We start from the raw sequence: 47,725 nt of genomic DNA, 5'->3' as shown, positions 1-47,725 counted from the left end.
TCGTCTCACGATGCGCGCGCGCTCATCTTCACCGCCGACGACTTTGGCCTGCACGAGCGGGTCAACGCGGCGGTGGAGCGCGCGCATCGCGAGGGCGTGCTCGACTGCGCGAGCCTGATGGTGGCCGCGCCCGCCGCGGCGGACGCCGTAGCGCGGGCGCGCCGCACGCCGGGTTTGCGCGTGGGGTTGCATCTGGTGCTGGCCGATGGCGCGGCCACGCTGCCGCGCGCGCAGATTCCCGCGCTCGTCGACGCGCAAGGGCGCTTCGGCGACAACATGGTCCGCGACGGCGTGCGCTTCTTCTTCCTGCCGCACGTGCGCAGACAACTCGCGAAAGAGATACGCGCGCAGTTCGAAGCGTTCGCGGCGACCGGGCTCGCGCTCGATCACGTGAACACGCACAAGCATTTTCATCTGCATCCCACGGTGCTCGGGCTGATCCTCGAGATCGGCCGCGACTACGGTCTGCGCGCGATGCGTCTGCCGCTCGAGGCAGGCGCGCCGTTCGCGCTCAAGCCCTGGCTCGCGCTCGTTCGCGTGCGCCTTGCGCGTGCGGGGGTCGCGCATAACGACTACGTGGTCGGCATCGCGAAGACGGGCGCAATGGACGAGGCCGCCGTGCTCGACGCGCTCGCGCATCTGCCCGCGCAGGGCGTGGGCGAGATCTACTGCCACCCGGCGCTTGCCGGCGAGGCGGGTGAGGCGCCCATTACGCCGTCGATGCAGACGTATCGCCACGCCGACGAATTCGGCGCGCTGATCTCGCCGCGCGTGGCCGCAGCGCTCGCACAGGCGGGCGTGCGCCGGGGCGGCTTTACCGAGGTGTTCTTCGGCGCGGCTTCGGGCGCAGGTCCCGCTGCGCCGCGCGGCCCCGAGGTGCAGGTGTCATGAAGTGGCTGCAATGGCTGGGCCTGCCAGTCGGGATCGCCATCCTGATCGGGCTCGTCGTCCATAACGGCGCGCACGACGTGCTGCGCGTGGTTGGCACGGCAGGCCCCATGCTGCTCTGGCTCGTGCCGTTCCACGCGCTGCCGCTCCTGCTCGACGCCCAGGCGTGGCGCCTTTTGCTCGACAAGCGCGCATCGCTTACGTTCCTCTGGTGGATCGCGACCGTGCGCGAGGCCGTGAACCGGCTGCTGCCCGTCGTCGGCGTGGGCGGCGAACTCGTCGGTATTCGCCTTGCGCGCTGGAAGGTGCGCAATGCGAGCGAGGTCACGGCTTCGGTGATCGTCGAGGTGTTCGTGACGATCGCCGTGCAATACGCGTTCTCGGCGCTCGGCGTCGTGCTGATCGTGGCGGCGACCGGCGACGGCGGTTCGCTGCGAACCATCGCCACGATCGCACTGGCGCTCGTGCTTTCGGCGCCGCTGCCTGTGCTCGCCGTATTGCTGGTGCGTCGCGGCGGCGTCTTCCACGCGATCGAACGATGGGCCGGGCGGCTGCTCGGCCCCGACAATCCGCTCATGCTCGCCCTCGACGGCAAGCAGCTCGACGCCGATCTCGACGCGCTGATGTCGCGCACGGGCCTCATGTTTCGCGCTTTCTTCTGGCAGCTTGGCGGCTACATGCTCGGCGCGTTCGAGACGTGGTGGGCGCTCGCGCTGCTCGGCCATCCGGTGACGGTCGGCGACGCGCTCGCCATCGAGGCCATCACCCAGGCCGTGCGCCATGCCGCCTTCATGGTGCCCGCCGGCCTCGGCGTGCAGGAAGTCGCCGTCGTGCTGCTCGCGCAGCTCTTTGGCGTGAGCCAGGACGTGGCGTTCTCGCTCGCGCTCGTCAAGCGCATGCGCGAAGTGGTGTTCGGCGTGCTCGCGCTGCTTTCGTGGCAGGCCGCGGAAATCGTTGGCACGCGTCGCGCATTGCGCCGCGGCGCGCAGTCCGCAGGCGCGCCGCCCGCCGCTTCGGGCGTGTACGCACGCGCGCCCCGCCCGAAGCGGGACGCACAGCACGATCAGGTCCATTGACGGTACATTGTGGGCATGTCGATGCGCGCCGGATCGGCGCGCGTAGACGCAAGCCCATGTTGATGCGTTAGCAAGGACATGAAGCCCACGTTTTCACTCACGCGTTCGCTCGCGCTCGCGTGCGCCGCCACGGCGGCGTTCACGCTTTCCGGCTGCGACGATCGCCAGTTCGATGCCATGCTCGACACCATCCGGCAGGGATTCAAGGCGTTCTTCGATTCCGTGAAGCCCGACGCGCTGCTGCTCAAGGGCCTCACGCCCGGCGTTTCCACGCTGGAGCAGGTGCGCGAGCAAATGGGCAAGCCAGAAACCGAGCGCGTGTTCGACGACGGCTCGCGCCGCCTCGAATATCCGCGCGGCCCGCAGGGCCTCAAGACCTGGATGGTCGACATCGGTCCGAACGGGCGGCTCGTGGCCATCACTCAGGCGCTCACGGCGGAAAACTTCGCGAAGATCCACGTCGGCATGAGTGAGGACGAGGTCCGGCGTTTGCTCGGTAAACCCGGGCAGGTGGCCGGCTACCGCTTGAAGAAGGAGACGGTGTGGAGCTGGAAGTGGCTGGAAGGGGGCGTGACGCCCGAAGCGTATTTCAACGTGCATTTCGGACCGGACGGGCGGGTCACGACGACCTCGCGCTCGGACATCATTCGCGGGCACTGACCCCGTTGACTCAAAAACACGCGAGGAGGCGCGCATGATGAACCGGCGACGGCCCAAGCGTGTGGGGCTCGTGCTCGGCGGCGGCGCGGCGCGCGGCTGGGCGCATATTGGCGCGATTCGCGCGCTCGAGGAAGCGGGCATCAAGCCCGACGTGGTGTGCGGTACGTCGATCGGCGCGCTGGTCGGCGCCGTGTACGCGAACGGCGATCTCGACTGGCTCGAGGACTGGGTGGGCAAGCTCACCTGGCAGACCGTCGTGCGCCTGCTCGACTTGCGTTTTTCGGGTGGGCTGCTCGGCGGGCGCAAGGTGATCGACCTGTTTGCGCACCAGTTCAACGGCCGCTCGATCGATGACCTGAGGCTGCCGTTCACGGCGGTCGCCACCGAGCTCGACACGGGGCGCGAAGTCTGGCTGCGCGAAGGCGGCGTGGTGGACGCCGTGCGCGCTTCGATCGCGATTCCCGGCATCTTCACGCCGATCTGGCATGACGGGGTGTGGCTCGTGGACGGCGGACTGAGCAACCCGGTGCCGGTGTCCGCCGCGCGCGCGATGCGCGCCGACACCGTGATCGCCATCGACCTCAATCACGACATTCTCAACGGCCGCGACCTGGGCGGCGCGATCGACACGATGCCGCGCGAGCTGCCCGTGGAGTCGAGCGGCGCGGCGACGGCGGCGTCGGCTGCCGGGGCGGACAGCGGCGCTGAGGACGGCGAAGCGACGCCCGAACCGCTGCTGCGCCGCAACGGCAAGCGCTTCCCGCGCTGGCTGCAGCCTGCAGGCCCCGGCGCGTCGGGAGGGCCGGACGTGCGCGTGGCGCCGCCGCCTAGCACGCGCGTGCCTTCCGTATTGAGCTCGGTGGCCCAGAGCATCGACATCATGCAGGTGCGCATTACGCGCAGCCGCCTTGCAGGCGAGCCCGCCGACGTGCTGATCCAGCCGCGCCTGGGCGGCATGGGGATCTTCGACTTTCATCGCGCCGCACCCGCCATCGAGGAAGGGCGCGCGGCCGTGCAGTACATGATGCCGGCCATCAAGGCGCAGCTGGGACTCGACTAAGGCGATTCCACTGCCCGGCTGGCTAGGCTACAGGTCCAGAATGCCGGCGACCGCGAATTTTGCCGCCTCCAGTTCCTCCGCTGTCGCCGTTTCTCCTTTGTGCCGCCAGACTCTGCCCGCCAGGGAAAGCGTGGTGACCTGGTCGGCCATCGCGACGCAGGGCCTGGCAAGGCCGCTGATCGGGATTTCCGACTCCCACCCGCGAACCGTGCTGGTGATCGGCAGCCCAACGAAGCGGCTTGTGAGTTCATTGAACTCGGCGTCCGTGAGGACGAGCACAGGACGGTAGCCGTCCTGTTCACTGCCTGCGCCCGGCCCGACGTTGAGCCAGAGGATGTCGCCTGCGCCTGGTGTTCCGTTTTTCATGCGTTCCTTACCATGGGTCGAAACGCGTGGGGTCATCGGGGCCGCCGATTTCGGTTCCTTGCGGCTGGCCGAAGTCGATGAGCGGGTGCGGCTCGAGCTTCCTCTCGCGCAACTGCTGCAAATAGCGCTCGCGCGAAAAGCGCCGGATCGCCGTATGCGGGCGAACCGTGAGCGATCCGTCTTCGACTTCCAGTTCGACTTCCTGCCCCTCAGCCAACGCGAGTTTGCTGGCAAGGCTGGCCGGAATGCGCACCGCAAGGCTGTTTCCCCATCGCTTCAGGGTTTGTATCGCCATTTCGTCCTCGTACTGAATTAGCCGTCTGGCCAATAACGCATTGAGTTTGATGTCCATACCCGATCGTTGTGTATCTACGTGGTTGATACAGGACCGATGCTAGGCTTGGATTGCGGGTGTGTCAACGTGTTGATACGTGCCAGGTCCGCGGCGCAGGGACGCAGATCAAGGAATGCCGTCCCTGTCGTCAGTCCAGTGCCGCGAGCCACACCCACCCATGCTGGGTGCGGCGCAGCGCCGTCACGGCAAGCGGCGCGATTTCGATCGAGCGAAAACCCCGCGACGGCGCGCCCAGCGCGTGAAGAATCGCCGCCCGGATCACGCTCGCGTGCGTGAAGGCGATCACGTCGTGCCTGGAGCCGGAAAGCCCATCTAGCCAGGCGCCGACGCGCGCGCAGACATCGTCGAACGATTCGCCGCCGCCCGGCGGCCTGAAACCCGGGTCGCGCGTCCAGGCCGCAAGGGCTTCGGGCGCTACACGCGCGAGATCCGTCATGCGCTGGCCTTGCCACGCGCCGAACGCGGTTTCGGCGAGCGCGTCACTCGGTGTTGCCCCCGCGAAGCCAGCCGCGCGTGCGCTCGCGCGGGCAATCGCGGCGGGACTCGTGAGCGCGCGCGGCGCCTCGCCATGGCGAGGACCGAAGGCGAGGCGCGCGTGCCAGCGCCCGCGCCATGCGGCAAGCGCATCGAGCGCGCGCGCATCGAGCGCTTCTTCCGCGTCGTCGCCCGGTACAGGCCCTTCAGGCGCTTGCGGGAACGTGCCCGAGCGCAGCACGGCGTTCGCCGCATGGCTTACCAGCCAGACTGTCGTCGACATGCTTTTCCTTACGCGTCGCTACCTGGTGGCCGACATTCGGACCGAGGCCAGCCGTCGCAGCGCGTAGAATACAGGCTCCACGACACGCGGAAGCCGGTGCAAGTCCGGCGCGGTCGCGCCACTGTAACTGGTTGCCGTCGATTGAATGTCGATTGAATCGAAGCAACGGAAGTCAGACCTGCGCGTCGTGAACCCCTCTTTCAACGACTAACGGGGCGCGTCACCCCAGGAGAAGTCAACATGTCCGAAACCACATTCCCTTCGCAGCACGCACCGGCCGCGCCGGCGCCCATCCCGTTGCGGGAGATCCTGCCCTGGGCGATCTTCGGCGGTCTCATGCTGCTGCTGGCCCTGTACTTCGTGGGCGCCGAGCAAGGCGCAACCTCGCTCGTGCCGGGCATGTACGTCCACGAATTCGTTCACGACGGCCGCCATCTGCTCGGCTTTCCCTGCCACTGACGGGGAGCTGAACATGGTAGGCAAGTTGCTGGTACGCGGCATGCTCGCAGGCATCGCCGCGGGACTCCTCACGTTCGGCTTCGCGAAGATCGCGGGCGAGCCGCAGGTCGATCAGGCGATGTCCTTCGAGGAAAAGCTCGACGCCGCGAAGGGAGAGGCGCCCGGACCCGAACTCGTGAGCCGCAAGACCCAGGCGAGCGTCGGGCTCTTTACGGGCGTGATGGTCTATGGCGCGTCGATCGGCGGGCTCTTTGCGCTCGTCTTCGCGTATGCGAATGGTCGAGTGGGGCGTCTTTCGCCGCGCGCGCTCTCGGCCTGGCTCGCGCTTGCGGCGTTCGTCGTGATCTACATGGTGCCGAGCATCAAGTATCCGGCGAATCCGCCCTCGGTCGGCGACCCGGAGACGATCGGCTATCGCACTGGGCTCTTCTTCCTGATGATCGCGATCTCGATCGCCGTGTCGGTGTTCTCGCTCAAGGTGCGCGCGGCGTGCGTGCCGCGTCTGGGGGGCTGGAACGCGTCGATCGTGGCGCTCGTGCTGTTCGTCGTCGTAACCGGTGCGGTTCAACTCGCGCTGCCGACGGTGAACGAGGTGCCCGCCGCCTTCCCGGCCGTGCTGCTGTGGAAGTTCCGCACGGTGTCGATCGGCATGCAGGTCATTCTCTGGACTACGATCGGCCTGCTGTTCGGCGCGCTCGCCGAAAAACTCCCTGGCGCGAATGCCCGTGCCGGTAGCGCACGCGGCGTGCAAACGCACACCGCGTAAGCTCCTCTCGGGGCGCCGGGTCACCGGAGCGCACACCGCGCACCTATCGAAAAAGCGACCCCAAACTTGCGTAAATGCCCCGCACGCCTCGCGTGCCGGGGCCTGTTTTTTCGCCTTTCAAATGCATCGCGCCCGCGGCTGTGCGGGCCCGATCCGCACGCGGCCATGCGTTGCTCCGCGATGCTGCGCTGCAATATTCGCGCCGCGCGAGTTTGAGTAATCGATTTTGCACTGAGACGATCCGCGCCAGTTCATCGGTTTCGGCGGCGCGCATGTGCCGCGCGAGGCCGCCCGAAACGACAAAACGATTCTGTTCCGGAGACGCGCGTGATCCTTTACGGCTTTGGCCCGGTGCTGCTCGCCGGCACGATCCAGACCATCGAACTTTCGCTCCTCTCGCTCGGCGTGGCCGTGCTGCTCGGTCTTGCGGGCGCGGCCGCCAAGCTGTCGTTCAACCGGCCGCTCGCGGCCGTGGCGACCGCCTACACGACGCTGATCCGCTCGGTGCCCGACCTCGTGCTGATGCTGCTGCTCTTCTACAGCATCCAGATCGGCGTGAACGAGGCCACCGACGCGCTCGGCATGGCGCAGATCGATATCGATCCGTTCGCGGCCGGCGTCGTCACGCTCGGCTTCATTTACGGCGCGTACTTCACCGAAACCTTCCGCGGCGCGTTTCTCGCGGTGCCGCGCGGCCAGCTCGAAGCAGGCCATGCCTATGGCATGAGCGGCGCGCGCGTGTTCGCCCGCATTCTCTTTCCGCAGATGATGCGTTTCGCCCTGCCCGGCATCGGCAACAACTGGCAGGTGCTCGTCAAGGCGACGGCGCTCGTCTCGATCATCGGTCTCGCCGATGTGGTGAAGGCTGCCCAGGACGCAGGCCGCAGCACCTTCAACCTGTTCTTCTTCCTCGTGATCGCGGCACTCATCTATCTCGCAATCACCACGCTCTCGAACTTCGCGCTCGTCTGGCTCGAACGCCGTTATTCGGTGGGCGTGCGTCACGCCCAACTGTGAGGAAAAGGCGGTCATGAACGAAATCATTCAGCAATTCGGCCGCGCGTTCCTCTACTGGGACGGCGAGCATGTTTCGGGCCTCGCGATGACGCTGTGGCTGCTCGTGATCTCCGTCGCCTTCGGCTTCGTGTGCGCGGTGCCGCTCGCCGTGGCGCGCGTCTCGCGCCGCCGCTGGCTCTCGCTGCCGGTGCGCTTGTACACCTACGTGTTTCGCGGCACGCCGCTTTATGTGCAGTTGCTGCTCATCTACACGGGCGTGTACAGTCTCGCGTTCATCCGCTCGGAGCCGCTCCTCGACGCGTTCTTCCGCAGCGGCCTGAACTGCGCGGTTCTCGCGTTCGCGCTCAACACCTGTGCGTACACGACGGAGATTTTCGCGGGCGCGATCCGCGCGACCTCGCACGGCGAAGTGGAAGCGGCGCGCGCCTACGGCATGAGCCCGTTCACGATGTACTGGCGCGTGATCCTGCCTTCGGCGCTGCGCCGCGCACTGCCGCTGTACAGTAACGAAGTGATCCTGATGTTGCACGCGACCACGGTGGCTTTCACCGCGACGGTGCCCGACATCCTCAAGGTCGCGCGCGACGCCAACTCGGCCACCTACCGCTCTTTCGAGTCGTTCGGCCTCGCGGCGCTGATCTACTGTGCGGTATCGTTCGTGCTGGTGGCCGCGTTCCGCCGCGCCGAAAAACGCTGGCTCGGCCATCTCGCCGTGCGCACCCGCTGATTCACCGGAACACCGGAAACTGGAGACCATCTTGGCTCAGACGCAATCCTCAGATAGCAAGCTCGTCGCGCGCGACATCCACAAGCGCTACGGCGACAACGAGGTGCTCAAGGGCGTCTCGCTCGACGCGAAGAAGGGCGACGTGATCAGCATCATCGGCGCGAGCGGCTCGGGCAAGAGCACGTTCCTGCGCTGCATCAATTTCCTCGAGAAGCCGAACGCGGGCGAGATCGTCGTGGACGGCGAGACCGTGCGCACGAAGGCGGGCCGTACCGGCGATCTGGACGTGGCCGATCACAAACAATTGCAGCGCATCCGCACCAAGCTCGCGATGGTGTTCCAGCACTTCAATCTCTGGTCGCACATGAACGTGCTCGAGAACGTGATGGAAGCGCCCGTGCACGTGCTGGGCGTGCCGCGCAAGGAAGCGGAGGAGCGCGCGCGGCAGTATCTGGAGAAAGTGGGCCTCGCGCCTCGCGTGGAGAAGCAATATCCCTCGCATCTTTCGGGCGGCCAGCAGCAGCGCGTGGCGATTGCGCGCGCGCTCGCCATGCATCCCGACGTCATGCTGTTCGACGAGCCGACTTCGGCGCTCGACCCCGAACTCGTGGGCGAAGTGCTCAAGGTGATGCAGAAGCTCGCCGAAGAAGGCCGCACGATGATCGTCGTCACCCATGAAATGGGCTTTGCGCGCAATGTCTCGAATCATGTGATGTTCCTGCACCAGGGGCGCACGGAGGAAGAGGGCGCGCCCGCCGATGTGCTCGGCGCGCCGAAGAGCGACCGTCTGCGCCAGTTTCTCTCGGGCAGTCTCAAGTAAGCCGCCCGATCCGTCTCGCGCCTCGTCTCGCCGATGGTCCGTTCCACCGTTCTTCCTCCCGCCGCCGTTGCCGCCGCCGCGCCCGGCGGCCAGGCGCCGCTCGCTCGCGCCGGCCGCACGACCCAGGTGGCGATCGTCGCGCTCCCGCCCGTGTCGATGTCGGGCGTGGGTCCGATCGTCGACGCGCTCAGTCTCGCCAACGAGATCGACGGCCGCGCGCTGTACCGCTGGCAGATGTGCTCGTGGAACGGCCGCCCCGTGCCGCTCGCGGGCGGCGCCCAGTGGCCCGCCGACTGCGCGTTCGGCGACCCGGTTTCAGCCGACTGGCTCATCGTCGTCACTGAGCGCTACCAGCAATTCGCCGACTACCGGCTCTTTCTCGCGAGCCTCGCGCGCGTGGGGCAGCGCACGCCGCTCGTCACGGGCATTCACCATGGCATCTGGTGGCTCGCGATGGCGGGGCAGCTGCAGGGTTACCGCGTGGCCGCGAACTGGGAGACGTTCCAGCAGTTCGCCGAGCAGTTCGAGCGCACCATCGTCACGCAGCACATCTACGAAATCGACCGCGACCGCGCGACCTGCTCGGGCGGCCAGGCCACGCTCGACTTCATGCTTGCGATGATCGGCCGCGACCATGGCCCGGAACTCGCCGAGCGCATTGCCGACGCGCTCGGCGCAAGCACGCTGCGCAGCGGCGACGAGCGCCAGCGCATTCCGTTCGTGACCGCGCCCGGCGAGCGGCACCCGCGCCTGAACGACGCGCTCAAGCTGATGGAGGCGAATATCGAGGACCCGCTCACCACCGACGAGATCGCGAATCTCGTGGGCGTGTCGCGGCGGCAGCTCGAGCGGCTCTTTCGCCAGTACCTCGGCGCCATGCCGTCGAAGTACTACCTGGGCTTGCGCCTCGCCAAGGCGCGCTCGCAGTTGCAGCGCACCAGCAAGTCGGTGGTGCAGATCAGTCTCGCGTGCGGTTTTTCTTCAGCGGCGCATTTTTCGAATGCGTACCGCGAGCGCTTCGGCGTCACGCCGCGCGAGGATCGCCGCAACTGGATCGAGCGCCAGCACGGCGGGGCCGCCGCCGAGCCGCGTGCGGGCGCGCTCGTGGAGCCGCCGGAGGTTCAGTGAGCGCAGCCGCGGCTGCAGCACGCGCCGGGACCCTGCAGGTTCCGCACGAAAAAACGCGTCGCGCCTGCGCAAGACGTTTGCGTGCAGCTTGCCTACACTGCACAGGTGTCGACGGGACTGGGTGCTTCAGCACCTGGTCCCGTCCCATGCAAAGCCTGCCTGAGCGAAAGGGCATGGCCCCGACGCACACCGACCCCGAATTCGACACGCACTGAGTAAAAGAGGAATCGCCATGAACGACCAGACTGTGAGCCGCCAGACCTTCGACGAAGTGATGGTGCCGTGTTTCTCGCCCGCGCCGTTCGTGCCGGATCGCGGCGTCGGCTCGCGCGTGTGGGATACCGAAGGCCGCGATTACATCGACTTCGCCTGCGGCATCGCCGTGACCTCGCTCGGCCATGCGCATCCGGAGCTGCTGCGCGTGCTGCAGGAGCAGGGCAGCAAGCTCTGGCACATCGGCAACGGCTACACCAACGAACCGGTGCTGCGTCTTGCGCGCCAGCTCGAAGCGCTTACGTTCGCCGACCGCGCGTTCTTCGCGAACTCGGGCGCCGAGGCCAACGAGGCGGCGCTCAAGCTCGCGCGCCGCGTCGCGTTCGACCGGCACGGCGCCGACAAGTACGAGATCGTCTCGTTCACGCAGTCGTTCCACGGCCGCACGTTCTTCACCGTCAGCGTGGGCGGCCAGCCCAAGTACTCGGAAGGCTTCGGCCCCGTGCCGGGCGGCATCACGCATCTGCCGTACAACGATATCGAAGCGGCGCAGCGCGCCATCGGCGCGCAGACCTGCGCCGTGATCGTCGAGCCGGTGCAGGGCGAGGGCGGTGTGATTCCCGCCGATCCCGCGTTCCTGCGCGCGCTGCGCGAAGCGTGCGATGCGCACGGTGCGCTGCTGATTTTCGACGAAGTGCAAACGGGCGTGGGCCGCACGGGCCACTTCTATGCGTACGAAGACACGGGCGTCACGCCCGACATTCTCACGACGGCCAAGGCGCTCGGCAACGGCTTCCCGATCGGTGCGATGCTTACGACCGAAGCGATTGCCGCGCACTTCAAGGTGGGCGTGCATGGCACGACCTATGGCGGCAATCCGCTGGGCGCCGCGATTGCGGGCAAGGTGGTCGAGCTGGTGAGCGATCCGGCGCTGCTGGCGGGCGTGCGTGAGCGCGGTGAAGCGATTCGCCGCAAGCTCGCGAAGCTCAACGAGCGCTTCGACATGTTCAAGGAAGTACGCGGCAAGGGGCTTTTGATCGGCGCCGAACTGAATGCGCGCTTTGCAGGCCGCGCCAAGGACTTCAACGCGGCGGCTGCGAACCGCGGCGTGATGATGCTGATTGCGGGGCCGGACGTGCTGCGCTTCGCGCCCTCGCTCATCATTGCCGAAGCGGACCTCGACGAAGGCTTTGCGCGCTTCGGGCAGGCCTGCGCGGACGTGATCGGCGCACGTTAATTCGCAACCCAGCCGCAACCCGGCGCACACACAGGACCGACGATGCTATTCGTTCGCCCCGCCAGGCTTTCCGATCTCGACGCGATCGCCCACATGGCGCGCACCGCGCAGCCGGTGCTGCATTCGCTGCCGCACGACCGCGCGGCGCTGGAAGCGCGCATTGCGCTTTCAGAAGATTCGTTTCGCGCGGACGTGGACTTCCCCGGTGAGGAGTTCTATCTGTTCGTGCTCGAAGATTCCGCCACGGGGCGGCTCGTCGGCACCTCGAGCATCGTGGCGGCGGCCGGCTACGCCGAGCCGTTCTACGCGTTTCGCAACGATGCGCTCATTCATGCGTCGCGCGAGCTGCACGTGAACCGCAAGATTCACGCGCTCACGATGTCGCACGAGCTCACGGGCAAGAGCCGCCTCGCGGGCTTCTACATCGAGCCGACGCTGCGCGGCGACGCGGCCGCGCATCTCATGTCGCGCGCGCGCATGATGTACGTCGCGATGAACCGCCGGCGCTTCACGCCCGAAGTCTTCTCGCTGCTGCTCGGCGTGACCGACGAGACGGGGGCCTCGCCGTTCTGGGAGGCCGTGGGGCGCAAGTTCTTCGGGCGCGATTTCAAGGACATCGAACTGGCCTCGGGCGGGCGCAGCCGCACCTTCATCGCCGAGGTCATGCCGGCTTATCCGCTTTATGTGCCGCTGCTGCCGGAGCCGGCGCAGCGCGTGCTCGGCGAGCCCGATCCGAGCGCCTTGCTCGCTTACGAGATCCATCTGGAAGAGGGCTTCGAGCCGGACCGTTATGTCGATATCTTCGACGCGGGCCCGGTGCTGACCGCGCAGGTGGACCGCACGGCCTCGGTCGCCGGCAACGAGACGCGCACGGTGCGCGAAGCTGCGCTTGCAACGAACCTGGAAGGCGCGGCGTATCTGGTTGCGAGCCAGCGCGAGGGCGAGTTCCGCTGCGTGCTCGCGACGCTGCCCGAAAGCGGGAAGGGCGCGGGCATCATCGCTCCTCTCGACACGAGCGCGCGCGCCGCACTCGGCGTGCAGGACGGCGAGCCGGTGCGCTGTGCGCCGCTCTATCGCGCCACCCCGAAAACCGGGGATGCCTATATGGGAGACGCACAATGATCGTGGTACGCGTCGTGCAAACGGGCGACGTGGACGCGCTCGTCGCGCTCGCCCAGGAAACGGGCCCCGGCCTCACTACCTTCAAGCCGGACCGCGAGGCGCTCAGGGCGCGCATCGAGCGCGCGCGGCGCACGCTCGCCGGGGTTGCCGCGCCGCGCGAAGCCGGCTACTTCTTCGTGATGGAAGACACGGCCACGGGCGACATCGCCGGCGTTTGCGGCATCGAAACGGCCGTGGGACTGGAGCAGCCGTTCTACAACTACCGCGTGAGCACGGTGGTGCACGCAAGCCAGGAGCTCGGCATCTGGACGCGCATGCGCGCGCTCAATATTTCGCACGATCTCACGGGCTATGCCGAGGTGTGTTCGCTCTTTCTTTCGCCGCGCTATCGCACGGGCGGGGTGGGCGGGCTGCTTTCGCGTTCGCGCTTCATGTTCATCGCGCAGTTTCGCGAGCGCTTTCCCGAGCGCCTGTGCGCGGAATTGCGCGGCCATTTCGATGCGCAAGGCACGTCGCCGTTCTGGCGCGCGGTCGGTTCGCACTTCTATCAAATCGATTTCAACGCTGCCGACTATCTCAGCTCGCACGGGCGCAAGTCGTTCCTCGCGGAACTGATGCCGCGTTACCCGGTGTACGTGGAGCTGCTGCCCGAGGAAGCGCAGGCCTGTGTCGGCCTCACGCATGCCGACACGGTTCCCGCGCGCCGCATGCTCGAGGCCGAGGGGCTGCGCTACGAGAATCACGTCGATATCTTCGACGCGGGCCCGGTGCTCGAATGTCATATCGGCGATCTGCGCACGGTGCGCGACAGCGTGGTCGTGCCGGTCGAAATCGGTGAGGCGCACGCCGAAGAGGGCGTGCGCTCACTCGTGTCCAATACGTCGCTGGGCGATTTTCGCGTGGGTTTCGCGCCGGGCGTCGTGCACGACGGCGTGTTCACGCTGAGCGCCACGGAAGCGGCGGCGCTGAACGTCGCGGCGGGCGATCCGGTGCGCGTGCTCGGCCCCGCAGCAAAGCAAAAACAGGGATGACCATGAACGAGCTTTACATCGATGGACAGTGGCGCGCGGCCTCGGGCCCCGCGTTCGCTTCGCGCAACCCCGGAACGGGCGAGACCGTGTGGAGCGGCAATGCCGCGAGCGCCGAAGATGTCGATTGCGCCGTGAACGCCGCGCGCCGCGCGTTCGCCGCGTGGGCGCAAACGCCGCTCGAAGCGCGCTGCGAGATCGCGAAGCGCTTCGCCGCCCTCGTCACCGAAAAGAAGGAAACGCTTGCCGAGGCGATTGGCCGGGAGACCGGCAAGCCGCTCTGGGAAGCGCGCACCGAAGCGGCGTCGATGGCCGCGAAGGTCGCGATTTCGATCACCGCCTACGGCGAGCGCACCGGTGAGAAACGCGCGCCGATGGCCGACGGCGTGGCGGTCCTGCGTCATCGCCCGCATGGCGTCGTCGCCGTGTTCGGTCCGTACAACTTCCCGGGCCACCTGCCCAACGGCCATATCGTGCCGGCGCTGATCGCCGGCAACGCGGTCGTGTTCAAGCCCTCGGAACTCGCGCCTGAGGTGGCGCGCGTAACCGTCGAGCTCTGGCGCGAAGCCGGCCTGCCCGCTGGCGTGCTCAACCTCGTGCAGGGCGAGCGCGATACGGGCATTGCGCTTGCGAATCACACGCAGATCGACGGGCTCTTCTTCACGGGCAGCTCGGACACGGGCACGCTGCTGCATCGCCAGTTCGGCGGACGGCCCGAAATCGTGCTCGCGCTCGAAATGGGCGGCAACAATCCGCTCGTCGTCGCTCCAGTCGAGGATATCGACGCCGCCGTGCATCATGCGATCCAGTCGGCCTTTCTTTCGGCAGGGCAGCGCTGCACCTGCGCGCGCCGCATTCTCGTGCCGGCGGACGCATTCGGCGAGCGTTTTCTCGCGCGCTTCGTCGAAGTGAGTTCGCGCATTACGGTGGGCGAGTACGATGCCGAGCCGCAGCCCTTCATGGGCGCCGTGATATCGGCGCGCGCGGCGGGCAAGCTGATGGGTGCGCAGGCGCAGCTGCTCGAGCGCGGCGCGCGCGCCTTGCTGCCGATGACGCAGCGCGACCCGGCGCTCGGCTTCGTGACGCCCGCGATTCTCGACGTGACGGGCGTGGCCGATCTGCCCGACGAGGAGCACTTCGGGCCCCTCGCGCAGGTGATCCGCTACGCGGGTTTCGACGACGCCATCGCGCAGGCCAACAATACGGCGTACGGCCTCTCGGCGGGCCTGCTCGCCGACGACGAAGCGCTGTGGCAGCGCTTCACGCGCGAGATCCGCGCGGGCGTGGTGAACTGGAACCGGCCGACCAACGGTGCGTCGAGCGGCGCGCCGTTCGGCGGCGCGGGCCGCTCGGGCAACCACCGGCCGAGCGCGTACTACGCCGCCGACTACTGCGCGTATCCGATGGCCTCGGTGGAAAGCGCGCAACTGCAGATGCCCGCGAGCGTTTCGCCGGGTCTTTACTTCTAAGGAACGACGATGCCAACCCTTGAAGCCAACTTCGACGGACTCGTCGGCCCCACGCACAACTACGCCGGGCTGTCGTTCGGCAACGTCGCCTCGCAGAACAACGAGAAGTCCGTCGCGAACCCGCGCGCCGCGGCGCAGCAGGGCTTGCGCAAGATGAAGCGGCTCGCCGACCTCGGCTTCGCGCAAGGCGTGCTGCCGCCGCAGGAGCGGCCGTCCACCCGGCTGCTGCGCGAACTGGGCTTCGGCGGTAAGGATGCCGAAGCGATTGCGCGCGCCGCGAAAGACGCACCCGAACTGCTTGCCGCGGCAAGCTCGGCGTCGGCCATGTGGACGGCGAATGCGGCCACGGTGAGCCCCTCGGCGGATACGCCCGACCGGCGCGTGCACTTCACGCCCGCGAACCTGTGCAGCAAACTGCATCGCGCAATCGAGCACGAGGCCACGCGCCGCACGCTTTCCACGGTGTTCGCGGACTCGTCGCACTTCGTCGTGCACGAGGCGCTGCCCGGCACGCCCGCGCTCGGCGACGAAGGCGCGGCCAACCATACGCGCTTTTGCGCGCAGTATGGCGAACGCGGCGTGGAGTTCTTCGTGTACGGGCGCAGTGAATACCGCCGTGGACCGGAGCCCAGGCGCTTCCCGGCGCGGCAGACGTTCGAGGCGAGCCGCGCCATCGCGCAGCGTCACGGCCTGACCGACGCGTTCACCGTGTTCGCGCAGCAGGATCCGGACGTGATCGACGCCGGTGTGTTCCATAACGACGTGATCGCCGTGGGAAATCGCAGCACGCTGTTTTGCCACGAGCGCGCCTTCGTCGACCGGAAGGCGGTCTATGACGAACTGCGCACGAAGCTCGCGGCGCACGACGCGCCGTTTCATGTGATCGAAGTGCCCGAAGCGCGCGTGAGCGTGGCCGACGCGGTGTCGTCCTATCTCTTCAATAGCCAGTTGCTGAGCCGCGCGGACGGCACGCAGATTCTCGTCGTGCCGCAGGAATGCCGCGAGAACCCGCACGTGGCGATCTACCTCGACGAGCTGGCCGCGAGCAACGGGCCGGTGGGCGAAGTGCTCGTGTTCGATCTGCGCGAGAGCATGAAGAACGGCGGCGGTCCGGCGTGCCTGCGTCTGCGCGTGGTGCTCAGCGAGGAGGAGCGCGCGGCGACGGCGCCGGGCGTCTGGATGAACGACGCGCTCTTCACGCGCCTCGACGGCTGGATCGAGCGGCACTATCGGGACCGGCTCGCGCCGCAGGATCTGACCGATCCGGCGCTGCTCGTCGAGTCGCGCACGGCGCTCGACGAACTCACGCAGATTCTCGGCCTCGGATCGCTCTATGACTTTCAGCGCTGATCATCCATTCGAGGACTTTCTCGCGTACACGCTGGCGGGCGCGCGCCCGGCCTCGCCCGCAACGGCGCGCGGCGAATGCGCGGGCGGCGCGCGCTGGCAATGGCTCGACGAGGGCGTGCTGGAGCTGGAACCGGCACGCATCGACGAGACGACGCGCAGCGTGCTGCTTTCGGCAGGCGTGCATGGCGACGAGACGGCACCGATCGAACTGCTCTCGCAACTCGTGGCCGACATCGCGGCGGGCCGCGCGCCGCTCGCCTGCCGCGTGCTCGCGGTACTCGGCAATGCCGGCGCGATGCGCGCGGGGGAGCGTTATCTCGACGACGATCTGAACCGCCTGTTCGGCGGCCGCCATGCGCGGGTGCCGGCGAGCCGCGAGGCGCCGCGCGCCGCCGCGCTCGAAACGGCGGCGCAGCGTTTCTTCGCGAAGGCCGCGAGTGGTGCCGACGCGCCCTTCGCGCGCTGGCATCTCGACATGCATACGGCGATCCGCGCTTCGGCGTTCGAGCAGTTCGCGCTGCTACCTCACACGGGCGAGCCGCCGGCGCGCGCGATGCTCGAATGGCTCGCCGACGCGCGCATCGCGGCCGTGCTGATCCATACCGAGCAGGGCGCGACCTTGTCGTCGTTTACGGCCGAAACGTGCGGTGCGCTCGCCTGCACGCTCGAACTGGGCAAGGTGCGGCCGTTCGGCCAGAACGACCTGGCGCGCTTCGCGGGCGCCGACGCCGCCGTGCGCCGTCTCGTCGCGGGCGAGATGGCCTTGCCGAAGGGCGCGCAGATGCCGCGCATCTTCACGGTGATCGGCCAGATCACGAAGCACAGCGCGGCGCTCAAACTCAACGTGGCCGCCGACGTGCCCAACTTCACCCCGTTCGCGCGCGGCGAGGTGCTGGCGGAAGACGGCGCCTACCGCTACGTGGTGCAGCACGACGAGGAGCGCATCGTGTTCCCGAATCCGGGCGTGAAGCCGGGCTTGCGCGCGGGCCTGCTTGTCGTCGATACGACCCGCGAGACGCTCGCCGCGCTCGTTTGAGCGCTTGCCGCAAGGGCACGCGCTCTCCTGCGCTTGCGCAGCCACGACATCCACTTGCAGGTTCGAACCCAGCGCGTGCGCGCCATGCGCCGCTTGCCGCGCGCGCGGCGGGGCGCCGGCGCCGTCGCGGTACAATCGCGCCCGCGCGGTTGCTGCGGTGCACCACACACGGTGCGCGCGATTGAGCCGCATTTTTGGCGCAGCGATCCTGTGCCCGCGCCGGGAAGCCGTTTTCTGGCGGCGAATCGGACCACGAAGCTGCGTGAACGGGCTTCGCCGGCGCAACCCATCTGACTGGAATGAGACATCGATGAAGACGAACTGGAACAAGCTGGCGACGCTCGCATTCTGCGCGGCCGCCATGACGGCAGGCGCGGCAGGTGCCGCACACGCCGCCGATATCAAGGAAATCCGCTTTGGCGTGGAGGCGTCGTACGCGCCGTTCGAATCGAAGTCGCCCGCGGGCGAACTGCAGGGCTTCGATATCGACGTGGGCAATGCCGTCTGCGCGAAGCTCAAGGCAAAGTGCGTGTGGGTGGAAAACTCGTTCGACGGCTTGATTCCGGCTCTGCAGGCGCGCAAGTTCTCCGCCATCAATTCCGACATGTCGATCACGGACCAGCGCCGCCAGGCCATCGACTTCACCGACCCGATCTACGCGATCCCGAACCAGATGATCGCGAAGAAGGGCAGCATGCTGCAGCCCACGCCCGAGTCGCTCAAGGGCAAGCACGTGGGCGTGCTCCAGGGCACGATCCAGGAAACCTACGCGAAAGCGAAGTGGGCGCCCGCGGGTGTGGACGTCGTGCCGTACCCGACCCAGGACCAGATCTACGCGGACCTCGTTTCGGGCCGCCTCGACGCCTCGTTTCTCGACGCCGAAGCCGCTTCCAAGGGCTTCCTGAACAAGCCGCAGGGCGCGGCCTTCGCGTTCGCGGGCCCGCAGGTCGTGGACGTCAAACTGCTCGGCGAAGGCGTGGGCTACGGCGTGCGCAAGAAGGACGCGGCGCTCAAGGCCGCACTGAACGGCGCGCTCAAGGACCTGAAGGCGGACGGCACGCTCGAGCGCATCGCGGCGAAGTACTTCGATGTGAAGGTCGTGCTCAAGTAACCGGCCGCCGCCGATAGACCAGACCGGCTGGACCCAATCCAGCCGGCCGGTTTTTTCGCGCGTTTGCTTCGGATTGCATAGCAAATCGTTCTTGCGTCGAGTGTGAACGCCGAGCCATAGCCGTGCCGGCGACGCGTGCGGCACTGCAAAAAGTGCAAAAAAATCCCGCTGATCGTGCAGGACTTCATTTGCGCGCCTTGCTTGCCAGGATAGAATCGACGCAAGAAAGTGCCGCGTCCGGCGCGCCCCATGCGCGAAGCGCAAACGGTTGCGGCATGCCAAGAAACAAGACCAGGGCGCCGCCATGCGCGCGGCGCCGCGCGGGGGACCCCATGAGCTTGAACGCCGCAGACCGGCCGCAGATGTCAGGAGTCGCGGGCGGCACGCAGTCGCCGGAACACGCCGGCCCGCCCATCGACGTGTATTTTGCGCGCCAGCCGATGCTCGACCGCGAGGGCCTCCTCTGCGCGTTCGAGACGTTGCCGCGCCTCGTGGACCGGCGTGAAAGCGCCGAAATCGAACAAGAGGCCGAAGCGGCCGCCAAAGACAAGGCCTCGGGCCTCGCGCCCAAGCCTTTCGCCACGAGCACGGCGCGCCTCAAAAGCTTCGCCGCGCCCGTCTTGCGCGCCTCGCTCGCGGGCCATCCCGCCTGGCTCGACATGACGCGCGACGCGCTTTTCCACGACGGCCTGCTGCGCGTGAGCCCGGAGCGCGTCATGCTCGAATTGCCGGTGGACATCGGCGCGGACGCGGAGCTGATCGCTCGGCTCGTCGAGCTGCATCGCCGCCGCTATCGTTTCGCGCTCGACCACGTGTCGAAGGCGGACGAATCTCTCGCGAAACTGCTGCCATATGTGGACGCCATCAAGATCGACATCCGCGAGATCGCGCCTGCGGTGCTGCCGAAGTTCGCCAGCGTGATGAAGGCGGCGGGCAAGCTGCTCGTGGCCATGGGCGTCGAGACCCAGGAAGACTATCAGCGCGCGCACGACCTCGGTTTCGACCGCTTCCAGGGCTATTTCTTCGCGAAGCCGCACGGCGGCGCGCGCCGCTCCAGCGCGCCGCGCCAGGCGCTGCTGAACCTGCTCCATCTGCTTGCGGCCGAGCCCACCGTCGCGCAGCTCGAAGCGGAACTGAAGCTCAACCCCGTGCTCGTGATGCATCTGATGCGGCTCGCCAACTCGGGCAGCATGAACATCGGCCGCAAGGTGACGACGCTGCGCGAGGCGATCAACGCGACAGGCACGAACGCCATCGCGCGCTGGACGCAGTTGCTGCTCTACGCCGACGGCCGCAAGATCGCCGCCGAAGACGACCCGCTGCTGCAACTCGTGGCTACGCGCGCGCGCTTCATGGAAATCGCGGTGACGCGGCTTGCCCACGCGCACCTCGAAGACGAAGACGCGGCGTTCCTCGTGGGGGTTTTCTCGTTCGTCGAGGCGGTGTTCGGCGGCTCGCTCGAAAGCACGCTCGAAGTGCTCACACTGGCCAAGCCGATCCGCACGGCGATCGTGAGGCGCGAGGGCGCGCTCGGGCGCCTGCTCGAGCTTTCCGAGGCGCTGGAGCGCGCAGACTGGGCCCGCGTGGATACGCTATGCGCGGAACTCGAGCCGCTCGACGCCGCGACGGCCGCGGCGATCTCGCTCACGGCCGCGGAATGGGCCGGCACGTCCGGCCGCGACGCGCAAGACGAGGGGCTGGAACGGATCGAGGATTGAGCGGGCGGGGCGGTGCCGCGCAGGGATGCGGTGCGCCCCGGCTCAGTTCAGACTCGGTCGAAACTTACGCAGTCTGCGCAACGTGCGTGAAGAAGCGCGCGAGCTGCTGCGCGAGGTCGTTCAACGCGCTCATCTCTTTCTGTGAAATGCGGCGCGGCTCCTGGGTGGCGATCCAGTCGCCGTACATCAGCGCAACGGGCTCGACGCCAGGCGCGCCCACGGGCAGCAGGACGAACGCACGCGCGTCGTCGAAGTTCGAGCGATACCAGCCGGGCAGGCGCGCAAGAATCTTCGCGTCGCGCGCATTCTCGATGAAGATGCCGACCTTGTTCGCGATGGCGAGGTGAAACACGTCGGGCTGGAACGCGGCGGAAAACGCGAGCCTGGGCAGCACGTCGCCCATGTGCGGGCCAAAGCCGTGCTGCGCCTCGAACATGTTCGCCCCGCGTCGCACGAACACCACGCTGCGGGCGAAACCGAGACCGGCGAGCACGGTTTCGGTCGCGAGCGTGAGGGCGGTGCTGAGCGCGCTGTCGGCCGGCAATGCGCGCAGGTCCTCGACGCCGGCCGCGATGCGCGCCTCGGGATCGAGCGCTTCGCGGGCGATGGCGTCGGCGTTGGCGCGCAATTCGACGATCTCGCGCATGACGCCGTCTTCGGCTTCCTCGCGCGCGAGCGCGAGGCTCATCTGCACGAGTACATCGGCATCGGTCGAGAGCGCGCGGCCGTAGTGCTGTGCAAGCTCCGCGATGTGCGTCTCGCGCATTTCCTCGGTGAGGCCCGCCGTGGTCAGCACGCGCGCGACTTCGGTCGAATAGTTGGTGATGGCGCGCAGCCATTGCGTGTCGCGCGGCTCCTTGTCGGCCGGGTCGTACTGGCGCATGCCGGAGCGGATCGTGTCGGGCAGGCGCCAGCGCGTGGCGGCTTCGAGGCCGAGTTCTTCGAAGGTCACGCCGAGCACGGCGAGGCAGGCCTCGTCGTCGCTCGAGCCTTCGTCGATCTCGCGGCGGATCTGGTCCCACTCGGGTTCGAGATAGAACACCACGAGCAGCTTGCCCATCTGGCGCATGAGCGTGCAGACCACGGCCTCTTCGCCCGCGCGCAGGTCGCCGTGCTCGGTGAGCTTGCGCGCGACGCAGCCCGAGAGCATGGTGCGGTTCAGTTCGAGCTTGGCGTCGATGCGGCGCGGCGCGCTGTGGTGAAAGTGATCGACGATCTTCAGGCCGACGACGAGATGGCCGACGGCGTCCATGCCGAGCACCATCAGCGCGCGCGTGACGGTCGTGATGTTGCCGCCGAACGCCATGTACATGGCCGAATTCGCGAGACGCAGCACTTTCTGCGTGAGCGCGAAATCCGAGAGCACCACCTTGACGAGCGCGCTGAAATCGTAGTCGTCGTTCGTCATCGCCGCGACCGTGGTGCGCAGCGATTGCGACAGCAAGGGGAAATCCCCGCGTTCGTTCATGCGGGTCCACAAGCGGTCTAGCAGGACGGCCTTTACCATCTGAACCATGTCAATTTCGCGAAAGCCCTGCTGTTTGCGCCGCCCGCATCATTGCACCTCGTGCACGTGCAACGCACCTGAAACGAAGCGCTGCTGCAATTCTTCCGAAGGCAGCGCCTTGCAGACGAGCCATCCCTGGATATGCTCGCAACCCATGTTCGTGAGCAGCTCGCGCTGCGCTTCCGTCTCCACGCCCTCGGCCACGAGTTCGAGATCGAGCGTACGCGCGAGCCCCACCACCGCGTTGACGATCGCCTGATCATTGCGCGAAGTGATGAGGTTCTCGACGAAGCTTCGGTCGATCTTCAACTTCGAGAGCGGGAAGCGCTGCAGATACGCAAGACTCGAATACCCCGTGCCGAAGTCGTCCACCGCGAAGCGAATGCCAAGCGAGGTGAGCTCTTCGAGCAGCGTTTTCGCATGTTGCGGATCGTGCATGAGCAGGCTTTCGGTGATCTCGAACACGAGCCGGCCCGGATCGACTCCCGTGAGCTCGATCGCCTCCTCGACACTTTCCCTGAACCGCGGATTGCGGAACTGCTGGGGCGATACGTTGACCGCCACGTACTGCAGCTCGATGCCTTGCTCGTCCCATTGGGTCAGTTGCATACAGGCAGCCTTCAAAACCCAATTGCCGAGATAATTAATCAGGCCGACGGATTCCGCAAGTGGAATAAACGTTGAAGGCGGCACGAGACCGTGCAATGGATGTTGCCAGCGGATCAATGCCTCCACGCCGACCACGCCGCGCGACGCGCTGCTCGTGATGGGCTGGAAGTGTAGCGAGAATTCGCCGTTGCGCACACCGTCGTAGAGGTCCGACTCCAGCTTCAGGCGCATGGCGTCGGTGGGATCGTCGTCGGGCACATGCAACGTCAGCGTGTTGCCGCCGATCGCCTTGGCCTGCTGGAGCGCCTGATCCGCGCGGCGGATGAGCGGCGTGGAGTCGGCGCCGCCGTCGGCCTTGTTCGCGCCGGCGGCGTGCGGGCGCTGGTCCGGATGGAACGCAATGCCGATGCTCGCCGAAAGGTGCACGGGCTGGTTGCGAAACGAGTACGGCTGCAGGATGGAGGTGAGCAGGCGCCGGCCGAGCGTTTCGGCGGCGGCGCGCACTTCGTCGGGTGCGGTGTGGCGTTGCGGCGTGATCAGGATGGCGAACTCGTCGCTGCCGATGCGCGCGATCGTTTCGCCCTGCAGCGCGAGGTGGGTGAGGCGCCGCGCGGTCTCGCGCAGCAGCTCGTCGCCGGCATCGTAGCCGAGCGCGCGGTTCACGCGCTGATAGTCGTCGAGGTCGAGCAGCAGCAGCGCCACCGGCACGCCGAAATGGTCCGCGTCGGCCTGGGCGCGCTGCAGCGCGGGCGCGAGCGCAGTCTGGTTGGGCAGGCCGGTGAGCGGGTCGTGATGGAGCGCGTGGGTGAGCGCGGCTTCGGTGCCCTGCCAGCCGGAGACGTCGAAGCCCGCCACGGCGAAGCCGGCCGTCCCGCCATACTGGGCGCGCTGCACGCGCAGCTCCACGGGAAGCGGGTAGGTAAGCGCCTTGACGAGGTCGATCGTGTCTTTTTCCACGGCGCCGCTGTGCGCGGCGCGTGCGATCAGCGCATCGAGGCGTTCGTGATGCCCGGGCGCGACGACGTCGGCGAGCGTGGAGCCGAGCAGGAACTCGCGGTGATACCCCGCGAAGCGCAGGCTCGCGTCGGAGACGTAGAGAAAGTGGAGCCCCTCGTCCACGTGCACGAGGAAGTCCACCGCGGCGGCTGTGTTCTCGAACGAGAGCGAAACGGCGTCGGGGTAGTCGGGTTCGGCAGCGGGAGGCGAAGCGGGGGCGGGCGTTGCGGCGTCTTTGTCTTCGTGGTCGGCTGCGCGCGGTGCATGCGCGGCATGGGGCGCGTTCGCGTCGCGGGGCACGGGCGGGTCGCCGGCGATACCCCTGGTGCCGGCAAGCGCGCAAAGCCGGTCGATGACCGTGCGCAACCAGCCCTGGCGGGGCGCGGAGATCCTGTTCGCTTCCATGTCTGTCGCTGGCAACCCTTGGTTTGTCTGTGGCGTCGGCCGGTTTCCAGGTCCGGCTGAAGACGCCCATCAGAGCAGGTTATCGACCCCGGACGCGAAATCTTTAGCCGCGGCGACCGAAAAGGCACCTGACGCATAAACGTGACGGGAGATCGGTGCGGCGGCGTCCAGATTCGGTTAAAGTGGCGCCGGTCGAGACGCCGTTCGCCATGCGCAATGGGTCGGCGCGTGCAGCGCCCGTCTTGCCGGCCGCAGGGGCGGCCCGGCGCCTCGGCGGCCATTACCGGCTATTCCATCCGTACGAGTCATCCGCCATGTCCGATTCATCGTCAGCGTTTGCCGCGCCGGCAAGCGAGGCTGCGCGAGACGATGCGGGCAGGGGCACCCCTGGTTCCGCGCCATCTATGCCGTCAGCTTCACAACCCGGCCTTGCGCCCGGGTCATCAACCGGTCCGCAGCCGTTCGTCTATCTCGGGCGGCAGCCTATTCTCGATCGCCATGGCGCACTCAACGCCTATGAGCTGCTGTTTCGCGGCGGCGCGCAGAACCGCGCGGACATCGACGACGACGCGCTTGCCACGGCCCAGGTGATGACGCGCACGATCGGCCAGCTCGGCGTGCCCGCGGTGCTCGGCCGTCACTACGGCTATGTCAACATCAGCCGCGAGCTGCTGTTCGACGACATCGTGCATCTGCTGCCGCCGGGCCGCTTCGTACTGGAGGTGCTCGAACACGTGCGCTTCGACGCCGCGGTTCTGGAGCGTCTCGCACAACTGCGCCGCGCCGGCTACCGCATCGCTTTCGACGACGTGTGCGAGATCACGGAGAACCTCCTGCGCGCGTTGCCCTACGCGGACATCGTCAAGGTCGACCTGATGCAGACCGAGCGCGCGGCGCTGCCCGGGCTGGTCGCGAGCCTCGCCGCGCACGGCAAGACGCTGATCGCCGAGAAGGTCGAGACAGGCGAGGACTTCGAACTCGCGTCGTCGCTCGGCTTCGAGCTTTTTCAGGGCTACTTCTTCGCGCGCCCGCAGGTGCTGCGCGCGCCGCGCGTGCGCGCTTCGCGCCTTGCGCTCGTGCGCCTGCTCGCGCTGGTGGCCAACGACGTCGGCACCGCCGAACTCGAGCGCGAGTTGCGCAGCCACCCCGGCGTAGTGGTGCAACTGTTGCGTCTCGTCAATTCGAGCGCGTACTCGCCGGGACGGCCGATTTCGTCGCTGCGCGAGGCGGTGCTCGCGGCCGGCACGCGCCAGATCGCGCGCTGGGCGCAACTGCTGCTCTACGCGAGCGGACGCGACCTGCCCTGGGGTTCGGACCCGCTCGTGCAGCTCGCGGGCACGCGCTCGCACTTCATGGAGCTTGCCGCGCGCAGCCTGAGCCCGCAGGACCCCGATTTCGCCGATGCCGCCTTCATGACCGGCATCTTCTCGCTCGTGCACGTGCTGGTGGGCTCGACGCCTGAGCACACGCTCGATCGTCTCGGCCTTGCTCGCGAGATCGTCGAGGCCGTGGACGGTCATCGCGGCGCGCTCGGCACGCTGCTGCGCATCGCAACCACGGCCGAGCGCGGCGACCACGACGGTGCACAGCGCCTCGCGCGCGAGGCGGGCGGCATGTTCAACGCGCTCACGCCGCCGCTGCTCGGCGAGTTGAACCTGTGGGCCGGCGCGTGGTTCACGGCCTACGCCGAGGGTTGAAGCGAGACTGTAAGGTTCGCGCCGGGGCACGCTGCGGGCGCCGCGATTGTGTGCTCCAATATCGACATCGCCGGCTGCGTGCCGTGATGCGTCTCATTTGCGTGACGGGCACAATGCGCGGGCAAAACGCGCGCCGGCGTGGCGATTCCACTCGAGGACATTCGACATGAAACCGAGGTTCTTTGCGGCGGGAGCCGCGGCGCTCGTCTGCGCCGGACTTGCGCTCTTTACCCTGTCTGCCGAGGCAACTCTCAAGCCGGGCGATTCCGCACCCGACTTCACGACCCAGGCATCGCTGGGCGGCAAGACATACACCTATTCGCTCGCTTCGGAGCTCAAGAAGGGGCCGGTGGTGGTGTACTTCTATCCGGCCGCGTTCACGAAGGGCTGCACGATCGAGGCGCATGAATTCGCGGAAGCGGTCGATCAGTACAAGCAGTACGGCGCGACCGTGATCGGCGTTTCGCACGACAACATCGGCACGCTCACGAAGTTTTCGGTGAGCGAGTGCCGCAGCAAGTTCCCCGTGGCCGCCGACGAGGACTCGAAGATCATCAGGTCGTACGACGCGTCGATGCCGATGCACGCGTCGATGGCCAATCGCGTGTCGTATGTGATCGCGCCGGACGGCAAGATCATCTACGAATACACGAGCCTGTCGCCGGACCAGCATGTGACGAACACGTTGCGTGCCGTGAAGGAGTGGGCCGCGCAGCATCCGCAGCAGTAGTTGTCGCGAGCTATCGCGAGTTATCGCTGAATCCCGGCATAAGCGGGGCTCGCCGCGCGCGCAAGGAGAAAGCAGATGAAACGTATCGCGTTGCTATGGCATGTAGTGAAGGGCGATGCGCGCGTGCTGTGGCACGCGCTGCGCCAGCCGGGGCGTCCCGTGTGGCTCGTGCCTGCTACGGCGCTGCTCGCGCTCTATGCCCTCGACCCGTTCAATATCGCGATGCCGCTCGCCGGTGTCGTGGACGACGGCATCATCGTGCCGCTGGTGCTGCATCTGATCGTGCGTTGCCTGCCTGCGCATTTGCGCCAGCGCGGGCCTCGAAGCGCACGTGCATAGAAGAAGCGGCTGAAGCCACGCTTCGGCCGCTTTTTGCTGCAGGAACGCTCACTCACTCAACCTGCGCCGCGGGTGCTCCGCGTCCGCGCTTCGCATCCCACCACACACGCAGCCGGTCCATGTACAGGTACACCACCGGCGTCGTATAGAGCGTGAGCATCTGGCTCACGATCAAACCGCCCACGATCGAGATACCGAGCGGCGCGCGCAGCTCCGCGCCTTCGCCGCGCCCGAACGCGAGCGGCAACGCGCCGAGCAGCGCCGCGCAGGTCGTCATCATGATCGGCCGGAAGCGCAGCAGGCAGGCCTGATAGATCGCATCGCGCGAACTCAGGCCCTGGCGCGATGCCTCGATCGCGAAGTCCACCATCATGATCGCGTTCTTCTTCACGATGCCGATCAGCAGAATCACGCCGATCAGCGCGATGATGCTGAACTCCGTCTTGAAGAGCAGCAGCGCGAGCAGCGCGCCCACGCCCGCCGAGGGCAGGGTGGAGAGAATCGTGAGCGGGTGGATGTAGCTCTCGTACAGAATGCCCAGAACGATATACACGGCCGCGAGCGCCGCGAGAATCAGCAGCGGCTGGTTGTCGAGCGACTGCTGGAACGCCTGCGCCGTGCCCTGGAAGCTGCCGTGAATCGTCGCGGGCATGCCGATCTCGCCCATCGTGTCGTAGATCGCCTGGGTGGCGTCGGAGAGCGATTTGCCGGGCGGCAGGTTGAACGAGATCGTCGAGGCCACGAACTGGCTTTGGTGATTCACCGAAAGCGGCGTCGTGCCGGGGCCGAACGAGGCGATCGACGAGAGCGGCACCATGGTCTCCTTCGACGTGGAGACGGCCGCGCCCGACGACGCGCTCGACTTGCCGCTCGCGGCGAGCGAGTTGGTCGCCAGGTTGCGCGCGGAGTCGGCGGCGATGGCCGCGGCGCTCGACGCCGTGGTGGCGGCCGTGCCGCCCGCCGAGGCGGTGGTGGGGCCCGTCACCGTGCCCGCCGTCGCGTTGGTGCTCTGCGCGCCGCTCGCCGTGCCGCCCGAGGTGCTCACCCAGATCTCGTTGAGCATGGTGGGGCTCTGCCAGTACTTCGGCGCGACTTCCATCACGACGTGGTACTGGTTGAGCGGGTTGTAGATCGTCGAGACCTGGCGCTGGCCGAAGGCGTCGTAAAGCGTGTTGTCGATCTGCGAGGGCGTGATGTTCAGGCGCGCGGCGCTCTGCCGGTCGATGTTGATCATCGACTCGAGGCCGCCTTGCTGCTGGTCCGAATTCACGTCGGCGAGTTCGGGGCGTGCCTGCAGCGCCTCGGTGAGCTTGGGCCCCCACTTGTAGAGGTCGGCGGTGTTGTCCCCGAGCAGCGTGAACTGGTACTGCGCGTTCGACTGCCGGCCGCCCACGCGAATATCCTGCACCGCTTGCAGGAAGGTGCGCGCGCCCGCCACGTTCGAGAGCGGTCCGCGCAGTTGCGCGATCACCTCGTCGGCGGAAATCTTGCGCTCGCTCTTGGGCTTGAGCGAGACGAACATGAAGCCCGAGTTCGTCGCGCGGCCGCCTGAGAATCCCGCGACCGATTCCACCGCCGGGTTCGCCTGCACGATGCGCATCATCTCGGCGAACTTCACCTTCATCGCCTGGAACGAAGTGGACTGGTCGGCCTGGATGCCGCCGATCAGGCGCCCCGTGTCCTGTTGCGGGAAGAAGCCCTTGGGCACGACCACGTAGAGCGCGACGTTCAGCGCGATGGTCGCGACGAGCGTGAGCAGGATGACGAACGGATGCGCCAGCGCCCAGCCGAGCGTGCGCTCGTAGCCGCCCTGCATGCGCAGGAAGCCGCGTTCGAGCCACTGCGCGAAGCGGCCTTCCGCCTTCTTCTCGTGCGCCTCTTCGAGCAGGCGCGAGCACATCATCGGCGTGAGCGTGAGCGAGACGGCGAGCGACACCGCAATGGCGAGCGAGAGCGTGAGCGCGAACTCGCGGAACAGGCGCCCGACAATGCCGCCCATCAGCAGGATCGGCAGGAACACGGCGACGAGCGACACGCTGATCGAGAGCACCGTGAAGCCCACCTCGCGCGCGCCGAGCAGCGCCGCCTGCATGCGCGGCACGCCGTTTTCGATATGCCGCGAGATGTTCTCCAGCACGACGATGGCGTCGTCCACGACGAAGCCGGTCGCGATGGTGAGCGCCATCAGCGAGAGATTGTCGAGCGAGAAGCCCATCAGGTACATCGCCGCGAAGGTGCCGACGATCGAGACGGGCACGGCCACGCTCGGGATGAGCGTCGCGCGCCAGTTGCGCAGGAACAGGAACACCACCATCACGACGAGCGCCACGGCGATCATGAGCGTGCGCTCGGTGTCCTTGAGCGAGGAGCGGATCGTGACCGAGCGGTCGGATGTCGGGGTCACCTCGACGTCGGCGGGCAGCGACGCCTTGAGCTGCGGCAGCATGGCGACCACGCGGTCCACGGTCTCGATGATGTTCGCGCCCGGCTGGCGGTAGAGGATCACGAGCACGGAACGCTTGCCGTTGGCGAGCCCGATGTTGCGCAGGTCCTCCACCGAATCGACGACTTCGCCCACGTCCGAGAGCTTCACGCCCGCGCCGTTGCGGTAGGCGATCACGAGATCCTTGTACTGGCTCGCCTTGCTTGCCTGGTCGTTGGTGTAGAGCTGGAAGCGCTGCGGGCCGAATTCGATATCGCCCTTCGGGCTGTTCGCGTTGGCCGAGGCGAGCGCGGCGCGCACGTCTTCGAGGCCGATGCCGTAGTGAAAGAGCGCGTGCGGCTCCAGCTCCACGCGCACGGCCGGATTCGCCGAGCCGCTCACGTCGACTTCGCCCACGCCGTCCACCTGCGAGAGCGACTGCTGCAGCACCGTGGCCGCCGAGTCGTAGAGCTGGCCCGCGGAAAGCGTGGGCGAGGTGAGCGCGAGAATCAGAATCGGCGCGTCGGCGGGGTTGACCTTGTGGTAGGTCGGGTTTTGCCGCAGGCTCGTGGGCAGGTCCGCGCGCGCGGCGTTGATCGCCGCCTGCACGTCGCGCGCCGCGCCGTCGATGTCGCGGTTCAGGCCGAATTGCAGCGTGATGCGCGTGCTGCCCACCGAGCTTTGCGAGGTCATCTCCGTGACGTCGGCGATCGACCCCAGGTGCCGCTCCAGCGGGCTCGCCACGCTGGTTGCCACCGTTTCGGGGCTCGCGCCCGGCAAGGTGGCCTGCACGGAGATGGTCGGAAAGTCCACCTGCGGCAGGGGCGCGACCGGCAGCTTCGCGAACGCGAACAGGCCGGCCAGCGCGATGCCGATGGCGAGCAGCGTGGTCGCGACGGGACGGGAGATGAACGGGCGCGAGAGATTCATCGCGTCAGCTCTCCGACGAAGACGACGCCGCGCCGTGCGACCCGCTGCCGAAGCGTTGGCGCAGACGCCGCGCAATCCGGTCGAACGCGAGGTAGATCACAGGCGTCGTAAAGAGCGTGAGCGCCTGGCTCACGATCAGGCCGCCCGCAATCGCGATGCCGAGCGGCCGGCGCAGCTCGCTGCCCGCGCCGTAGCCGAGAATCAGCGGCAAGGCACCGAGCAGCGCCGCCATTGTCGTCATCATGATCGGCCGGAAGCGCAGCAGACACGCCTGGTAGATCGCCTCGCGCGGCGGCTTGCCTTCCTGGCGCTCGGCCTCGAGCGCGAAGTCGATCATCATGATGGCGTTCTTCTTCACGATGCCGATCAGGAGCACGATGCCGATGATGCCGATGATGTCGAGGTCGTGCCCGGTCAGGATGAGCGCGAGCAGCGCGCCGATCCCGGCCGATGGCAGCGTCGAGAGAATCGTGATGGGGTGCACGAAGCTCTCGTACAGCACGCCGAGCACGATGTACATCGTGACGATGGCCGCGAGGATCAGGAACAGCTCGTTGGACAGCGACGCCTGGAACGCGAGCGCGGCGCCCTGGAAGCGCGTCTGGAACGAGCCCGGCAGGCCGATGTCCTTTTCCGCCTGCTGGATCGCCTTCACGGCCGCGCCGAGCGAGGAGCCCGGCGCCAGATTGAACGAGATTGTCGTGGCCGGGAACTGCGAGAGATGCGTGACGAGCAGCGGCGCGGGCCGCTCGTGGAACTTCGCGATGGCCGAGAGCGGCACCTGGCCCGTGGTCGAGGTCGAGGAGGGCAGATAGATCGAGTTCAGCGCGTCGGTGTAGTGCTGCAAGACCGGATCGGCTTCGAGAATCACGCGGTACTGGTTCGACTGCGTGAAGATCGTCGAGATGATGCGCTGGCCGTAGGCGTCGTAGAGCGCGTTGTCCACCGTCGCTGGCGTGATGCCATAGCGGGCCGCGCTTGCGCGGTCGATCTCGATGAACACGGAGCTGCCCTGGTCCTGCAGGTCGGTCGCCACATCCGCGAGTTCGGGCAGTTGCTGCAGGCGCTGCACGAGCTTCGGCACCCAGGTCGTGAAGTCCTGGATGTTCGGCGTGGTCAGCATGAACTGGTACTGCGTGGGGCTTACCGTCGAGTCGATCGTGAGGTCCTGCACCGGCTGCATGTAGAGCGTCGCGCCCGGTACGTGGGCCACGCTCTTTTGCAGGTCGCGGATGATCTCGCTCGCCGTTTCGCTGCGGTCGTCGCGCGGCTTCAGGTTGATGAGCATGCGGCCGCTGTTGAGCGTGATGTTGGTGCCATCGACGCCGATGAACGAGGTGAGGCTTTCGACGTTGTCGTTCTTGAGAATTTGCGCGGCCAGCGCCTGCTGGCGCTCGGCCATCGACGCATACGACACCGATTGCGGCATCTGCGTGATCGCCTGGATCACGCCCGTGTCCTGCACGGGGAAAAAGCCCTTGGGCACGACCACGTAAAGCATGCCCGTGAGCACGAGCGTGATCAGGAACACGATCATCGTGAGGCGCTGGCGCGCGAGCACCCATTCGAGCGCCACGCCATAGCGGCCGATCACATAGTCGAAGAACGCATGCACGCGCGCCTCGAAGCGGTGGCTTTCGGGCGGCGGCGTGTGGCGCAGCATCTTCGCGCACATCATCGGCACGAGCGTGAGCGAGACCACGGCCGAGATCACGATCGTCACCGCGAGCGTGATGGCGAACTCGTGGAACAGGCGGCCCACCACGTCGCCCATGAAAAGCAGCGGAATCAGCACGGCGATGAGCGACACCGTCAACGAGATGATGGTGAAGCCGATCTGCTTGCTGCCCTTTAGCGCTGCTTCGAGCGGTGGGTCGCCCGCCTCCACGTAGCGCGCGATGTTCTCGATCATGACGATGGCGTCGTCCACCACGAAACCGGTTGCGATGGTGAGCGCCATCAGCGACAGGTTGTCGAGCGAGAAGCCGCACAGGTACATGACTGCGAGCGTGCCGATGAGCGAGAGCGGCACCGAAAGGCTCGGAATGATCGTGGCGTAGATATTCGCGAGGAACAGGTACATCACGAGCACCACGAGCACCACCGACATCAGCAGCTCGAACTGCACGTCGCGCACCGAGGCGCGGATCGTGGTGGTGCGGTCGGTGACGATCTGCACGTCGAGCGAAGCGGGCAGCGATTCCTGCAATTGCGGCAACAGCGCCTTGATGCTGTCCACCACCTGGATCACGTTCGCGCCCGGCTGGCGCTGCACGTTCAGGATGATCGCGGGCGTACCGTTGGCCCACGCGCCGAGCTTGGTGTTTTCCGCGCCCTGCACGATGTTCGCGACGTCGGTGAGCATGACGGGGCGGCCGTTGCGGTAGGCGATCACGGCGTCCTTATAGGCGTCGGCGTCGGTCAGCTGGTCGTTCGCGTTGATCGTGTAGGCGCGCGTGGGGCCGTCGAAGTTGCCCTTGGGCGTGTTGACGTTCAGGTTCGAGATGCTCGTGCGCAGGTCGTCGAGATTCAGGCCGTAGGCCGCGAGCGCGCGCGGGTTGGCCTGGATGCGTACCGCGGGGCGCTGGCCGCCCGACAGGCTCACGAGGCCCACGCCCGCCACCTGCGAAATCTTCTGCGCGAGGCGCGTGTCGGCGAGATCCTGGATCTGCGTGAGCGGCAGCGTTTTCGAGGTGATCGCGAGCGTGAGGATCGGCGCGTCGGCGGGGTTGACCTTGGCGTAGATCGGCGGCGCGGGCAGGTCCGAGGGCAGCAGGTTGCCCGCCGCGTTGATGGCGGCCTGCACTTCCTGTTCGGCCACGTCGAGCGGCAGATCGAGGCTGAACTGCAGCGTGATGACCGAGGAGCCCGCCGAGCTTTGCGACGACATCTGGTTGAGCGACGGCATTTGCCCGAACTGGCGTTCGAGCGGTGCCGTGACCGAAGACGTCATGACATCCGGGCTCGCGCCCGGGTAGAAGGTCTGCACCTGAATGGTCGGGTAATCGACTTCGGGCAGGGCGGAAAGCGGCAGGAAACGCAGCGCGACGAGGCCGACCAGCATGATCGCCGCCATGAGCAGCGCCGTGCCGACCGGCCGCAGGATAAAGGCGCGGGATGGATTCATGCTGGCTTACTGGGCTTGCGTCTGCGAGGCGTGGCGGTGGCCATGGCGCGCGCCCGAGGCCGCGCCGGCCCACGAGGCGCCATTCGCGCCGGCGGCGCCCGACGCTCCCTTCGCGTGCTGCGGATGTTCGGCCGGAATCGTGATCTTCGCGCCTTCGCGCAGACGGTCGGAGCCGTCGGTCACCACGCGCTCGCCCACGGCGAGGCCCGAGGCGATGCTGGTGCGCTCGGCATCGACGGGGCCGACCTTCACGAGCCGCACCGTCACCGTGTTGTCGGGCTGCGCGACGTAGACGTACTGCCCTTGCGAGCCGTTGAGCACGGCCGAAGTGGGCACGATCACGGCGTCGTGGATCGTATCGACGAGCAGGCGCGCGTTGACGAACTGGTTCGGGAAGAGCGCCTGTTCGTGGTTCGTGAAGCTTGCGCGCAGCTTCACGGTGCCCGTGGTGGTGTCGATCTGGTTGTCGATGGTCTGGAGCGACCCGGCTTCGAGCATCGTGGTGTTGCTGCGGTCGTAGGCCGTGACCGGCATTTTCGTGCCCGCGCGCAGCTGCTTCATGATGGGAGGCAGATTGTCCTCCGAGGTCGTGAAGATCACGCTGATCGGCTCGAGCTGCGTGAGCACGACGATGCCGTTGGTGTCGCCGGGCGTCACGTAGTTGCCCGGATCGACCTGGCGCAACCCCACGCGGCCCGATACGGGCGCCGTGATGCGCGCGTAGGTCAGGTCGAGCTTGTAGGTATCGACGCTGGCCTGATCGGACTTCACGGTGCCCTCGTACTGCTTGACGAGCGAGGTCTGCGTGTCGACCTGCTGGCTCGCGATCGAGTCTTGCGAAAGCAGCGTCCGGTAGCGCTTGAGGTCGAGGCGCGCCGTGGCGAGCAGCGCCTCGTCGCGGGCGAGCTGGCCTTCGGCGTTGGCGAGCGAGATCTGGTACGGGCGCGGGTCGATCTGCGCGAGCACGTCGCCCTTTTTCACCATCTGGCCTTCCTGGAAGTAGACCTCCTGAAGCGTGCCGGATAGTTGTGTGCGCACCGTGATGTCGGCAAGCGGCGTGACCGTGCCGAGCGCGGTGATGACGATGGGCATGTCGCCGGCCTTCGCCGTGGCCACGCTCACGGGCTGCGGCATGGCGGCCATGGCGCCCGGACCGCCGTGACGCATGCGCGCGCCGGCCGCCGGGGTGGCGTTGCCGCCCGGGAGCGCCTTGTTCCATGGCTGCCAGCGCGCGAGCACGATGCCGGCGATCACGACGACCACACCCAGCACAATGAACTTGCCCCTGCCGCGCCTCGCGGCGACCGGAGCGGGGGACTGCGGCGGCGTTTCGTTACGGGGGGAATCCGGGCGCTTTTCTTGTTGATCCATCGGTCAGGTCGGTAACAGGTTCTCGAAGCGGGGTTCTCGAAGGCGCCTGGCTGAGCGCACAGGGCGCCGGCCGCGAAGTGCGAGCAAAAAGCGCACGCAAAAAAAGCGCACGGAGCCGGCGCAGCGGGCGCGCGCCGATGCTACGCAGGTCGTGCGCAAGCAGGATGTCAGGACGCGCCGCGCTGCGGCCCGATCCCGCGCCATGCGCTCACGGGCATGGACGGGGTCGCCGGCGGCTGGCTCGCGTGACGGGCGAAGGGCGGCGGCGCAGCTGGCCCCTGCCGCCAAAAAGCATGATGCTACGTTGCCCGCTTCGTTACAGTCCAGTGCCGTTTCTTTCGAGACGTTACGAGCGTTACACCCTTCGTGTGTCTCCTGTAAGGCGCAGGCGCTGCTGCTGTCAGGTCGCGCGGGGCAGGCGCAGGGCGCCGCCGATCTCGTCGACGATGCCCGCGACGCATTCGCGCATCAGCGGCACGACGTGGCTGACGAGCCACTCGCGCGGGCACTGCTGCGCGGCGCCGCCGCAGTTGATGGCGTAGATCTCGCCATTGGGACCCGCGAATGCCGTGGCGATGGCGTTGAGCCCCTCGTACCACTCGCCGATCGCGAGCCCGTAGCCGTGGGCGGCGGTCTCGGCGAGCGCGGCGTCGAGCCGGCTGCCGAAGACGCCCCAGTCGTTGCCGGTCGAGGCCTGCAGCGCGGCGGCGAGTTCGGCGCGCGCGTGCGGGTCGAGCGCAGCGAGGTAGGCGCGCCCGACGGCAGTGCGGCCCATGTCGATGCGCGAGCCGACCTCGAGGCGCGTGACGAGCACGGCGGTGCGCGGGCGGATCGCGTCGATCACGACCATGTCCAGACGGTCGCGCACGGTGAGGTGCACCGAGAGCGCGGTGCGCTCGGCCAGCCGCGAGAGAAAAGGCCGCGCCCGGCTGCGGATGTCGGCGTTGCGCAGGAAGCCGTTGGACAGCTCCAGCACCGAAGACGTCAGCACGAAGCGTTCGCTGTCGGGCAGCCGGGCGAGAAAGCCCGTGCTCACGAGCGTGCCCGTGAGGCGCGAAAGCGTGGGCTTGGGGATGCCCGTCAGCTCGGTCAGTTCGCGGTTGCTCAGCGGCGCGTCGGCGGCCGCGACGCAGCGCAGGACGGCAAGGCCGCGCGCGAGCGCCGTCACTTCGTCGGCGCCGCCGTCTTTATCTCGCGGCGTGTCGTCGGGATGGCGCGAATCGGGGGCGGAAGTCATTGGCAGGACAATTTTCCGAAACAGGATTTCAGATTTGAGATTTCGCGCGGGGCGTGACAAAGTCAGCGCGGGCGTGCCGCGGTACGATCGTTTGCGTTCGATCAACGCCGCGCGCTCTAAATCATGGCGCAAATTATCAGATGATTGTAGTGGGCGCCAGAAGCTCGACGATTAGCGTATTTTGGCGAGATTTTGCTTGACTTAGTCAGCACATAGGTAAAAAATGGAATCCGATTTCGGTAATTCGCCCAACCCTGCAAAATTGCGGGGTTTTAATGTGCCTCGCGCTATGCATTTCGCATAATTACGAGTTGTTTTTCCGATGGCACGGCGCAGCCGGATACCGTCTCTCAGGTTCTAGCACGGCCCTCGGAATGGCTAGAACTTTTCAAGGCGCCACGTGCGAACGTGGCGCCTTTTTTTCCGCCCGCCTGCACACGGACACTCACGGCAACCCACGGCAACCCGCGATCAGCGGTCGATCAGGCGACCTCGCCGCTAAAGCGCTCCCGCAACTGACGTTTGAGCGCCTTGCCTATCGGGACGTTAACCGCTACCCGCAGACGGCGACACATAGCCGGACTCACGCCCCGTTTCTGCCATACCATCGTCTGATCACCCGTTCGATGGAGTCGCACATGCTCTCCGAAGAGGAACTGGCGCTGCTCGATGCCATCCGCGAAACCGGCAGCCTGTCGCGCGCGGCGGCACGTCTGAACAAGGCGCCTTCCACGATTTCCCATGCCGCGCGCCAACTCGAGGCGCGCTTCGACGCGCTCCTCTTCGACCGCCGGCGCTACCGGCTGCAGCTCACCCCGGCCGGGCATCTGCTCGCCGAGGAGGCGAGCCGCCTGATGCAGGACGTCGCGCGCATGACGCAGCGCGTGCGGCAGGTGGCGAACGGCTGGGAGGACCGCTTGTGGATCGTCACCGACGAGATTCTCGAATTCGAGCTGTTGATGCCGGTGGTCCGCGATTTCGATGCGCTGAAGTCGGGCGTCAAGCTGCGGTTCACACACGAAGTGCTCTCCGGCACCTGGGAGGCCCTTCGCGACGGCCGCGCCGATCTGGTCGTCGGCGCGACCAACGAGCCGCCCGCCATCGACGGCCTGCACTGGTTCGAACTTGGCGTGATGGAGTGGGTGTTCGCGGTCGCGCCGCGCCATCGGCTTGCGCGCGAGAAGGGGCCGCTCACCCGCGAGCGCATGCTCGCCGAGCGCGGCGTGGCGGTCGGCGATTCGGCGCGGCACGCGCCGGGCCGCGGCTACGGGCTGCTCGGGGGCCAGGAGGTGCTGGCGGTGCCGTCGATGCGCGCCAAGATCCTCGCGCAGCGCGAGGGCCTGGGCGTGGGCTGGGTGCCGCGGCAGCGCGCGGCGAGGCTGATCGAGCGCGGCGAACTGATCGAGAAGGCCACGGCGAACCCGCGCGAGCCGAACATGCTGTATGTCGCGTGGCGCGGCGAACACGTGGGGCGCGCACTGCAATGGTGGATCGACCGGCTGCGCGAGCCGCGTCTTGCCAGGCGCCTCGTCGACGGGATCGAGGTCACGGGATGAAGCCGGCTGCCCGCAGGCATGACACAGACGTTCGATAGTTTCGAACGTTTGCGCCAGGACCGTCGTACGGCAGGCAGCCCTTCGTCCGGCAACATGGCATCACAGTCTCCGATCGAGACTATCCCCTTCAAGGAGAACGTCATGAACCGCTTTGCCAACAAAACTGTCCTCGTCACCGGCGGAACCAGCGGCATCGGCCTCGCTGCGGCGCTTGCCTATGCCGCCGAAGGCGCGCACGTGATCGTCACTGGCCGCGATGAAGCCGGCCTCGAAGCCGCGCGCCGCGCGCTCGGCGCGAAAGCGCACGCCTGGCGCAACGACGCCGCCTCGCTCACCGGCGCACGCGAACTGGCGGCCGCCGTGCGCGACGCGGGCCTGCGCCTCGATGCGGTGTTCATCAACGCGGGCGTGGCGAAGCTCGCCCCGTTCGAGCAAGTGGACGAAGCGCTCTGGGACGTCACCTTCGACACCAACGTGAAGGGCGCGTATTTCCAGATTCAGGCGCTCCTGCCGGTGCTCAACGACGGTGCGGCCGTCGTGCTCAACGGCTCGATCAACGCGCATATCGGCATGCCCACTTCGTCGGTGTATGCGGCGAGCAAGGCGGCGCTGATCTCGTTCGCGAAGACGCTCTCGGCCGAACTGCTACCGCGCGGCATTCGCGTGAACGTGGTGAGCCCCGGCCCCGTGAAGACGCCGCTCTACAACAAGTTCGGCATGGACGCCGCCGCGCTCGCGGCAGCCGAGGAGTCGATTCGCGCGCTGGTGCCGCTCAGGCGCTTTGCGACGGTGGAGGAGATCGCCTCGACCGTGCTGCATCTGAGCGCAGCCGAATCGGCTTTCATGGTCGGTACCGAGGTGATCGTCGCCGGCGGCATGGGCCAGCTTTGAGGGTCCGTTAGTGATGCGTACGGCGTGCGGGCGGCAGGGCGCCGCCCGCAGGGTCGCGCTGGGTCGTATTGCGCGCCGGTCAGGAGACCGTTTCGCGTTCCGGCGTGGCCGTGATCTTGTGGATCGACAGGTCGGTGCCGTTGAATTCCTGCTCGCGGTCGATGCGCAGTCCGACGAACTTGCGCAGCAGGCCGTACACCACGAGGCCGCCAAGGAAGGCGATCACGATGCCCGCCAGCGTGCCGACGATCTGCGCGCCGAACGAGACGCCGCCGAGCCCGCCGAGCCAGCGCTGGCCGAAGATACCCGCGGCGATGCCGCCCCACGCGCCGCACAGGCCGTGCAGCGGCCACACGCCGAGCACGTCGTCGATGCGCCAGCGGTTCTGCACGCAGGTGAACATGTAGACGAACAGCGCGCCGGCAACCGCCCCCGTCACGAGCGCGCCGAGCGGATGCATGATGTCCGAGCCCGCGCACACGGCCACGAGCCCCGCGAGCGGCCCGTTATACGTGAAGCCCGGATCGTTGCGGCCCGCGAACCACGCGGCGAGCGTGCCGCCCACCATCGCCATGAGCGAGTTGACGGCGACGAGACCGCTGATCTTGTCGATGGTTTGCGCGCTCATCACGTTGAAGCCGAACCAGCCCACCGCAAGCACCCATGCGCCGAGCGCGAGGAACGGGATGTTCGAGGGCGGATGCGCGGCGACACGGCCGTCGCGCGTGTAGCGGCCGTGGCGCGGCCCGAGCAGCAGCACGGCCGGCAGCGCGATCCAGCCGCCGAACGCGTGGACCACCACCGAGCCCGCGAAGTCGTGGAACGGCACGCCGAACACGTGCGTCATCGCGTCTTCGAAACCGAGGCGGTTGTTCCACACCATCCCCTCGAAAAACGGGTAGAGGAAGCCGACGATCACGAAGGTCGCGAACAGCTGCGGATTGAACTTCGAACGCTCGGCAATGCCGCCCGACACGATGGCCGGGATGGCTGCCGCGAAGGTGAGCAGGAAGAAGAAGCGCACGAGCGCGTAACCGTTGTGCTCGGCGAGCACGTCGGCGTGCGAGAAGAACTGCACGCCGTAGGCGAGCGTATAGCCTATGAAGAAGTAGGCGATCGTCGAAATCGAAAAATCGACGAGGATCTTCACGAGCGCATTGACCTGGTTCTTCTTGCGTACGGTGCCGAGTTCGAGAAACGCGAAACCCGCGTGCATGGCGAGCACCATGGCGGCGCCCAGCAGCAGGAATAGCGTGTCGGTACCGGTCTTGAGATTGTCCATCTGGCGTGCCCAGTTTGCCCAAAATGGGCGCATAGAGAGCAAGTTGTGGGCCAGCTTCAGCGCCAAACTGGTGAATTCGTGGCCGCAACAGGCGTCAAGCCGGTGCGGCCGTGCACCGACGCGGAAAAAAGCCGATGCCGTGTCGCCCACACAGTTGCCGGTATCTGGGGCGCGTGCACCAAAATTCGGCGCAAATCCGGGACTTGCGCGCAAAGGTGGGGAAATCGCGCGCCATAATTGGGCGATTGATTCGCTTTTCCTTTCCGGATCATCAAATTGTCGGTAAATCGAAAATATCTCGCGCCTTCGTGAGGGATACACTTCGGGCGCACATAGGGCGCAAACGCCGACATAATGGCCGGATTGCCACCTCATGCGCGTCCGGTCGCCCGGTACCCGCCACGCAATGCGCCTCACGACCAAAGGGCTTCTGCTGATCGCGATTCCCGCTGTATTCGAGCTGAGCTTGCTGTCGGCCATCGTGAAGGCGGAGGCCGACGCCGCCGCCGCGGAGCGCTGGGGCCAGCATGGTCAGGCCGTGCTGGCGCAGGCGTCACGGGTGCTCGAACCGGTGCTGGTCGAGTCGGTCGAGCTGCGCGGTGCGGTGGCGGCCAACGACACGAGCTACTCCACACCGGTTTCGATGTGGATGGACGTGGACCGCCGCATCGACCGGCTCGTCGATCTCGTCGCCGATAATCCCTCGCAGGTCGAGCGCGCCGTGCAGATTCGCCACGCCGTGCAGAACTATCGCCAATGGTCGGACCGCGTGCAGGATCTCTTGCGCTCGGGCCGCCGCGCCGACCTCGCCGAGCGCTTTCGCGCGCTCATGGCCGCCGACGTGCTCGACCGCGTGCGCGCGCAGATCGCCTCGTTCCAGACCGAGGAGCGCCGCCTCGACGTGTTGCGGGTATCCGCCGCAGAAGCGGCGCGCGCCCAGCAGCAGACCCTCGTGATGACAGCCGTGCTCGGCTCGATCGTGCTGGTCGCGCTTGCCGTCTGGGTCTTTACGCGCGGCGTGCGCGGGCGGCTCGATGCGCTTTCCGACAACGCGAGCCGGCTGGCCGCAAACGAACCGCTCGCGCCGCTCACGGCGGGCAACGACGAAATCGCCGAACTCGACCTCACGCTGCATCAGATCAGCCAGCAGCTGATCGAAGCCGAGCGGCTGCGCCTCGGTTTTCAAGCCGACCTCGCGCGGCGTGCGGACCAACTCGCGCGCATCAACGAAAACCTGCGTCAGCAGACGCAGGAAAACGAGATGTTCATCCACGGCGTGTCACACGATCTGCGCGCGCCGCTCGTGAACCTGCAGGGCTTCTCGCGCGAGCTCAATCACGCGTGCGACGACCTGCGCGAGCGCATCTCGAATTCATCGCTTTCACCGCAGGCGCGCGCGCGCATCGAGCGCACCATCAACGAGGATATCGGCGAGGCGCTGCGCTATCTGCAGACGGCCGTGCTGCGCGCATCGCACATCATCGACGCGCTGCTGCGGCTCGCGCGCGTGGGCCGCGTGGAGTACCGGCGGCAGCGCGTGAGCGTGCAGGAGCTGGTGCAGCGTGTCGTCGACGCGATGCACGCCTCGATCCGCGCACGCGGTGCCCAGGTCAGCGTGCAAACGCTGCCCGACGTATGGGGCGATCCGACGGCGCTAGAGCAGGTGTTTGCAAACCTGATCGGCAACGCGCTCAACTATCTCGATCCGGCGCGCGACGGCCGCATCGAGATCGGCACGGCGCATGCGCCGCCGGGCGTGGAATCGCTGCAGATTTTCTACGTGCGCGACAACGGGCTTGGCATCCCCGAGGTGGGCCTGCCGAGGCTCTTCCAGGCGTTCCAGCGCATGCACGGCAATGTGGCGTCGGGCGAGGGCATCGGGCTCGCGCTCGTGCGCCGCGTGGTGGAGCGGCACGGCGGGCGTGTCTGGGTGGAGTCGACGGAAGGCGAGGGGACGACGTTCTATCTGTCGCTGCCCGATGCGCTTGCGGTCGCGCCGCCGTTGCCCGGCGACGCAGAGCAGATCATCAGCGCGCTCGAACGCGCGGAGCGTCCGGAAGCGTCGCCCGGCGGCCCTGGCGGATATGGCGCGAGCGATGACGCAGGTGGCGCGAGCGCGAAGGACAGCGTGCGAAGCGAATTGCGGACGGCACCCGCAACGGCGTTACGGCCACCGGCAGGCGCTTAAGACCACTCGAGACACTCCAGACGAGCGCGCTTATGACGTGCCAAAGATGCGGCGGGGCTTGAAGAGGCGGCGCGCGCGAAACGTCCAGACGGCGCCCACGCCGGCAAGCGCCAGCGCCATGGCCAGCATGGCGTGATGACTGATGGCGATGCCGAACGGCAAGACGAAGCTGCGCACGAGCATGAGCAGTGCTGCCCACAGCGCAAGCGCCCCCTGCAGGAGCAGACGCGTGCCGCGCACGTGGCGCGCCCGGTCGGTCAGGCTGCCTTTGCCGCAGCCGCGCCTGCAAAAAAAGAGGATCGCCGCCAGGGCGACCGCGAGCATCACTAGCCAGCTCGTTAGGTCCACGACACGCACTCCGTACTCCACGATAAACGGCGGCTATTCTGGCCGGCGAGGCGAAGCGGTGATATCGGACCAGTCCGAATTGGCGGCGCTCGCGCGCCGCACCCCGTACAAGGCAGGTGCGGCGCGGGCGTGGATCAGCGCTCGCTCACGGCTCGATGCGCGTCCCGAGGAGCGCGAGGAATTGGCGCAGCCATTCGGGATGAGCGGGCCACGCCGGCGCGGTGACGAAGGGCGCGTCCGTCACGGCGCTGTCGATGGCGATGTCGGCGTATTCGCCACCTGCGAGCCGTACCTCGGGTGCGCAGGCCGGATAGGCTGAAATGCGCTTGCCGCGGATCACCTCGGCCGCGGCGAGCAGCTGGGCTGCATGGCAGATCGCCGCGATGGGCTTGTTCGCCTGGGCGAAGTGACGCACCATCTCGATGACCTTCGGGTCGAGGCGCAGGTATTCGGGCGCGCGTCCCCCCGCAATGGCGAGCGCGTCGTAGCTGGCGGCGTCGATTTCGTCGAAAGTCGCGTTGAGCGCGAACTGGTGCCCCGGCTTTTCGGTGTAGGTCTGATCGCCCTCGAAGTCGTGGATGGCGGTCTTCACGCGCTCGCCAGCCTTCTTGCCCGGGCATACCGCGTCGACGCGGTGGCCGACGGCCTGCAGCGCCTGGAACGGCACCATCGTTTCATAGTCTTCGGCAAAATCGCCGGTGAGGAACAGGATCTTCTTGACGGCCATCGTGTGTCTCCGGAGGGGGAAGGTGGAACAGATCGTGCGCCCAGGCAGTCTACCCCATCATGTTTGACGATTTCGCAAAGCAGGGCGTCGCGGGCGACGCCCTGCAAACCATCGGCTGGCGGCGCTACGTGCCGGGGCGCGATGCGAGCGCGCTGGCCGCCTTGTTTCGCGCGGCCGTGACCACGCTCGCGGCCTCGCGCTACGACGCAGTGCAGCGCAGCGCGTGGGCTGCGGCCGCCGACGATCTCGCGGACTTCGACGCGCGCCTTGCGCGCGGCGTCACGCTCGTGGCGCATCATGACGGCGCGGTAGCGGCATTCGGGCAGCTCTTTCCGCTCGATCACGTCGAGATGCTCTACGTCGCGCCGGCGTGGTCGCGCCGCGGCCTCGCGACGGCGTTGCTGGCGCGGCTCGAAGCGCTCGCGCGCGAGGCGCGCTCGACGGTATTGAGCGCCGATGCGAGCGCGGTGTCGCGGCCGCTTTTCGAGCGTGCGGGCTTTTCGGTCATTTCGTCAGAATCGGTGTTGCGCGACGGCGTATCATTGCCGCGTTTTCATCTATGCAAGCCGCTTCATGCGGCGAATTTTTCAGGATGACCATGTATTCGAAGGTTTCGACGCAAAGGCTGACGCTTGCCTCCCTGCTCGTGTGCGCGGCGCTCGCCGCAGGCTGTAACAAGCACGACGCTTCCGCGCCCGATCTGGGCAAGCAGTCCGCCGACGCCGTGAAGCAGGCTACGCAGGACGCCGCCAACCAGGCCGCGCAGCAGGCGGCGCAAACGCTCGGCAAGGCCGCGAGCTTCGTGAACCAGCAACTCGGTGCCGCCCAGCAGAAGCTCGATTCGGCGGCCTCGCAAGGTCAGCAGGCGAGCGCATCCACAGCCGAACTGGCTTCGGCGGCGCAGGGCCAGTTGCGCGGCGCGGCAAGCACGGCGCAAGCCTTGCTCGGCCAGGCCGCCGCGGCCACCGGCACCGGTTTGACGAACGCGGGGCACTCGTTGCAACGCTGGGCGAGCAACGCCGCCGCGTCGGCGCCGGCATCGGATGCCTCTAAATAATGCCGCGGCCATGCGCGCCGGGTTGAACGGTTGACGCCAGGAATTAATGTAATTATGATGGTTACACTTATCGGCACGCGTGGTTCGGTCCATGCGTGCGCCGCTCAGCAGTGGCAGGTTCGCCGTGAATACGAGTAGCCGTTTCGCTTTTGCCGTTCACGTGCTCGCGCTGCTGGCGCAGCAGGAGGGCGTGCCGCTTTCGTCGGAGATCATCGCGGGCAGCGTGAACACGAATCCCGCGCTGATTCGCCGGCTTCTGTCGATGCTTGCCGGCGCGGGCCTCACGACGTCGCAACTGGGCGCGGGCGGCGGCGCGCTGCTGGCGCGCGAGCCGCATGCGATCACGCTGCTCGACGTCTACCACGCGGTCGACGACGCGCAGCTGTTCGCCATGCACCGCGAGGAGCCGAATCCGGCCTGCCTCGTCGGACGCCATATCCAGCAGACGCTGCGCGGCGTGATCGACGACGCACAGCGCGCCATGGAGGCGTCGCTCGCCACCCGCACGCTGGCGGACGTCGTCGACGACATGGCGCGCAGCGAGCGCAAGCTCGAACGCACGCGGGCGCGGCGAGCCTGAACGGAAGGCGCGCTGCCGAAATCATCAGCGGGGCATTGCCCCGTCTTTTTACCCCTGAAATGTAACTTTGTTAGTTACATAAATACGGAAAACAGGAGTCAGTTCATGAGCAAGACGCTGAAAATCGCCCTCTTTGGCGCAACGGGCATGGTCGGCTCGCGCATTGCGGCAGAAGCGGCGCGCCGCGGCCACGAGGTGAGCGCGCTCGCGCGCCAGCCCGAGCGCGTGGCGGCCGCCCCGAACATCCACGCGGCGAAGGCTGACCTGCTCGACGCGGCGAGCGTCGCCGCCGCGGTGCGCGGCCACGACGTGGTGGCGAGCGCCTACGCGCCGCCCAAGGATCAGCCCGGCGATCTGCTGGTCGCGAGCCGCGCGCTCGTGGAAGGCATGCGCGCCGCCGGGCTAGAGCGTCTCGTGGTGGTGGGCGGCGCCGGCTCGCTTGAGGTCGCGCCCGGCAAGCCGCTCGTCGATGCCGAAGGCTTCCCCGACGCCTACAAGGCGATCGCGCTCGCCCATCGCGATGCGTACGACTACTACCGCACGGTCACCGACATCGACTGGACCTGCTTCGCGCCGGCCGCGATCATCGCGCCCGGCGAGCGCAAGGGCACGTTCCGCACGGGCGCCAATACGCTGATCGCCGATGCGAAGGGCGAAAGCCGCATTTCGGCCGAGGACTACGCAATCGCCTTCGTCGACGAACTGGAGCAGGGCCGCTTCATTCGTCAGATCGCAACGGTGGCCTACTGAGGCGCCGGGCGGTGCGCCGCGCGCGCTGACAAACTGTTACGTACGCGCGCGGCGCGGGGAGGCGGAGTGCGGCTAAACTGGAACGTCCTGTTTTTGCCCCTCCGCCATGAATTCCAGCATCGGACGCGATGGCGCGGGCGCCGAACCGTCGCGCATGCGCTTCGGTGCGGCGGATCGTGCACTTCTTTCGCGCGCCGCGCCGGCGCGCTGGTGTGTGCGCGCGCTTTTTCGCGTGCTTCTTCGTGCGCTCATGCTCCCCGTATGCTTTGCGGTGTGCCTCGCCATGCCGCTGCGGGCCGCCGCGCAGGCCGCGCCGGCGCCCGTGCTGCCGGTCCTCAAGAGCATCATCACCGGGGCCCCGGCGGCTGCCTCGGGGGCGTCGGCGGCCGAGGCGGCCTCGGCGCCGTCACCGGCGAGCCAGGCTGAGTTCACGCGCTCGCTCGACAGCGTCATCAATACGCTCGACAACGAGCGCCAGCGCACCGCGCTCCTGAATCAGCTCAAGAAGCTGCGCAGCGCGTCGCAAAACGTGGCGCCCGCGCCCGCTTCGGGCGCGGCGGCGAACGCGGGGTTGCTGGGCGCGATCGCGTCGGGGCTCGCCTCGGTCGAGGCCGACGCACGCCGCGGCCGCAGTCCGTTTCACTACTGGGCGGGGCGCTTCAGGGCGGCGGGCATCGAGCTCTACGACATCGCCTCGGGCGGGGAGGGCGAAAGCCTCGGCCGCATCGTATTCGACCTGTTCGCCATGCTGGCCGGCTGGGGCGCATGCGCTGCGGTGCTGCGCTGGATCGAGCGGCGGCTGCTCAGGCGATTCGATGTCGAGACCGGCCTGCGGCCCGATCCGCGCACCGTCGATCTGCTGATTTTCGTCGTCCATCGCGCGGCGCCGTGGATCGTGGCGTTCATCGGCGCGCTCGTGGTCGAGCGCTCGCTGCCGGACGCGCTCGGGCGCACGCTCGCCCTCGTGATCGCCTACGCGATCGTCGCAGGGGCGGTGTTCTCGTCGATCTGCCTGATCATGTTTTCGCTGTTCGGCTCGGGGCACCGGCGCGCGGCCGTGCGCCTGCTGATCGCGCACTCGCGCCGGCTGCTCTTCGCGATCGGCGTGCTGGCCGCGCTCGGCGACGCCGCGACCAATTTCGAAGTCGCGCGCCAGTTGGGCGCGAATCTGGCCGCGCTGGTGAGCACTGCCGCGAACATGGCGGCTGCGGTGCTGACGGCCGTGTTCGCCATCGGCTTCAGGCGACCCGTCGCGCATCTCATCCGCAACCGCAGCTATTCGCTGCGCCACGGCCACAAGGCGCTCACCGAAGTCCTCGACGTGCTCGCCTCGCTCTGGCAACTGCCGATGCTGCTGCTCGCCGGCGCGTCGATCGTCGCCACGTTCGGCGGCATCGGCAGCCGCGACGACGTGCTGCAGATCTCCGTAGTCTCCGCCCTCCTGCTCGTGCTCGCGTTCTTCCTCTCGGCGGTCGTGCTGCGCATCACGCGCCCGAACCCCGCGCGCGTGCGGCGGCGCTCGCCGTATCTGCGGCGCCTGCTGCGCTTTGCCGGCACGCTGCTCGTGGTGTTCATCTGGTTCGCGTATTTCGAATCGTGCGCGCGCCTCTGGGACATCTCGCTCGCCGCGATCATCGAGGCGAGCGTGGCTGCGCGCGGCATCGCGCACGCCATTTTCGCGATCGTGTCGACGGTGTTTCTCGCATGGCTCGTCTGGATCACGGTCGATACCGCGATTCTCGAAGCGCTCAATCCGAGCGGTCCGCGCACCAAGGGCCGCGCGCCCAGCACGCGCGCGCGCACCATGCTGCCGCTCGTGCGCAATGCGGTGCTCGTCACGATCCTGACCATCACCGGCATCGTCACCGCGGCGAATCTCGGCATCAACGTCACGCCGCTGCTTGCCGGCGCGGGCGTGATCGGTCTTGCCATCGGCTTTGGCGCGCAGTCGCTCGTGGCCGACCTCATCACGGGTCTTTTCATCATCATCGAGGAGACGATTTCGGTGGGCGACTGGATCGACATCGACAACGGCCATGCGGGCACGGTCGAGCATCTGTCGATCCGCACCGTGCGGCTGCGCGACGGGCAGGGCGCGATCCATGCGATTCCGTTCTCGCAAATCAAGATCGTGAAGAACCTCTCGCGCGACTTCGCGTTTGCCGTGTTCGAAGTGCGCGTGCCGTTCTCGGTCGATCTCGATACGGTCACGCGCATGATTCGCGAGACCGGCGCGGAACTCGTGGCCGACTTCCGCTATCGCCGCGAGATACTCGGGCCCGTGGAAGTGTGGGGGCTCGACCGGTTCGACCCGAACTGGATGGTGGTGAAAGGGCAGATCAAGACGCGGCCGCTGCAGCAGTGGAGCGTGGCGCGGGCGTTCAATGCGCGCCTGAAGCGCCACATGGACGAAGCCGGCATCGAGATGCCGGTGCCGCAGATGCAGGTGCACATGTCCTCGCGCAGCGGCGATGTCGAGGAGCCGTATGGCCATCCGCATCCGTCTGGTGTGCACGCGGGCAGCGGCGTGGCGCGCGACGCCTCGCACGAGCCGCGGCCCGCGCCGCCGCCGACGGCGGGCCCCGAGGGCGCGCCGCCGCAGATTCCCACGGC

The 47,725-nt window shown here is 67.4% G+C and carries 41 protein-coding genes and 1 riboswitch; of the genes, 29 read left to right on the top strand and 12 right to left on the bottom strand.

The genetic code is table 11. The features are described from left to right. The 4 genes from hpnK to BHE01S_RS34065 form a co-directional block, all read left to right on the top strand. A partial coding sequence (hpnK, locus tag BHE01S_RS34080; protein WP_063769120.1) for a hopanoid biosynthesis-associated protein HpnK occupies nt 1–891 on the top strand: 891 nt, incomplete at its 5' end. After that, complete coding sequence (locus tag BHE01S_RS34075; RefSeq protein WP_042272445.1) at nt 888–1,964, top strand: lysylphosphatidylglycerol synthase domain-containing protein; 1,077 nt, start codon at nt 888–890, stop codon at nt 1,962–1,964. The genes hpnK and BHE01S_RS34075, both read left to right, overlap by 4 nt. A 78-nt stretch (nt 1,965–2,042) precedes the next feature. Beyond that, a complete protein-coding gene (locus BHE01S_RS34070) occupies nt 2,043–2,624 on the top strand; it encodes a lipoprotein (protein ID WP_042272442.1) in 582 nt (193 codons plus the stop codon). A gap of 34 nt (nt 2,625–2,658) precedes the next feature. Then, nucleotides 2,659–3,684, top strand: a complete 1,026-nt coding sequence (locus BHE01S_RS34065; protein ID WP_042272439.1) for a patatin-like phospholipase family protein — start codon at nt 2,659–2,661, stop codon at nt 3,682–3,684. A gap of 27 nt (nt 3,685–3,711) precedes the next feature. Here BHE01S_RS34065 and BHE01S_RS34060 read toward each other — a convergent pair whose 3' ends face one another. The 3 genes from BHE01S_RS34060 to BHE01S_RS34050 all read right to left on the bottom strand — a co-directional run bounded on the left by BHE01S_RS34060 (nt 3,712) and on the right by BHE01S_RS34050 (nt 5,162). Further along, a complete protein-coding gene (locus BHE01S_RS34060) occupies nt 3,712–4,050 on the bottom strand; it encodes a type II toxin-antitoxin system PemK/MazF family toxin (protein WP_042272436.1) in 339 nt (112 codons plus the stop codon). A 7-nt stretch (nt 4,051–4,057) separates the two neighbouring features. Further along, a complete protein-coding gene (locus tag BHE01S_RS34055; RefSeq protein WP_042272467.1) occupies nt 4,058–4,345 on the bottom strand; it encodes an AbrB/MazE/SpoVT family DNA-binding domain-containing protein in 288 nt (95 codons plus the stop codon). Between the two features lie 187 nt (nt 4,346–4,532). Then, nucleotides 4,533–5,162, bottom strand: a complete 630-nt coding sequence (locus BHE01S_RS34050; RefSeq protein ID WP_042272433.1) for a histidine phosphatase family protein — start codon at nt 5,160–5,162, stop codon at nt 4,533–4,535. 42 nt (nt 5,163–5,204) lie between these two features. Next, a riboswitch (cobalamin riboswitch) is annotated at nt 5,205–5,364 on the top strand. Between the two features lie 38 nt (nt 5,365–5,402). Between BHE01S_RS34050 and BHE01S_RS34045 the strand changes: the two genes are divergently transcribed. From BHE01S_RS34045 to BHE01S_RS33975, 14 genes are all read left to right on the top strand, one after another. After that, nucleotides 5,403–5,621, top strand: coding sequence for a CbtB domain-containing protein (locus BHE01S_RS34045; RefSeq protein ID WP_042272430.1), 219 nt, complete (start codon nt 5,403–5,405; stop codon nt 5,619–5,621). A 13-nt stretch (nt 5,622–5,634) separates the two neighbouring features. Beyond that, nucleotides 5,635–6,387, top strand: coding sequence for a CbtA family protein (locus BHE01S_RS34040; RefSeq protein WP_042272427.1), 753 nt, complete (start codon nt 5,635–5,637; stop codon nt 6,385–6,387). A 327-nt stretch (nt 6,388–6,714) separates the two neighbouring features. Further along, nucleotides 6,715–7,404, top strand: coding sequence for an ABC transporter permease (locus BHE01S_RS34035; RefSeq protein WP_042272423.1), 690 nt, complete (start codon nt 6,715–6,717; stop codon nt 7,402–7,404). 13 nt (nt 7,405–7,417) lie between these two features. Next, a complete protein-coding gene (locus tag BHE01S_RS34030) occupies nt 7,418–8,131 on the top strand; it encodes an ABC transporter permease (RefSeq protein WP_042272420.1) in 714 nt (237 codons plus the stop codon). A 28-nt stretch (nt 8,132–8,159) separates the two neighbouring features. Then, a complete protein-coding gene (locus BHE01S_RS34025; RefSeq protein WP_042272465.1) occupies nt 8,160–8,951 on the top strand; it encodes an ABC transporter ATP-binding protein in 792 nt (263 codons plus the stop codon). Between the two features lie 156 nt (nt 8,952–9,107). Continuing rightward, nucleotides 9,108–10,079 carry a GlxA family transcriptional regulator gene (locus tag BHE01S_RS34020; RefSeq protein ID WP_245639943.1) on the top strand — a complete coding sequence of 324 codons (972 nt, stop codon included), beginning with the start codon at nt 9,108–9,110 and terminating at the stop codon, nt 10,077–10,079. 232 nt (nt 10,080–10,311) lie between these two features. Further along, entirely contained in the window at nt 10,312–11,529 is a 1,218-nt protein-coding gene (locus tag BHE01S_RS34015) for an aspartate aminotransferase family protein (protein WP_042272418.1), read from the top strand. A 42-nt stretch (nt 11,530–11,571) separates the two neighbouring features. Next, nucleotides 11,572–12,651, top strand: coding sequence for an arginine/ornithine succinyltransferase subunit alpha (gene aruF / locus BHE01S_RS34010; protein ID WP_042272411.1), 1,080 nt, complete (start codon nt 11,572–11,574; stop codon nt 12,649–12,651). After that, nucleotides 12,648–13,682 carry an arginine N-succinyltransferase gene (gene astA / locus BHE01S_RS34005; protein WP_042272408.1) on the top strand — a complete coding sequence of 345 codons (1,035 nt, stop codon included), beginning with the start codon at nt 12,648–12,650 and terminating at the stop codon, nt 13,680–13,682. The genes aruF and astA overlap by 4 nt, the downstream gene beginning before the upstream one ends. A gap of 2 nt (nt 13,683–13,684) precedes the next feature. Beyond that, the gene (gene astD, locus BHE01S_RS34000) at nt 13,685–15,148 is read left to right on the top strand and encodes a succinylglutamate-semialdehyde dehydrogenase (protein WP_042272405.1); all 1,464 of its coding nucleotides are present in this window, start codon (nt 13,685–13,687) and stop codon (nt 15,146–15,148) included. Nucleotides 15,149–15,157: 9 nt separating this feature from the next. After that, nucleotides 15,158–16,498, top strand: coding sequence for an N-succinylarginine dihydrolase (gene astB / locus BHE01S_RS33995; protein WP_042272402.1), 1,341 nt, complete (start codon nt 15,158–15,160; stop codon nt 16,496–16,498). Further along, the gene (gene astE, locus BHE01S_RS33990) at nt 16,482–17,534 is read left to right on the top strand and encodes a succinylglutamate desuccinylase (RefSeq protein ID WP_042272400.1); all 1,053 of its coding nucleotides are present in this window, start codon (nt 16,482–16,484) and stop codon (nt 17,532–17,534) included. Before astB ends, astE begins: the two co-directional genes overlap by 17 nt. A gap of 310 nt (nt 17,535–17,844) precedes the next feature. Further along, nucleotides 17,845–18,645 carry an ABC transporter substrate-binding protein gene (locus BHE01S_RS33980; RefSeq protein ID WP_042272395.1) on the top strand — a complete coding sequence of 267 codons (801 nt, stop codon included), beginning with the start codon at nt 17,845–17,847 and terminating at the stop codon, nt 18,643–18,645. 332 nt (nt 18,646–18,977) lie between these two features. Then, on the top strand, nt 18,978–20,363 hold the full coding sequence (locus BHE01S_RS33975; RefSeq protein ID WP_084069556.1) for an EAL and HDOD domain-containing protein: 1,386 nt from the start codon (nt 18,978–18,980) through the stop codon (nt 20,361–20,363). Nucleotides 20,364–20,427: 64 nt separating this feature from the next. Here the strand turns inward: BHE01S_RS33975 and BHE01S_RS33970 are convergent, their stop codons facing one another. After that, the gene (locus tag BHE01S_RS33970) at nt 20,428–21,870 is read right to left on the bottom strand and encodes an HDOD domain-containing protein (RefSeq protein ID WP_042272456.1); all 1,443 of its coding nucleotides are present in this window, start codon (nt 21,868–21,870) and stop codon (nt 20,428–20,430) included. Between the two features lie 48 nt (nt 21,871–21,918). Beyond that, complete coding sequence (locus BHE01S_RS33965; RefSeq protein WP_042272393.1) at nt 21,919–23,880, bottom strand: putative bifunctional diguanylate cyclase/phosphodiesterase; 1,962 nt, start codon at nt 23,878–23,880, stop codon at nt 21,919–21,921. Nucleotides 23,881–24,284: 404 nt separating this feature from the next. On the opposite strand from BHE01S_RS33965, the gene BHE01S_RS33960 reads away from it, so the two are divergent. From BHE01S_RS33960 to BHE01S_RS33950, 3 genes are all read left to right on the top strand, one after another. Further along, nucleotides 24,285–25,577 (top strand): EAL and HDOD domain-containing protein, encoded by a 1,293-nt coding sequence (locus BHE01S_RS33960; protein WP_042272389.1) that lies wholly within the window; start codon nt 24,285–24,287, stop codon nt 25,575–25,577. A gap of 166 nt (nt 25,578–25,743) precedes the next feature. After that, nucleotides 25,744–26,307 carry a peroxiredoxin gene (locus BHE01S_RS33955; protein ID WP_042272386.1) on the top strand — a complete coding sequence of 188 codons (564 nt, stop codon included), beginning with the start codon at nt 25,744–25,746 and terminating at the stop codon, nt 26,305–26,307. Nucleotides 26,308–26,382: 75 nt separating this feature from the next. Next, nucleotides 26,383–26,646: a hypothetical protein gene (locus BHE01S_RS33950; RefSeq protein WP_042272384.1), complete on the top strand. Its 264-nt coding sequence runs from the start codon at nt 26,383–26,385 to the stop codon at nt 26,644–26,646. Nucleotides 26,647–26,698: 52 nt separating this feature from the next. On the opposite strand, the gene BHE01S_RS33945 is transcribed toward BHE01S_RS33950, so the two are convergent. The 4 genes from BHE01S_RS33945 to BHE01S_RS33930 form a co-directional block, all read right to left on the bottom strand. Next, on the bottom strand, nt 26,699–29,998 hold the full coding sequence (locus BHE01S_RS33945; RefSeq protein ID WP_042272382.1) for an efflux RND transporter permease subunit: 3,300 nt from the start codon (nt 29,996–29,998) through the stop codon (nt 26,699–26,701). A gap of 4 nt (nt 29,999–30,002) precedes the next feature. Beyond that, nucleotides 30,003–33,125, bottom strand: a complete 3,123-nt coding sequence (locus tag BHE01S_RS33940; protein WP_042272378.1) for an MdtB/MuxB family multidrug efflux RND transporter permease subunit — start codon at nt 33,123–33,125, stop codon at nt 30,003–30,005. Between the two features lie 6 nt (nt 33,126–33,131). Further along, nucleotides 33,132–34,496: an MdtA/MuxA family multidrug efflux RND transporter periplasmic adaptor subunit gene (locus BHE01S_RS33935; RefSeq protein WP_042272375.1), complete on the bottom strand. Its 1,365-nt coding sequence runs from the start codon at nt 34,494–34,496 to the stop codon at nt 33,132–33,134. 400 nt (nt 34,497–34,896) lie between these two features. Further along, nucleotides 34,897–35,733: an IclR family transcriptional regulator gene (locus BHE01S_RS33930; protein ID WP_042272372.1), complete on the bottom strand. Its 837-nt coding sequence runs from the start codon at nt 35,731–35,733 to the stop codon at nt 34,897–34,899. A gap of 638 nt (nt 35,734–36,371) precedes the next feature. On the opposite strand from BHE01S_RS33930, the gene BHE01S_RS33925 reads away from it, so the two are divergent. Both BHE01S_RS33925 and BHE01S_RS33920 read left to right on the top strand, forming a co-directional pair. After that, nucleotides 36,372–37,289, top strand: a complete 918-nt coding sequence (locus BHE01S_RS33925) for a LysR family transcriptional regulator (RefSeq protein ID WP_042272453.1) — start codon at nt 36,372–36,374, stop codon at nt 37,287–37,289. 141 nt (nt 37,290–37,430) lie between these two features. Beyond that, nucleotides 37,431–38,180, top strand: coding sequence for an SDR family oxidoreductase (locus tag BHE01S_RS33920; protein WP_042272369.1), 750 nt, complete (start codon nt 37,431–37,433; stop codon nt 38,178–38,180). 79 nt (nt 38,181–38,259) lie between these two features. Here the strand turns inward: BHE01S_RS33920 and BHE01S_RS33915 are convergent, their stop codons facing one another. Continuing rightward, nucleotides 38,260–39,462, bottom strand: a complete 1,203-nt coding sequence (locus BHE01S_RS33915) for an ammonium transporter (protein ID WP_042272366.1) — start codon at nt 39,460–39,462, stop codon at nt 38,260–38,262. Between the two features lie 406 nt (nt 39,463–39,868). On the opposite strand from BHE01S_RS33915, the gene BHE01S_RS33910 reads away from it, so the two are divergent. Then, entirely contained in the window at nt 39,869–41,650 is a 1,782-nt protein-coding gene (locus BHE01S_RS33910) for a sensor histidine kinase (RefSeq protein ID WP_084069552.1), read from the top strand. Between the two features lie 30 nt (nt 41,651–41,680). Here BHE01S_RS33910 and BHE01S_RS33905 read toward each other — a convergent pair whose 3' ends face one another. Together BHE01S_RS33905 and BHE01S_RS33900 are read right to left on the bottom strand one after the other, a co-directional pair. After that, complete coding sequence (locus tag BHE01S_RS33905) at nt 41,681–41,998, bottom strand: hypothetical protein (RefSeq protein ID WP_042272363.1); 318 nt, start codon at nt 41,996–41,998, stop codon at nt 41,681–41,683. A gap of 145 nt (nt 41,999–42,143) precedes the next feature. Further along, nucleotides 42,144–42,725 carry a DJ-1/PfpI family protein gene (locus BHE01S_RS33900; protein WP_028204790.1) on the bottom strand — a complete coding sequence of 194 codons (582 nt, stop codon included), beginning with the start codon at nt 42,723–42,725 and terminating at the stop codon, nt 42,144–42,146. A gap of 59 nt (nt 42,726–42,784) precedes the next feature. On the opposite strand from BHE01S_RS33900, the gene BHE01S_RS33895 reads away from it, so the two are divergent. The 5 genes from BHE01S_RS33895 to BHE01S_RS33875 form a co-directional block, all read left to right on the top strand. After that, complete coding sequence (locus tag BHE01S_RS33895; RefSeq protein WP_042272360.1) at nt 42,785–43,321, top strand: GNAT family N-acetyltransferase; 537 nt, start codon at nt 42,785–42,787, stop codon at nt 43,319–43,321. 2 nt (nt 43,322–43,323) lie between these two features. Further along, nucleotides 43,324–43,782 (top strand): hypothetical protein, encoded by a 459-nt coding sequence (locus tag BHE01S_RS33890; protein WP_052406230.1) that lies wholly within the window; start codon nt 43,324–43,326, stop codon nt 43,780–43,782. Nucleotides 43,783–43,906: 124 nt separating this feature from the next. Beyond that, the gene (locus BHE01S_RS33885; RefSeq protein WP_042272448.1) at nt 43,907–44,362 is read left to right on the top strand and encodes an Rrf2 family transcriptional regulator; all 456 of its coding nucleotides are present in this window, start codon (nt 43,907–43,909) and stop codon (nt 44,360–44,362) included. Between the two features lie 105 nt (nt 44,363–44,467). Further along, a complete protein-coding gene (locus tag BHE01S_RS33880; protein ID WP_042272354.1) occupies nt 44,468–45,112 on the top strand; it encodes an NAD(P)-dependent oxidoreductase in 645 nt (214 codons plus the stop codon). Between the two features lie 106 nt (nt 45,113–45,218). Beyond that, nucleotides 45,219–47,725 (top strand): mechanosensitive ion channel family protein (locus tag BHE01S_RS33875; RefSeq protein ID WP_042272352.1); only part of this gene is annotated, 2,507 nt, incomplete at its 3' end.

Source organism: Paraburkholderia heleia NBRC 101817, from assembly GCF_000739775.1.
Lineage (GTDB): Bacteria > Pseudomonadota > Gammaproteobacteria > Burkholderiales > Burkholderiaceae > Paraburkholderia > Paraburkholderia heleia.
This window is presented reverse-complemented; position numbering and strand designations above follow the sequence as displayed.

Excerpts from the sequence above, each read along its gene's own strand:
- BHE01S_RS33910 (WP_084069552.1), top strand. The coding sequence starts at position 39,869 with ATGCGCCTCACGACCAAAGGGCTTCTGCTGATCGCGATTCCCGCTGTA.
- BHE01S_RS33980 (WP_042272395.1), top strand. The coding sequence starts at position 17,845 with ATGAAGACGAACTGGAACAAGCTGGCGACGCTCGCATTCTGCGCGGCC.
- BHE01S_RS33900 (WP_028204790.1), bottom strand. The coding sequence starts at position 42,725 with ATGGCCGTCAAGAAGATCCTGTTCCTCACCGGCGATTTTGCCGAAGAC.
- BHE01S_RS33880 (WP_042272354.1), top strand. The coding sequence starts at position 44,468 with ATGAGCAAGACGCTGAAAATCGCCCTCTTTGGCGCAACGGGCATGGTC.
- BHE01S_RS33945 (WP_042272382.1), bottom strand. The coding sequence starts at position 29,998 with ATGAATCTCTCGCGCCCGTTCATCTCCCGTCCCGTCGCGACCACGCTG.
- BHE01S_RS34060 (WP_042272436.1), bottom strand. The coding sequence starts at position 4,050 with ATGAAAAACGGAACACCAGGCGCAGGCGACATCCTCTGGCTCAACGTC.
- BHE01S_RS33935 (WP_042272375.1), bottom strand. The coding sequence starts at position 34,496 with ATGGATCAACAAGAAAAGCGCCCGGATTCCCCCCGTAACGAAACGCCG.
- astB (WP_042272402.1), top strand. The coding sequence starts at position 15,158 with ATGCCAACCCTTGAAGCCAACTTCGACGGACTCGTCGGCCCCACGCAC.
- BHE01S_RS34065 (WP_042272439.1), top strand. The coding sequence starts at position 2,659 with ATGATGAACCGGCGACGGCCCAAGCGTGTGGGGCTCGTGCTCGGCGGC.
- BHE01S_RS34075 (WP_042272445.1), top strand. The coding sequence starts at position 888 with ATGAAGTGGCTGCAATGGCTGGGCCTGCCAGTCGGGATCGCCATCCTG.
- BHE01S_RS33925 (WP_042272453.1), top strand. The coding sequence starts at position 36,372 with ATGCTCTCCGAAGAGGAACTGGCGCTGCTCGATGCCATCCGCGAAACC.
- BHE01S_RS33940 (WP_042272378.1), bottom strand. The coding sequence starts at position 33,125 with ATGAATCCATCCCGCGCCTTTATCCTGCGGCCGGTCGGCACGGCGCTG.
- BHE01S_RS33965 (WP_042272393.1), bottom strand. The coding sequence starts at position 23,880 with ATGGAAGCGAACAGGATCTCCGCGCCCCGCCAGGGCTGGTTGCGCACG.
- BHE01S_RS34045 (WP_042272430.1), top strand. The coding sequence starts at position 5,403 with ATGTCCGAAACCACATTCCCTTCGCAGCACGCACCGGCCGCGCCGGCG.
- BHE01S_RS34020 (WP_245639943.1), top strand. The coding sequence starts at position 9,108 with ATGTCGGGCGTGGGTCCGATCGTCGACGCGCTCAGTCTCGCCAACGAG.
- BHE01S_RS33970 (WP_042272456.1), bottom strand. The coding sequence starts at position 21,870 with ATGGTAAAGGCCGTCCTGCTAGACCGCTTGTGGACCCGCATGAACGAA.
- BHE01S_RS34050 (WP_042272433.1), bottom strand. The coding sequence starts at position 5,162 with ATGTCGACGACAGTCTGGCTGGTAAGCCATGCGGCGAACGCCGTGCTG.
- BHE01S_RS33890 (WP_052406230.1), top strand. The coding sequence starts at position 43,324 with ATGTATTCGAAGGTTTCGACGCAAAGGCTGACGCTTGCCTCCCTGCTC.
- astA (WP_042272408.1), top strand. The coding sequence starts at position 12,648 with ATGATCGTGGTACGCGTCGTGCAAACGGGCGACGTGGACGCGCTCGTC.
- astE (WP_042272400.1), top strand. The coding sequence starts at position 16,482 with ATGACTTTCAGCGCTGATCATCCATTCGAGGACTTTCTCGCGTACACG.
- BHE01S_RS33915 (WP_042272366.1), bottom strand. The coding sequence starts at position 39,462 with ATGGACAATCTCAAGACCGGTACCGACACGCTATTCCTGCTGCTGGGC.
- BHE01S_RS34040 (WP_042272427.1), top strand. The coding sequence starts at position 5,635 with ATGGTAGGCAAGTTGCTGGTACGCGGCATGCTCGCAGGCATCGCCGCG.
- astD (WP_042272405.1), top strand. The coding sequence starts at position 13,685 with ATGAACGAGCTTTACATCGATGGACAGTGGCGCGCGGCCTCGGGCCCC.
- BHE01S_RS33955 (WP_042272386.1), top strand. The coding sequence starts at position 25,744 with ATGAAACCGAGGTTCTTTGCGGCGGGAGCCGCGGCGCTCGTCTGCGCC.
- BHE01S_RS33960 (WP_042272389.1), top strand. The coding sequence starts at position 24,285 with ATGCCGTCAGCTTCACAACCCGGCCTTGCGCCCGGGTCATCAACCGGT.
- BHE01S_RS33950 (WP_042272384.1), top strand. The coding sequence starts at position 26,383 with ATGAAACGTATCGCGTTGCTATGGCATGTAGTGAAGGGCGATGCGCGC.
- BHE01S_RS33975 (WP_084069556.1), top strand. The coding sequence starts at position 18,978 with ATGAGCTTGAACGCCGCAGACCGGCCGCAGATGTCAGGAGTCGCGGGC.
- BHE01S_RS33920 (WP_042272369.1), top strand. The coding sequence starts at position 37,431 with ATGAACCGCTTTGCCAACAAAACTGTCCTCGTCACCGGCGGAACCAGC.
- aruF (WP_042272411.1), top strand. The coding sequence starts at position 11,572 with ATGCTATTCGTTCGCCCCGCCAGGCTTTCCGATCTCGACGCGATCGCC.
- BHE01S_RS34055 (WP_042272467.1), bottom strand. The coding sequence starts at position 4,345 with ATGGCGATACAAACCCTGAAGCGATGGGGAAACAGCCTTGCGGTGCGC.
- BHE01S_RS33895 (WP_042272360.1), top strand. The coding sequence starts at position 42,785 with ATGTTTGACGATTTCGCAAAGCAGGGCGTCGCGGGCGACGCCCTGCAA.
- BHE01S_RS33930 (WP_042272372.1), bottom strand. The coding sequence starts at position 35,733 with ATGACTTCCGCCCCCGATTCGCGCCATCCCGACGACACGCCGCGAGAT.
- BHE01S_RS34070 (WP_042272442.1), top strand. The coding sequence starts at position 2,043 with ATGAAGCCCACGTTTTCACTCACGCGTTCGCTCGCGCTCGCGTGCGCC.
- BHE01S_RS34030 (WP_042272420.1), top strand. The coding sequence starts at position 7,418 with ATGAACGAAATCATTCAGCAATTCGGCCGCGCGTTCCTCTACTGGGAC.
- BHE01S_RS34015 (WP_042272418.1), top strand. The coding sequence starts at position 10,312 with ATGAACGACCAGACTGTGAGCCGCCAGACCTTCGACGAAGTGATGGTG.